Raw genomic sequence first — 57,671 nt, forward strand, 5'->3', positions numbered from 1 at the left:
AAGGATGGCTTAAGTTACAAGCCATCCTGGAAGGCTACGATTTAGCAAAATCTCTTGAGTCAGACTTGTGATCAAGAGACAGCTTTAAAAGCGCCTTTCTTTATGAGCTAAAATTAATTACTCAACAGTTTGTGTAGCCGTTGGTAAGTTAAGCTCAGCATTGGCTTTAAGCGCTTCAATAAATACCATGTAGTTTTTATTAGCTTGCGCCATAGTAATGCTTTGTTTTGCTTGAGGGTCAATATTAGCTGCAACTTGTGCATCCGTTACCGACTTAAGCGCAACAATTGCTGCATCACCATTATTTAAATTAACGAGATCGACTACCGCAGAATCCGCTGGGTGAGCCATTTTAAAAGCTTGAGTCACAATAGCAGGTGAAACAGTGTAGCTTTGACGTGTTAACTTAGCTTCTTGGCGAAGTGTTAAGCTTTGCTCGTTAGCAACATCGTTTAAGCTCTTACCTGCTTGTACTTCTGCAAATAAGCTACGTGCCTTTTCTTTAGCAAGCTCAGATGATTTTTCATTCACTAAACGCGCTTTAATTTCCTCGCTTACTTCGTCTAACGGCTTAGTAGCAGCAGCTTTGTGCTCGTTAATACGAACAATGATTGCATGCTCATCGCCAAGCTCAATAACTTCAGAATTTACTTTATCTTCAAGTAAATCAACTGATGTTAGTGCTGTGACAACTGCAGGGCTGTTTAACGGTTCTGGTAGAGCATTAAGTGCTAAAAGAGGTGTAGATTTAACTTCCACTTCAGCAACTTCTGCAGCATCATCTAAGCGGTCTGAAATTTCAAATGCAAGTGCACCCATTTCAGTTTGCTTTTCGTAAAATGCATCAATTTTTTCAGCTTGTTCTAATTCAGCACGTAAGTCAGCTTTAACATCGTCATACGCTTTAACTTGTTGTGGTTGAATGTCAGTAAGTTTAATTATGTGATAACCAAACTCAGAAGTAACAACGTCAGAAATATCACCTTTATTTTCAAGCGCGAAAGCCGCGTCTTCAAATGCAGGGTCCATTACATCACGCTCAATCCACTCAAGATCGCCGCCCATTTCGCCACTAACGATATCGTCAGACGATGATTGTGCTAACTCAGCAAAGTCTGCACCTTGCTCTAGCTGTGCATGAAGAGCATTGGCTTTTTCTTTTGCTGCATCATCGTCTTCACTGTTATCAATTAAGATATGTGATACGCGACGCTTTTCTGGCTCAACGTATTGTGCTTTGTTTTGCTCATAATACGCTTTAACGTCATCCTCGGTTACCGATTCAACATTGATATCTGCTGCTTTAAGCTCAATGTAACTTACTGAGATAAGCTCTGGAGATAAAAATTGAGATGCGTTTAAGTCGTAGTAATCAGATACTTCTTGATCTGATACTTCAACATTCGCGGCAAGTGCCTCTTTGTTTACAACTACATAATCAATACTACGAGTTTGCTGCTGAAGAGCAATTGCGCTTTTCAGCTCGCTCTCTAGAGCAAAGTCTGTACCTGCAACAGCAGATACTACCTGGCTGCGTGTCATATCTTTACGTAAATATTCACGAAAAGCATCTGGTTGAAAATTCATTTGACGAATTACTTGTAGGTAACGGTCGTTATTAAATTTTTCACCAATTTGAAAGTACGGTAATTCTAAAATTGTTTTACGTACACTTTCGTCGCTTACGCGAAGGCCTAAATCAGCCGCTAGCTGTGATTGCAATTCTTGTTGTACTAAGCGGTCAACTACACCTTGACGAATTTGTGCCATGTAATTTGGATCAGCTGCAATTTGTGTAAAGTATTCACCAAATTGTTGCTCTAAACGGCTACGTTCATTTTGGTAAGCACGGTTAAAATCGGTTTGACTAATTTTAATTCCATTTACTTCAGCAACGGGTTGTTCTGTGGTTTGACCTAAGTAACTACCGATCCCTGCTAAGGCAAAAGATAAAATCACCGCGCCTAAAATTATTTTGGCTACAGGTCCTTGCGAACCTTCTCTGATTTTCTCAAGCATTTGTTTATCTCTTTTTGATCAAGGTATTTTACCTTGTCACATGTAAAAAAAGCGTATCTTACCAGATACGCTTTTTCACTTGAAGTAACTGGCGGAAAAGTTACTTAACTCATCTGTTGTGGTGAATCAGTAACTTTACACTCGCCATAACTAATGTGTTTAAAACAGTGATTAGTTTACTGCGTCTTTAAGCGCTTTACCGGCTTTGAAAGCTGGAATAGTTGCAGCAGCAATTTGGATAGTTTCACCAGTTTGCGGGTTACGGCCTGAACGTGCAGCACGTTCACGTACTGAGAAAGTACCAAAACCTACAAGTGCAACTGAGTCGCCATCTTTTAGCGCGCCAGATACAGATTCGATGAATGAATCTAGTGCACGACCTGCAGCCGCTTTAGAAATGTCAGCATCAGCTGCGATTTGATCGATTAATTGAGATTTATTCACAATATCATCCTCTTTCATTGTTATTATCAAGAGCGATGGTTTTTTAAACTAACATCACTTTTTTGAAAATTTTAGAGCAAACTTTTAATGCCCACATGATTATATTTTTCTTAAGCCTAGGCCCCGTAAGGGCTAGGCTTGAAAACCAGTGCTTAACTTATCATACCGTTTAGATTTGAAAAGCCCTAAAAAGCACTTTTTTTATGTTTTTTCTTGGTTTTTAGGTGTTTCGACCGAAAAACTCTCAACAGGATACACTAAAGCAAGCTTTAACACCTCGTCAATCCAAGTAACTGGGTGAATATCAAGACCTGCCAGCACGTTGTCTGGTATCTCTTTTAAGTCACGTTCGTTAATTTTTGGAATGATCACTGTTTTAATTCCACCACGATGCGCCGCTAATAACTTCTCTTTTAAGCCACCAATCGGAAGCACTTCACCGCGTAGCGTAATTTCACCAGTCATAGCAACATCTGCTCGTACAGGATTACCCGTTAAGCTAGATACAAGACCCGTTACCATTGCTGCGCCCGCACTAGGACCATCTTTTGGTGTTGCGCCTTCAGGTACGTGTACGTGAATATCACGTTTTTCGTAAAAGTCGCTGTTAATACGGAAAGTATCTGCTCGATTACGCACAACCGTCATTGCCGCTTGAATCGACTCTTGCATTACATCGCCAAGAGAACCGGTGTAACTTAACTTGCCTTTACCTGGCACTGCCGCACATTCAATTGTTAGCAAATCACCGCCAACTTCTGTCCATGCTAAGCCTGTAACTTGACCAATACGGTCGCCATCTTCAGCTTTGCCATAGTCAAAGCGCTGCACACCTAAAAAGTCTTCTAGGTTATCTTGATTGATGGTCACTATTTTAGTGTCTTTTTCAAGTAAGATATTTTTAACTGCTTTACGGCATAGTTTCGAAATTTCGCGCTCTAGGTTACGTACACCCGCTTCACGTGTGTAATAACGAATAATGCCAATAATTGCGCTGTCTTCGATAACTATTTCAGACTCTTTTAAGCCGTTACGTTTAACTTGTTTAGTAATTAAGTGCTCTTTTGCAATGTTTAGCTTTTCATCTTCGGTGTAACCCGACAAGCGAATAACTTCCATACGGTCCAATAATGGGCCAGGAATGTTAAAGCTGTTTGATGTTGCTACAAACATAACGTCAGATAAATCGTAATCGACTTCAAGATAGTGATCGGCAAAATGACTGTTTTGCTCCGGATCAAGCACCTCTAACAATGCTGATGCTGGGTCGCCGCGCATATCTGATGACATTTTATCGATTTCATCTAATAAGAATAATGGGTTTTTAACGCCCACTTTTGTCATGTTTTGAATTAGCTTACCTGGCATTGAACCTATGTATGTACGACGATGACCGCGAATCTCAGCTTCATCGCGAACGCCGCCAAGCGCCATACGAACATACTTACGACCAGTCGAACGTGCAATAGATTGCCCAAGTGATGTTTTACCAACACCTGGTGGTCCAACTAAACATAAAATTGGCCCTTTGAGCTTATTAGTACGCTGTTGTACTGCGAGGTACTCAATAATGCGTTCTTTTACTTTATCTAAGCCGTGGTGATCGCTATCAAGAATTTTTTGTGCGCCTGCTAAGTCTTTTTTCACTTTAGAGCGTTTTTTCCATGGCACATTAATTAATGTATCTATGTATGAACGCACTACAGTCGCTTCTGCAGACATTGGCGACATCATTTTAAGCTTATTGAGCTCTGTAGTTGCCTTTTCTTTAGCTTCATCAGGCATGCCAGAATCTTCAATACGCTTTTTAAGCGCTTCAAATTCATCAGGCACATCATCAAGCTCACCAAGTTCTTTTTGAATGGCTTTCATTTGCTCATTGAGGTAATACTCGCGCTGAGATTTTTCCATCTGCTTTTTAACGCGGGTACGAATTTTCTTCTCAACTTGCAATAAGTCTATTTCGCCTTCCATTAGTGCCATTAAATATTCAAGACGTTCTGTGACACTTGAAATTTCGAGCACTTTTTGTTTTTCAGGTACTTTAAGCGGCATATGCGCTGCCATTGTGTCGGCAAGGCGTGCTGGCTCATCAATACCTGAAACCGAAGTTAGTACTTCAGGTGGAATTTTTTTATTTAGCTTTACATAGCCTTCAAACTGGCTAATTGCGCTTCGGATAAAAATATCTTGCTCTTGTTCATCTACAGAATCAGATTCAATAAATTGAGCATTAGCGACAAAAAAGTCATCGTTATCTACAAATTCTTCAATTTGTGCGCGCTGTGTACCTTCGACTAAAACTTTAACTGTACCGTCTGGTAATTTTAATAACTGAAGTACAGTGGCAATAGTACCGATACGATAAATATCATCTTGCTCTGGTTCATCTACAGTTGCATCTTTTTGTGCAACCAAGAAAATTTGTTTGTCTTTGTCCATTGCCGCTTCTAGGCATTTTATTGATTTTTCACGGCCAACAAAAAGCGGGATCACCATGTGCGGGTATACCACAACATCGCGCAGTGCAAGGACTGGGATTTCGACTCGGTCGGTTCTCTCAAGCGTCATTATAGTTTCTCTTCGCACTTCATTTATTTTAAAGATTACTCAAGTATATGGGGATAACCTAATTAAAGTTCAACAATTTTCCCTAACTCGATTAAATTAATTATAAAAAAAGGAGCCTAAGGCTCCTTTTTCCATTCAAATAGCTTAAAAACTATTCTGATGCAGCTTTATCTTGTTTATTATTTTCATAAATCAAGATTGGATCTGACTCACCTTTAATAACGGTTTCATCAATAACCACTTTGCTTACATCATCCATTGAAGGAAGTTCGTACATAGTATCAAGTAGTACACCTTCAACAATTGAACGAAGACCACGTGCGCCTGTTTTACGCTCCATTGCTTTGTGGGCAATTGCAGCTAAGGCATCATCGCGAAACTCAAGTTCAACGTCTTCCATACCAAACAATACTGAAAACTGTTTAGTAATCGCGTTTTTAGGTTCACTCAATATTTGTACAAGAGCTGCTTCATCAAGTTCTGTTAACGTAGCCACTACCGGCAAACGGCCTATGAACTCAGGAATTAAGCCATATTTGACTAAATCTTCTGGCTCTACATCTTTAAATGTTTCACTTAAAGAACGACTCGCCGCAGACTCTTTCACGCTAACGCCAAAACCGATACCGGTGTTTTTATGGCTACGTTGCTCAATTACTTTATCTAGGCCTGAAAATGCACCACCACAAATAAACAAGATTTTAGATGTATCTACTTGTAAAAACTCTTGCTGTGGATGTTTACGACCACCTTGCGGTGGAACAGAAGCAACGGTGCCTTCAATCAGTTTAAGTAGCGCCTGTTGAACGCCCTCGCCTGATACATCACGCGTAATGGAAGGATTATCTGATTTACGAGAAATCTTGTCAATTTCATCGATGTAGACAATACCGCGCTGTGCTTTTTCAACATCGTAATCGCACTTTTGTAAAAGCTTTTGAATGATGTTTTCAACATCTTCACCTACATAACCTGCTTCGGTTAATGTAGTGGCATCGGCCATAGTAAACGGCACGTCAAGTAGGCGCGCTAATGTTTCTGCAAGTAATGTTTTACCACTACCTGTTGGGCCGATAAGCAAAATATTACTTTTACTTAATTCAATGTCTTGCTTAGTCGATTGGTTACGTAGGCGTTTATAATGGTTATAAACGGCAACAGACAATACTTTTTTAGCATGATCTTGACCAATAACATAATCGTCTAAGTGTTTACGAATTTCTTTTGGTACAGGTAGTTTGTCAGACGTATCATGCTTAGGAGCAATGTCTTTGATCTCTTCCCTGATAATATCGTTACACAACTCTACACATTCATCACAAACGTATACTGAAGGGCCTGCAATTAATTTACGCACTTCATGTTGGCTTTTGCCACAAAAAGAGCAGTATAACAATTTATTACTTTTGTCGCCGTCTGTAGGAGTGTCAGACATTCAGCTACCTCATTTTATTACGTTGGCCACCAAAACTATTGGCGGCTATTTCAATACGCTTTAACTATACCAAAATTTATTGGTTTTCGCATAGTAACTCAAAGTGGCAAACAGGTAGTCCTGCTTACCAAGCGCTTACTTTTTGTCGCGATTTGTAAACACAGAGTCTACCAAACCGTAATCTACAGCTTGCGAAGCACTCATGAAGTTATCACGATCTGTGTCTTTAGAGATAATATCCAATGGTTGGCCTGTATGCTCAGCCATTAAGCGGTTAAGCTTATCTTTAATAGACAGAATTTCTTTAGCGTGTATTTCAAAGTCAGATGCTTGACCTTGGAAACCACCTAATGGTTGGTGAATCATCACACGTGAGTTTGGTAGGCAAAAACGCTTACCTTTAGCACCAGCAGTAAGCAAAAAAGCACCCATGCTTGCAGCTTGACCTACACATATTGTACTTACATCTGGTTTGATGAAGTTCATTGTGTCGTAAATAGCCATACCCGCAGTTACTGAACCACCTGGTGAGTTGATATATAAAAAGATATCTTTATCAGGGTTCTCTGATTCTAAAAATAGCATTTGCGCTAAGATCAGATTTGCCATGTTGTCTTCAACTTGACCTGTTAAAAAGATAATACGCTCTTTTAATAATCTCGAATAAATATCATACGAGCGCTCGCCTTTTGGTGTTTGTTCAACAACCATTGGGACCAATGCATTTAGGGGATCTGTAATACCAGTATTCATACTTATTTAATTCCTTATGCGCTTATACTTATCCTTATTATAAGGAAGCATAGTTATCGTTTTTCGCAAATTTAGAGCCAAAAACTAAAATGGCCCGGGCACGCTGTATAAACAGAGTAGCACGAGCCATTTAATCGTTAGCGAGAGCTTAAGTCAATGACTTATTAAGCACCTTGCTGTGGATTCATGATGTCATCAAATGCTTTTTCAACATCAGTAACAACTGCTTTAGCTAAAATAGCTTCAACAGCTTGCTCTTCCATTGCTACATTACGCATTTGCTGCATAAGTTGATCATTACCTTTGTAGTATTCTACTACTTCAGTTGGATCTTCGTATGCAGAAGCTACCGTTGCGATTAATGCTTCAACTTTAGCGTCATCAACTTTGATGTCGTTAGCTTTAATCACTTCACCTAATAAAAGGCCAGTTTTAACACGTGTTACAGCTTGCTCGTGGAACAATTCAGCTGGAAGCTCTGGCATGTTTTGAGCGTCGCCGCCAAAACGTTGAGCTGCTTGCTGACGTAGAGCATCAACTTCTTGATCAACAAGTGCTTTAGGCACTTCGATTTCGTTGTTAGCTAAAAGACCTTTGATTGCTTGGTCTTTAACGCTTGCTTTAACCGCTTGGTCTAGCTCACGTGTCATGTTCTTTTTAACTTCTTCTTTAAGCGCGTCTACGCCGCCTTCGGTAACACCGAATTTAGTTGCAAACTCTTCGCTTAATTCTGGTAATTCTTGCGCTTCAACTTTTTTCACTGTGATAGTGAATTGAGCCGCTTTACCTTTTAAGTTTTCAGCGTGGTAATCATCAGGGAAAGTTACATCAGCAACTACTTCTTCGCCTGCTTTTTTACCTACGATGTTATCTTCAAAACCTGGGATCATACGACCTTGGCCAAGTTCTAATGGGAAGTCTTCAGCTTTGCCGCCTTCAAATACTTCACCGTCGATAGTACCTACGAAATCAACTGTTACACGGTCGTTTTCGCCAGCAGCTGCATCAACATCAGCCCACGCTGCGTGTTGCTTACGAAGTGTTTCTAGCATGTTAGCTAAATCTTCGTCAGTCACTGTTACCGCTGGTTTCTCAACAGTAATTTTATCTAAACCTTGAACTTCAACTTCAGGGTAAACTTCAAACGTTGCTGAGAATTCTAAATCTTTACCTGCTTCAAGTGATTTAGGTGCGAATGTAGGCGCGCCAGCTGGATTGATTTTTTCAGAAACGATTGCTTCAATGTAATTACGTTGCATTACTTCGCCAGCAACTTCTTGACGAACTGCAGGGCCAAAACGCTTGTTAATTACAGATACTGGAACTTTACCAGCACGGAAACCATCTATACGCTGTGTTTTTGACAGTTGTTGTAGGCGTTTTTTTACTTCGGTCTCAACGTTCTCTGAAGGAACGGTGATAGTTATACGGCGCTCAAGGCCTTGGGTCGTCTCAACAGAAACTTGCATGATTTACCTCAATATTCAATTTTGGCGACTGTTCGCCTTCCTTTACAAACAAAGTGATCTGCATGAGTCTTGATAAAGTTTAAGCGGTTTTTCACACTTAAAAGCATCCGTCGCTACCATGAGATACCATTGCTGCTTTGCCCTTCGGGCACTATGTTAAACAATAGACGCGGCATTATAACCTAATATTTATGATAGTCGAGTATAGGGGGCAATTATTTGGACTAGATAAGGGACTATAGAGACTAACTGAATAAAAAACAGGCTAACTAGGCATTGAATGGATTAAAGTAGAAATTATTTAATAGAATTATAGGCTAACAGATTTAGATTTATAACTTAGAGGAATTTATTTATTATTCTTATTAGATAAGAAAATGGTCGGCGATGCAGGATTTGAACCTGCGACCCCTTGGACCCAAACCAAGTGCGCTACCAAACTGCGCTAATCGCCGACATTGAAGAGTTAACTTCTTTTTTCATACTGAACACTTAAACTGAGAGTTTAAGACCATTTTAAGAAAATGGTCGGCGATGCAGGATTTGAACCTGCGACCCCTTGGACCCAAACCAAGTGCGCTACCAAACTGCGCTAATCGCCGATATTCGTTGTAAATGGGGTGACTGATGGGGCTCGAACCCACGACAACCGGAATCACAATCCGGGGCTCTACCAACTGAGCTACAATCACCGCTATATTTACATGTTTTCAAATGGTGCACCCAGAAGGATTCGAACCTTCGACCCACGCCTTAGAAGGGCGTTGCTCTATCCAGCTGAGCTATGGGCGCATCGAAAACTTCATAGTTTACCAATAAGCTATTCGATTATAATAAATTATAAAAATGGTCGGCGATGCAGGATTTGAACCTGCGACCCCTTGGACCCAAACCAAGTGCGCTACCAAACTGCGCTAATCGCCGAAACTTATTATTGTTAGCGAGTGACCTCGTTGACAACGGGGTGCATAATAGTGATTTGACGGGGTTAGGTCAAACGTTTTTTTAATAAAACCAATCAAGTGCTCATTTTTAGTGCACAATGGTTAAATATTACAATAGTAGGCTGAAATTTAAACTATTTAACAACTCAAATGTTATATACATTAAAAGCAACTTGGCGCTGCTATGCTTTTCTGCGAAAATAGTAGGCACATTATAAAACGAGTTATATAAAGAGTATGTTTTCTTTATTAGCATTTTTACCCCTATTTTATTATGCACTCGTTTTTAGAGTATCGGTATCTAGTTAATTAACCCCAATTAAAGGTCACCCATGACGGCAAACATCATTGATGGTAAGGCAATCGCAAAACAAGTACGTAGCGCTGTAGCAGAACGCGTAAGTGAACGTGTAGCAAATGGTTTACGTGCACCAGGACTTGCAGTAGTACTTGTAGGACTTGATCCAGCAAGCCAAGTTTATGTTGGTTCAAAACGTAAAGCCTGTGAAGAAGTCGGTTTTATCTCTAAATCATTTGATTTACCAGCAGACACACAAGAGCAAACTCTTTTAGATTTAATTGACGAGCTAAATAATGATGCCGAAGTTGATGGAATTTTAGTGCAGTTACCACTGCCAAAAGGTCTTGATGCTGAAAAGATTTTAGAACGTATTACCCCACATAAAGATGTTGATGGATTTCATCCATATAACATTGGTCGATTAGCACAGCGTATGCCTGCCCTTCGCCCATGTACCCCTAAAGGTATTATTACATTACTTGATTCAACGGGTGTACGTTATAAAGGGATGCATGCAGTTGTCGTTGGCGCGTCAAATATTGTTGGTCGTCCAATGTCGTTAGAGCTTTTATTAGCAGGTTGTACTACCACTGTGTGCCATAAATTTACTCAAGACTTAGAAACACATGTTCGCCGCGCTGACTTATTAGTTGTGGCTGTCGGTAAACCTGAATTTATACCGGGAGATTGGATAAAAGAAGGCGCTATTGTTATCGATGTGGGCATTAACCGCTTAGATACGGGTAAATTAGTCGGTGATGTTCAATACAGTGTGGCCGAACAAAAAGCGCATTTTATTACACCTGTACCAGGTGGCGTTGGCCCGATGACTGTCGCAAGCTTAATTGAAAACACACTTGAAGCGTGTGAAAAGTATCACAGCTAAGCTGTTAAAAAATCAAAAAAGGGTTGCCATTTGGCAACCCTTTTTTAGTTTGACCTGAATTACTTTAAACGCTTACGCTTTACGCCACGTTGTTTTACCAGCTGAATCTTCAAGTATTACACCTAACGCATTAAGCGCATCACGTGCTTCATCAGCAGCAGCCCAGTCCTTACTAGCACGTGCTTCGTTCCGTTTTACAATTAATGCTTCAATTGTCGCAACTTCGTCGTCATCTTGCCCACCTTGTAAAAAAGCTTCCGGTGCTTGTTGAGCAACACCTAACACTTCACCGAGGCTACGCAGTATAAACGCTAACTTGCCAGCTTGACCTGCGTCACTTTCTTTTACGCGGTTTAATTCTTTAGCAAGTTCGAACAACACAGGTAGTGCTTCTGGTGTATTAAAGTCGTCATTCATTGCTTTTCTAAACTTAGCAACAAACTCATTGCCTTCTAAGTCGCACTCTACCGGTACGACATCACGAAGCGCTGTATAAATGCGTTCAAGTGATGAACGCGCTTGGTCTAAATTTTCTTGTGAGTAATTTAATTGGCTGCGGTAATGCCCTGAAATTAAAAAGTAACGAACAGATTCGGCATCGTATGCTTTTAAAACTTCACGCACAGTAAAAAAGTTATCTAACGACTTAGACATTTTTTCTTTATTTACTTGCACCATGCCAGTATGTATCCATGTATTTACATACTTGCCGTTGTTTGCACAGCACGACTGGGCAATTTCGTTTTCATGATGTGGAAACTGTAAATCAGACCCCCCACCGTGAATATCAAAATGCTCACCTAAGTGTTTTGAGCTCATTGCCGAACATTCAATATGCCAACCAGGACGCCCTTCACCCCACGGTGATGACCATGATGGCTCACCTGCTTTGGCTTTTTTCCATAACACAAAATCAAGCGGATCGTCTTTATCTTGAGCCACTTCTACGCGAGAGCCCGATTGCAACATAGTTAAATCTTGCTGAGAAAGCGCACCATATTGCTCAAACGTTGATACATCAAACAAAACATCGCCATCAGCTGCAACATAGGCATGGCCTTTTTCAATCAAGCGCTTAACCATAACGATAATTTCATCCATATGGCTTGTAACTGTTGGTTCAACATCTGGGCGTAGCATATTTAGGCTATCAAAATCTTCATGCATCGCTTTAGTCATGCGCACAGTTAAGTCGTTTATTGACTCACCATTTTCATTTGCACGTTTAATTATTTTATCGTCGATATCTGTAATGTTACGTACATATTTTAAATCGTAACCAATATGACGTAAGTAGCGCACAATAACGTCAAAACCAACAAAAGTACGAGCGTGTCCAATATGGCAGTAATCATAAATGGTGATACCACACACATACATGTCGATTTTGCCTTCGACCATAGGTTTAAATTGCTCTTTTTGTCGCGTGAGTGTGTTGTATATATTTACCATTTACTTTGAGTCCTTGACTATTTACTTGAACAGTTATGTTACCACTTGAAAAGCCCCTGCTCTAGCGCTTTATAACAAACCAAACATCTACTTTGTTAATCTTAGCCAACTACGATAAAATAGCGCCAATATTTAAACCAGATATAGGAAAACACATGGTTGTTCTACACACCAATTTTGGTGACATCACCATTAAAATGTTTGAGCAAGAAGCTCCAAACACTGTTAAAAACTTTTTAGAGTATGCAAATGCTGATTTTTTCAACGGCACTATCTTTCATCGTGTAATCGATGGTTTTATGGTTCAAGGCGGTGGTTTTGTACCAGGTATGGAACAAAAAGAAGTTAACGACCCAATTAAAAATGAAGCTAATAATGGCCTATCTAACAAGATAGGTACTTTAGCAATGGCACGTACACCTGATCCTCATTCAGCTACAGCGCAGTTTTTCATTAACGTGAATAACAACGACTTTTTAAACCACAGTAGCGAAACATCGCAAGGCTGGGGTTACTGTGTTTTTGCTGAAGTAGTAGAAGGCATGGACGTAGTAAATAAAATAAAAGGCGTAGCAACAGGTAGTACTGGTTTTCACCAAGACGTGCCTCTTGAAGATGTGATCATCGAAAGCGTTACTGTTAGCTAATAGTAAGTTTACCCACGTAATGTGGAGTATCAGCGGGCATTTACCAATGTGTATACGCCCGCTTTATTTATATCGAAAAGACTGACCTATGACTCGCCAAACTTACTTTATTGCAGATTTACACCTAAGCGAAAACCGCCCCGACATTAGCGCTGCATTTTTTGACTTTTTAAATACGCATATACTAAATAAAGATGTAGATGCACTTTATATTTTGGGTGATTTTTTTGAAGTATGGGTTGGAGATGACTACATTACAGCGCTGAGTGCCGATGTAGCAAAGCATTTAAGCGCCGTTAATGATGGTGGGACACCTGTTTATTTTATACATGGCAACCGTGATTTCATCATGCGCAAGCAATATGCAGACATGGCCGCAATGACTTTACTCGATGAACAAACAGTCATTGATTTATATGGTACGCCTACCGTTATTTTACATGGCGACGAAATGTGTACTCAAGATACTGAGTATCAAAAATTTCGTAAAAAAAGCCGTGGTTGGTGGTGGCCAAAATTAATGCTTGCAATGCCACTTTGGTATCGTAAAAAAATAGCGCGTAATGCCCGTGAAAAAAGTAAGTTGAGCCAAGCTGATAAACCTATCGAAATTTTAGACGTTGTAGATGAAGCCGTGCTTGCTACCTTTGCCAAACATAACGTTACTAATATGATTCATGGTCATACTCACCGCCCTAATGTTCATACCTATAAAGTTAATGAACAAACGCTTACTCGTACAGTGCTAGGTGACTGGTATACCCAAGGCTCTTATCTAGTCGTTACCCCTCAATCACAAGAATTAATTAGCACGCCTTTCGCATAATTTAAAATCCTGACTATTATTTAACTATATATTTGAATAATAGTGAGAGGTTTAATGATTAAGCTGTTAATTTTCATCGTAGTAATTGCCATTCCTACCAAAGTATTTAGCGAGCAAACATGGCAAATTGTTACTGAAAACTACCCTCCCTATTTTAGCGAAAACCTTCCTGATAACGGTTGGTTATATGAAATCACTCAATCAGCCCTTAAAACTCAAGGCATTAATAGCGAAGCCGAGTTTACGACATGGGACCGCGCCCTAAAGCTATTAGAAAAAAAGAGAAAAACAGCTATTTTAGGCGCTTTTTATTCATTAAAAAGAAATGAAGTTTTTTACTACTCTCGCCCACTTGCAGTTGCTCATTCAGGAATTTTTAAACGCAAAGAGAGTGCTATTAATTTCGATGGTACAGTCCAATCATTAACACCTTATAGTATTGGTACAGAAGATAATGCCTTTGTAAGCCAAGAGTTTACTAGAAATACTGAGCTGGCAATAACATCCACTAAAAGCCTTCCTACAAGTTTATACTTGCTACAACAAGGTCGTATTGATTTGGTCGCAGGCACTAAAGAAGTAGGGAAGTATTGGCTTGAGCACAATAACGAAGTTGATTTAGATAAGAATAAAATTGAGTACTTATTGCCAGATCTTGCTTCTCATAAACTATATTTAGTTGTCTCTAAATCAAATTACAGAGCAAAAGAGTACTTACAAAAATTTAATAGAGGGATTGATATAATAATTGAAAACGGAAGCATTGCTGAAATCATGAAAAAACACAATTTCAGCAATCAAAAAACAGCTGAATACATTAATTTTTTAAAAGAAAATTAGCTTTATGCTATTGGCAGGCCACTATGAAACTTAAAATCTTCATCCTGTGATGAAATTAATTCGGCTTCAATCTCGCCAAATTCTTTAACTCGTTCGGTAATATCAAAATCAGCAATTTCTTGAGCTAAAGTTAGATAATCTTGGTAATGACGGGCTTCAGAGCGCAGCAGCGAAATATAAAAATCACCTAAACGTTTGTCAACATGCGGCGCAAGCTTTGCGAAACGCTCACACGAACGCGCTTCAATGTAAGCGCCTACAATTAATTTATCAACAAGGGCGTTTGGCTCAAACGTTTTAACATGACGAAGCATGCCTTTTGCATAACGACATGGTGTAATGCTTTGGTACTCTACACCGTACTCGTCCATAATTTCGAGCACTTGGTAAAAATGATGCAACTCTTCTTTTATCAACAATACCATTTTATCAATTAAATCTTGTCCATATGGCGAATTAGATTTAGGAATTATTGATTTAGTTAGCTTATTTTTAGCCGCGAGATCACGCCAATTTCCTTCACGCTTATAAATAAGCGTTTCAAATGGCTTTAGCCACTCGAGTAAGGCATCACTACCCTCTTTATCAACAGCGTATTTACGTATTAAAAACATCGCACTTTGAGCCGCTTTTAACTCACAAATTAAGTGATCGATTAAGATGACTGATAAGTTCTCTTTTTTAATTGCCTGCTCCACCCACTGCTGCGGGGTTGTACACACTAAAAAGTTATTGATCGGCTCTAAAAGTTGGCTATGTGGCACGTTGACTGCTCATTACTAAATAAATTTGATATGCCATTATTTTAACACGAAATTTTGTTTGGGATAAATCAAAGCCCTAACCTGTGCAAAAATGTTAATATTGAGTTAACTTGACTTTGCAAAATAAGTGAACCATAACTGTACATAGACTGTATAAAAATAAACCAACCAAAACAGTAATACGTTCCTTTTATGGAGTAAGCACTATGATATTAAATCACCTCTGGGGCATTTATGCTCACCCACTTGAAGAATGGCAAACAATAGATAATCGCCATGAAAGTTTAACCTATAGTTTGTCGCATATTTTACTGATTGCTTTGTTTCCTTCAATAATGGGTTATTACTCATCTGTTTATTTAGGATGGAGTATAGGCGCAGGCGATCCCGTATTTTTAACGCACGATAGTGCGCAATTAATTGCAGGTGCAATGTATTTTGCTTTAATAGCGGGCGTTTTTGCATTGGCGTATTTGGCTCATTGGATGGCCGTTACATTTGGCTCTAAGCCTACATTTACACAAACACTTGAACTTGCAGCTTATACTGCAACACCTGTGTTTATGTCGGCGCTTGCCGCCTTTTGGCCTGTACTTTGGTTTGTAGTGTGTATTGGAATTATTGCACTAGCTTACTCGGTCTACTTACTTTATACCGGCGTACCAATACTTATGCATATTCCAGAAGAGCGTGGCTTTATTTATGCCAGCTCGGTTGTAACGTGTGGATTAATATTACTAGTTATTATTTTAGCTGTAACAGCTATGCTTTGGACAAATGGGATTGTTAGTCCAATGTTTACTTAATAAAGTTTAGCTAATAAAGAGTCGTGTTTGATAGAAATGTTCCCTTTCTTTCCTTCGCAAAAAAGGAGCTAATTAGCTCCTTTTTTTATATTTAATAGTTTTTATCAATAACCATTAATCAGCTTCGTTTTCGTCTTGGTTGTGAATCTCTAAACTTGAAGACATCGCACTTTCGCGGGTGCTTTTTGCTGAATCGTTACGTAGCTCATCAATACGGTTTAAATAGTTTTGATCAATGTCGCCTGTAATATATTGCCCATCAAATACTGAGGTTTCGAACTTAGTAATTTCAGGATTTTCTTGGCTAACCGCAGCTATTAAATCTTTTAACGATTGAAAGATTAAACCGTCAGAACCAATACTTGCATTAATATCTTCAACTTCACGGCCGTGAGCAATAAGCTCAGCTGCTGAAGGCATATCAATACCGTACACATTAGGGAAGCGTATTTCAGGCGCTGCGGATGCAAAGTAAACATTTTTAGCACCAGACTCTCGAGCCATTTCAACAATTTGTGCTGATGTTGTACCACGAACAATTGAGTCATCAACCAATAATACGTTTTTACCTTTAAACTCGCGATCAATTGCGTTTAGCTTTTGACGCACTGATTTTTTACGCATCTCTTGGCCAGGCATGATAAATGTACGACCAATATAACGGTTTTTAACAAAACCTTGACGATACGGTAAATCAAGTACACGTGCAATTTCCAGTGCTACATCGCATGAAGTTTCTGGGATTGGGATAACTACATCAATGTCTTTATCAGCCCATTCACGTGCAATTTTTTCACCTAGTTTTGTGCCCATGTTTACGCGTGTTGCGTACACAGACATCCGGTCTATTGTTGAATCAGGTCGAGCAAAATAAACAAATTCAAAAATACACGGCGAGTAAGATGCTTTATCTGCACAACTAAGTGAATGAAATTCCCCTTCTTCTGTAACATATATAGCTTCACCAGGGGCAACATCACGTACAAACTCAAAGCCGTCCGGTTTTAACGCAACGCTTTCAGAGGCGAACATGTACTCAGTCCCTTTTGCAGTCTCACGTTTACCAAATACAAGTGGACGGATACCATTAGGGTCGCGAAAAGCAACAATACCGTGACCAATAATCATAGCAATTGTTGCATAACCACCGCTTACTTTATTATTTACCTCGGTTACCGCAGTAAATATATCTTCAGGGTCTAAATGCAACTTATCAGATTTACTTAGTTCATGTGCCATGATGTTGAGTAAGATTTCTGAATCAGATGTTGTATTTACATGACGACGTGCTTCTGAGAATAACTGCTCTTTTAAAGCTTCTGCATTAGTAAGGTTACCATTATGGGCAAGCGCTATACCAAACGGTGAGTTAACATAAAAAGGCTGTGCTTCAGATGAGCTTGAAGACCCTGCTGTAGGATAGCGCACATGGCCAAGACCTATCGTACCTTGTAGTCGTTTCATATGACGAGTGTGAAAGGCATCTTTCACTAAGCCATTTGCTTTGCGTAAGCTGAACGTATTATTCTCAATGGTAATGATACCCGCGGCATCTTGACCACGGTGCTGCAAAACAGTTAAGCCATCATAAATCGCCTGATTGACAGGGGATGTTCCGACTATTCCAACGATACCACACATGTAATTTATCCTCGCCGATTAACGGTTTACTGAATTTAAAAAGCTCGAGTTGTTTTCTAGGTACGAAAAGAACCATTCAACAACAAAGCCAAATTCTGGAATCAAAATAGAATTGCCCCACCAGTGCGTATTGGGTGCACCAGTAAAAGCATCAAGAAAGAAGAGTAACGCGCTCACGACCAACACGCCTCGTAGAGCACCAAACACTATGCCAAAGACACGGTCGGTACCCGATAAACCAGTACGATGTACAAGTTCACCTAAAATGTAGTTTAGTAAACCGCCTAACAGTAGCGTCGCAAAGAATAATATGGCTATGGCCGCCGCATTTCTTAAAAGGGGTTCAGAAATGGTTGTTAGGAAGGAAGCTAAATATTGGTAAAATAAGCTAGAGATGATAAAGGCGCCAGCCCATACCGCTAATGACATTGCTTCTTTTACAAAGCCGCGTATTAAACCGATGATGGTAGACAATACAATGATGCCAATAATGGCGTAATCAACCCAGATCATAAGAACCAATTAGTCGCTAATTTGGGGCGCATTCTATACCCAAACATCGTTAGTATGCAAGTTTAAACGGGAGATTACTGGGTTGTAGTTAATACAAAAAATTAACATTCTAGTCTAGGTATTGTGAGATAAAGATAATGATAAAAAAATATAAATAAATAAATAAAGGCTTGTTATACAAGCCTTTATTTATTTTGTTACTTCGTACTGCGTAACTTTACCATTTAATTTAGTAAGCTCTTTGAGCTGGGGGATCTGCTTTTGTAATTCACTTTTATCAAGCGAAGGACCAACAAATACTTTGGTTAATGTCCCATTTGGGGTTTTAATCGGTTTAGTAAACGTTTTAAACCCTTCAGCCTTTAATTTAGCCTGTAATGCTTTAACGTTTGCAACATGTGAAAAACTACCTAATTGAATAACATAGGCCATACTCGTTAGGTTTTCATCACTTTTACGTGGTGCAATTGGCTCTGGCTTAGCTTGAACAGGCGCTTTTGTAATTGGTGTAGCTTTGGGTTCTATAGTTGCTTCAACAACTTTATCTTCCACAGCGTAATCACTCTCATCCTTCGCGCTTTGCTGCTCAAAAGCTTCATCGTCAGCTTGAATGTCTTCAATTTCATCTTGCTTTAGTGGCTCAGCATTAGCCATATTTTCATCAATTGACTCTTGAAGATCGATTGTTTTGAACTCAGGGCGGTCTGGGATCGCTTTAAAGCCTTCTTTATAATGCACTTTTTCGCCATCGAGTATATTAGGGATAAACACAATTGCTGCAATCACCACTATACTTGTTCCGACTAAGCGATTAATAAAACTTGAGTTCACCGACATCCTCTCTATTTTTTAAAGTAATTAATAGCGCCAGCAACTGTAAAAAATGAACCAAATATAATCAACATAGTATCACTTTGTTGTTCTGGTAAAATTACATTCAGTGCCTGTGCCACACTATCATAGCTATTAATAGTTTTATGATGAGACAATTCCTGCAGTGCATTTTGTAAATTACTTGCAGTGTCGCCTCGCGGGCCACTTAAGCTCGCTAATGACCACTCATCGACCAAGTGACTTACTTCTTTAAGTACACCCGTTTTATCTTTATCAGCAAGCATAGCGGCTAATGCATGAATTTTAAAGCCTTTATCTTTATAGCTTGATAACTTATTGGCTAAATAACGCGCCGACTCAGGGTTGTGTGCTACATCGGTAAAGACTAAAGGCTCAATACTTAACTGTTGAAATCGCCCTTCGACAACTAAATTAGCTAAACAACTTCGTATAACTTGCTCACTTGGTAATAAGTTTAAAACACTGAGCGTGGTTAATGCGGTTGCTGCATTTTGACACGGTATTGCTGGCTTATCTATTTCAAGATTATGTTCTTTATATTGCCAATTAAAGCTCTCAGCATTTTCTTTAAAAATAAAGTCACTGCCCGACAACGTCATATTGGCATTAATTTCTTTGCCGTAATCAGTCATTGTGTGAGGAATATTTAAATCCCCTATAATAGCGGGAGTATTTTCACGAAAAATACCGGCTTTATCATAAGCCACTAACTCACGGGTATCACCTAAGTACTCTTTATGGTCTAAGTCTATAGTCGTGATCACGCTTGCAAAGGGAGTGACTATATTTGTGGCGTCAAAGCGCCCACCTAAACCAACCTCGAGTAATACATAATCGACGTTACAGCGTTTAAAAATTGCCAACGCACCCAAAGTACCATATTCAAAATAAGTCAGAGGAGTGTCTTTACGGCCTTGCTCAAGCTGGTGAAAAGCATCTATATGAAATTGGTCTGCCAATTCTTCCCCATTAACTCGTACACGCTCGTTATAACGAATTAAATGTGGAGATGCGTAAGTACCCACATTGAAACCTTGCGCTAGCAATAGCGACTCTAAGCAGCGTGCTGTGGTGCCCTTACCGTTTGTACCGGCAATAAGAATAATTTTACTTGGAGTGTTTAACAGGCCAATATTGTTAGCAACATTAGCAACTCGTTCTAAGCCCATAGCAATGTTAGCTGGGTGAACACTTTCTAAATAAAAAAGCCAATCATCAAGGCTTGATGATTGGCTAGGAGTTTTTTTTGTCATAGCGTGTAATCAGTAAAGCTGAAATTTACGCTACTCTATGCTCTTGTTCCGTAGAAGGCAAGTTCATAAATTTAGCTAAAATGCGTGCAAGGGTATCGCGCATTTCACGGCGGTCAATAATCATGTCAATTGCACCGTGTTCAAGCAAAAATTCACTACGCTGAAAGCCTTCAGGTAATGTTTCGCGAACAGTTTGCTCAATAACACGAGGACCCGCAAAACCAATTAATGCTTTAGGTTCCGCAACGTTAATATCGCCCAGCATAGCAAGTGATGCAGATACACCACCCATAGTTGGGTCAGTCATGACTGAAATAAACGGAAGACCTTTTTCAGTCATTTTTGCAAGTGCAGCACTTGTTTTAGCCATTTGCATAAGCGACATAAGCGCTTCTTGCATGCGTGCACCGCCTGATGCAGAAAAACAAATAAGCGGCATGTTATGCTCTAAACATTGATCAACAGCATCAACAAAGCGAGCGCCAACAACAGAAGCCATTGAACCACCCATAAACGAGAACTCAAATGCTACTGCTGCAACTGGAATACCTTTTAATCGGCCTTTCATAGCTACAAGTGCATCTTTTTCACCACTTGCTTTTTGGGCTGCACTGATACGATCAGAGTATTTTTTAGAATCTTTAAACTTAAGAATGTCTTTAGGCTCATGTTGTGTGCCAAGCTCTTGACGGTCACCTTCATCTAAAAAGTGCTCCAGGCGCTTACGGCCACTAACACGCATATGATGGTTACACTTAGGACATACGTTTAATGACTTTTCTAATTCAGCTTTATATAAAATTGAATCACACGATGTGCACTTAGCCCAAATACCTTCTGGGATTTCTTTACGACCTGATGATTTTGTCGTTTTAGGTAAGATTTTTTCTAGCCAACTCATTTGCAACTCTCTTAATGCTGTTCTGTGTCGCGAGCCTGCCAATAGCAATTAGCAGACAAATTTTTTCAATTAAAACATGAATTACACTAACGCGGTATAAAAAACTGGTCTTAGTAGTTAAAAGTGTTCATAGAAAGCACTAACGACAACCATAACTAAATTTCAGCGTCAGGTAAAAACAATGGACCTAAAGGCATTTTAGGAATATTAAACTCTTCAGGATAATCGACATCAACCAAGTATAAACCTGCAGCTTTAGCTGTAGCACTTGCTTTAGCACGCTCTTTACAATCAAGTAATTCTTTCAACCAAATAGGCTGTTGCTTATGTATGCCAATATCCATCAAGCTCCCCGTTATATTACGTACCATGTGATGTAAGAACGCATTCGCCTTAATATCAATAATAACGTAACACCCTTGGCGCTGTACCGATAAATGATGAATAGTACGAGTCGGTGTATTCGCTTGACAATGCATCGCTCGAAAAGATGTAAAATCGTGTGTCCCGATCAAATACTGACAGGCTTCCTGCATTTTAACTTCATCTAATGGGTGATGAAAATGCGTAACCCCTTCGCTTAACACTGCTCCTCGAAAAGGAGAGTTATAAATAATATAGCGGTATCGGCGAGCGGTTGCACTAAAACGAGCATGAAAATCGACAGCAACTGGTTGTGCAAAGCGAATAGCAATATCTTTAGGCAATAAGGTATTCATACCCATTGTAAATGCGACCATGTCACGCGAAGCTTCAGTTTCAAAATGTATTATTTGACCTGTACCGTGCACACCCGCATCAGTTCGCCCCGCACATACTACTTCAACTGGGTGATTACAAATACGCGACAATGCCTTTTCTACTTCTTGTTGTACGCTATTTACATGTGATTGACGTTGCCACCCACTATAGCGTACGCCGTTGTATTCAACTCCAAGTGCTACTCGCATAATTACTGCTTTACCTACTGTGCTAATGAACACGGCATTTTATGCTATCTCTCGACGCAATAAAAGGAGGTGTGCAGTAATACCCTTTTTATTAAAAACATGATCATTTTAATGAATCAAATAACTTAATAATCACGATGTGAATTATTCTTTTATAACAATTACATACTATAAAATTCGCTTCATTAATGCGTTGCTTTTCCTTGTTATAATTAAACTAACTTCCATAAAAAAACCCTTAATTAGAATGACCAATTAAGGGTTTTTTAAAACAATTTGTTATTTTAGTTTCGCTTTTAAACTAAGTGCCTCTTCTTGAACTTCTTCAGGGCCTTTGTTGATGACATCCTCAATGACCTTGAGCGCAGAATCAAAATCATCAATTTCAATATAAGCACGCGCTAAATCTAGTTTAGCTGAATAGCCACCACTTTCAGCATCAACATCGGTTGGGTTATCACCAGCAAGTAATGCATCAAACTCACTCAAACCGACATCCATATTAACGTCGGTGTAAGGTTCGTGTTCAAGTTCAGCCTCTTCACTTTCTTCTAATAATGAATCTATGTCTACAAATTCATCATTATCAAGTTGCTCAATATCACTACTTTCAACAAGTGGCTCTTTTGTAGTTAATGAGTCATCTTCCTCTAAGTCTTCTTTTAGCAAGCTGTCAAAGTCGACATCAAATTCACTGCTATCCTCAGCACTTAATCCTTCAGGCTCCGCTAACTCACTAAGTAATGAATCAAAATCAGTTTGCGTCAAATTTGACATAAACTCTTCATCAAGTTCATCGTCAGAGCTAATATCAGTGCTACCTGCTTCATCTGAGTTTGTTAACTGTGCTTCGTGCTCTGCATTTGTTTGCTCTTGCTGCTCGTCTGATAACTCATCAGTTAGCGCTTGCTCTAAAGTATCTTCGTCAAACTCAACATCTAAGTCAGAAAAATCGTCTTCAATTAAAATTTCATCATCAAAATCGTCTTCTAAATTATCTAAATCATTATTTTCAGAAAGCGCATTTGATAAGTCCTGCTCAGCTTGGCTGGAAGCGACTCCCTGCGCCTCACCGTCTAAATCATCACCTTGTAATTCTTCGGGGGTAAATGGCAACTCACTTTCTAGTGTTTCTTGAACTTCATCAAGGTTAAGAGGCTTGGTATCCTCTTCTATACTAACTGGTTCAACAGAATCAATTCCGTCATTAATTTCTTGCAGTAAATCATCATCAAACGACTCGTCTTCAACCTTAGCTTCTGATTCAGAGAAGTCATTATCATTTAATAGTTCATCATCAAAATCATCTTCTAAGCTATCTAAGTTAGCATTTTCAGAAAGCGCATTTGCGAGATCTTTCTCTGTTTGACTAAGTGCTACTGCATTTTCTTCACGCGGTGCATTTTCTTTAGGTTCTTGCGGCTCAAACGAAGGTTCATTCTCCAATAATGAATGATCATCGTCTAATTCAAGTTCAGGATATTCATCTAACTCTTCACTTGGCGTTATAAGATCGCTATCAAGCTGCTCTTCAATTTTGGTAAGATCTGAGTCATCGTCGCCCGCTAACGGATCGTCACCAAGATCTACTTCTATTTCTTCAAGATCGTCGTCAAGCTCATCTAAAGACCAATCTGGTGTTTCTATATAGTCATCATCCGTCGCTTGTTGTAGCTCATTTAAAAGCTCATCAACGCTCTTTAAAGTATCATCTGTATATTCTTCAAGCGCATCTTCAGGATCAAGAAGCGACTCTGATGTATCTGAAAAATCATCAACCGTTACATCTATAAGTTCAGGTTCTTCTGCAAGTTCAGGCTCATCGTCAAGCTCGGGCTCTTCTTCAAACTCAGGTTCCTCTGCAAGTTCAGGCTCATTGTCAAGCACGGGCTCTTCATTTAATGATGAAGCAAGCGACTCAATATCATCAACATTTAATTCTTCTTGAGCATCTGCTAAATCCTCAACTGAGTCTGCCAATGCATTATCAATTTCTGAATCTCTTACATCTGAATTTTTTACTTCATCATCAATTAGGTTATCTATATCGTCTAAATCAAAGCCATCACTTTGTTCAACTAATGAATCATTTGCAGCATCAACTGCTGCCTCATCAATTAGGTTATCAATGTCGTCTAAATCAAAGTCGTCACTTTCCTCAACTAATGAATCATTTGCAGTATCAACTGCTGCCTCATCAATTAAGCTATCTATATCGTCTAAATCAAAGTCGTCACTTTCCTCAACTAAAGAGTCATTTGCAGTATCAACCGCAGTCTCATCAATTAAGCTATCTATGTCGTCTAAATCAAAGTCGTCACTTTCCTCAACTAATGAATCATTTGCAGTATCAACTACTGCTTCATCAATTAAGCTATCTATATCGTCTAAATCAAAGTCGTCACTTTCCTCAACTAATGAGTCATCTGCAGCATCAACTGCTGCTTCATCAATTAAACTATCTATGTCGTCTAAATCAAAGTTGTCGTTTTCTTCTAGAAGTTCATTTTCGTCGAGTAACTCTGCATCAATTGAGTCATCTACCACATCACTTTTTGGTTCATTCGCTTCATCAATTAAGTTATCTATATCATCTAAATCAAAGTCGTCGCTTGAATCAAGTTCATCTAAAGTGTTATCTGAGGTATCTAATTCTGTTGATGTTTGATCTAATAATTCATCTATATCAAAATTATCATCATCTGCAAGCTCCTCACTTAAAGCCGCCATTTCATCATGAGACTCTAAGCTATCATCTTCTAAAGCTTCGCTTGTTTGCGGTGCATCAAACTCAGGTAGACTATCGTCTTCATCAAACAAGCTATCTAAATCGTCATTAGTTAGAATTTCATCATTGTTTATTGAGTCATCAGATAAGTCTAAATCTATATCTTCAGCGTTTTCATCTGAAGGTTGATCAAACCCTTGCTGCATAAAAATATCGAGCTCATCATCGTCATCGGTATTTTCATCATCAAAAACAATGTCATCGCTTAGTAAGCTTTCGAGCTCATCCTGATCAAGTAAATTTTCGTCGCCAGAAAAATCATCTAAGCCGTCGTCTAAATCATCATTAGGCAACATATCACTTTCGAGACTATCATCTAATTGAACACTCAAATCATCTAAAGGGTCAGGTACAATTGGATCGTCATTTAAGCTTGGGCCTAAATCATCATCGCCAGTATAAGTTGGGGTTTGTGGTAAAAAGTCATCATCGTTTTGCGGCTCTTCTTGATTGCTTGCTCGTTTGCGTAAAAACATAACAATTGCAAAAATAATCAGTAACCCAGGAATAAACATTAACAAGCCCAGTACTATGGGGTTTGAAAATAATGAGCCAAAATCAAATGACTCTTTTGGTATTACTTCTTGTTTTTTTTGTTGGGCAATAATCTCGTTTTGTTTAACGATGAGTTCTTTTAACTGATTTTGAATTTCGCTGTCTTGTCCTAGTTGCAAACGTAAGTTTTCGAGCTCTTTTGATATTCCTGATAACTGTTTTTTAAGATTATTATTTTCAACTAAAATATCTTCTACATTACTAACTGAGCTTTTAAACTGTTGTTGTAACTCAACTAGCTTAGTACCTTGCTCTGTTTTTATTTCATTTAATTCTTTCTGTATCTCTTTCTTAGCATCGTCTACATCAATTTTACGCGCTTGAGTTACTTTTGTTTGCGCTGAGTTAGTTTCGCTTTGTGTAAGCGTGCCATTTTTTTTCTTTTCCCATAATGCATCATCTTGCTCAGAGCGTTGCTTTGCGAGCTGCGTATTTACAGCTTTTATTTCGGCTAAGGTAGGGATTTTTAAATAGGCACCATTTTGAATGTGGTTAAGATTTTGTTCTAAAAATGAATCGGGATTTTTGTTATACAAAGCCTGCATAACTTGATAAATACTGACAGAATTGTCTGGGCGCACTTTAGCTGCTATACGCCAAAGCGTATCAGTTGGTTTAATTGGCCCAATTGATCGCCCTTGCGCACCATAGTCAACGCCTTTAGGCCCCTTTAATTGGGTACTGTCCTGAGAGTAAACTGGCGTTACTATCAATGCAGACGCTAATATAATAAGTGTAGCTAAACCGCGCATGCTGATCCTTTAATATTTAATATTAATAAAACACCTAAAACTTAAGTGCATAAATATTGTTTATTATTGCTATTATCAGCCAAATGACTGACTCGCATTTATTATTACAATCTATTTTTATTGCAAGCTCTATTCCAATTACAGACTATAAACCAGTTAGAGCGTAATATCCATCGCAACACCTTGAAAATAAATGCCTTAAAACATCTTCATAAATATTAATTTATTGAGTGTTATCAATCAGTTTTTGTATTTTTAAAATTAAACGGCAAAAATTTGACAAGCCATATAAACAAAAAGCGGCAAACAACTACTGTTTACCGCTTCAAAGGCATGTTTAGCGCAATTAACTATTACATGTAATTAGCAATAAGCTCTTCTGCAATTTGAATGCTATTAGTTGCAGCACCTTTACGAGTGTTGTCACTTACAACCCACATGTTTAGTCCATGAGGATGAGAAATATCAGCACGTAATCGACCTATATACACAGTATCGTTACCACTAGCGTCAGACACTGCTGTTGGGTAGTCACCTTCATCATCAATTAGCTCGACACCAGGCGCGTCTTTTAAAAGTTGCTTAACGTGTTCAAAGTCATAAGGCATGCGCGTTTCAATATTAATTGATTCTGAGTGCCCAAAAAATACGGGAACACGTACACACGTTGGATTCACTGCAATAGTGGTATCACCCAAAATTTTATGAGTCTCGTTTACCATTTTCATTTCTTCGCGCGTATAGCCATTATCTTCAAAGCTATCAATTTGAGGAATAACGTTAAATGCAATTTGCTTTGGAAATACTTTATTATCCATAGGGCGTGCATTCATCAAATTAGCTGTTTGCTTTGCAAGTTCATCAACCGCGTCTTTACCTGCACCCGATACAGCTTGGTAAGTAGATACATTAATACGGTCTATTCCGTAAGCATCATAAATTGGTTTAAGTGCTAACATCATCTGAATAGTTGAACAGTTAGGGTTAGCAATAATATTACGATTTCTAAAATCAGCTAGGCTTGAAGCATTAACTTCTGGCACCACGAGTGGTATTTCAAAATCATTTCTAAAGTGCGATGTATTATCGATTACAATACAGCCGGCTTCAGCAGCAATAGGAGCATATTTTTCAGATACACTGCCACCAGCAGAAAACAAACCTATATGCGCTTGGCTAAAGTCAAAGCCTTCAACGTCAAGTACTTCAATGGTCTCACCACGAAACTTTATATCTTCACCTGCGCTGCGGCTGCTAGCAAGTAAAAAAAGCTGATCAACAGGAAACTTACGATCTGCTAGCGTTTCAATGATTTGACGGCCTACTAAACCAGTAGCGCCAAGTACGGCAACGTTATATTTTTGCGACATATTTCTTCCTCTATAAACGACATTAAAACAACATCGTTAGTTAAATAATTATTCAGCTATGCTAAAGCCAAGCTGGCTAAGTGCTGCTAGTTGTGGGCTATCACCTTGTAGAAATAAAGTGCTAAATTCTCGCCTTATAGGATAGTTTTTACGTAAACTATCAAAGCCGTCGCTCTCTAGACGACGAAGTAATATTCCGTCATCGCGGCGAACGTCATAAATTAAATGCACTAAACGGGCAATATCTTGCTCATTAAGGCTTTGCGTAACAGTTGCATTTGTAATGGCTGGTGTTGGTAAAAAATCATCCAACGATTTAATCGCCTCAACACCTTTGAGCTGACACAGTTTTTGATACAACATTTGTGTACCACGAGCTTTCCCCTCAAGTGTATGCCCTGCAATGTGCACACTAGCGTAACGAACATGCTCTAGTAATTCAGTTAAAATATTGGGTTCTTTCTCCCATACATCAAGTACTAAATCTAAATCAGCCCCAGCTTCCATTACCTCAAGTAATGCTTGGTTATCAATTACATCGCCACGGCTTGCATTAATTAGCGTGGTTCCTGGCTTAAGTGCCTTTAAACGCTCTTTACCCATCATGTGCAGTGTTTTATGCTCGCCACTTTTAACAAGGGGAACGTGAAAAGTAACAACATCTGACTGCGCTAATAACTCATCAAGCGCTACATGCTCTTGTAATAAGCCTTGTTCGTGCTTAATCGGATCGCACAGCAGTACAACTACGTTTAATGCTTTTAATTTTTGCGCCAAACATGTACCAATGTTGCCCATCCCTACAATACCAATTGTTTGACCACACAATGGACGCGCATTTTCTTGGCTTAATGCAAATAAGCTACTAATTACATATTCAGCTACAGCAACCGCATTACAACCAGGTGCACTGGTAAAAGCAATATTTCTATCATGCAGTAATTGCGTATCAATATGGTCAATGCCGATTGTGGCAGTACCTACAAAGCTCAACTTGTCAGCTTGTACCAAAAGTTCATGATTAACATTTGTCACCGAACGAGTAAGAAGAACATCTACATCTATTAATTGTTCAGGCGTTAATTTACGACCATCAAAACGCTCAACCTCACCAAAGTCTGCAAAGTACTGCTCAACTAAAGGCATATTTTGATCGGCAAGAATTTTCATTACAGAGTCCGTTTGGCAATTAAGAGGCGCCATTGTAGCGAACAACCTAGCCTTTACACAAACTAAAAAGGCGCATTTTAGTTAATACAAACACTCAAAAATGGGGATGTGGATTGTTTTAAATCAGCAATTAAAATTAGGAATTTAAACGATGCAAATAATAACCTTACTATTGAATACACAAAGGCCGAATCACAGCATGATTCGGCCTTTATTATGCAAAATAAACTTCAATTACATTATATTTTATTTACTTGATTTTAGTTTATAGCTCAAAGTCTTTTTTGAATTTCAAACCAAATTCACTTCGATCATTACTACGCATTACGCCAACAAAACCTGATTGTTGTAGACGACCAACATCGTAAACTTCGTTTAGAACGTTTTCACCATACAGTGTAACTTCCATATCGCCATATGGATTAGTGTAGGAAATATTAAAACCAACTAGTTCACGTGAATCTATTGTCTCACTTTGGTTATAAACTGATTGCCCTTGCATGTCGCTTCGGTACGAATAGTTAGCATTAAATGCAAGTGTTGCGCCGCTCTCTAAATCCATAAAGTAAGAAGGTGCAACCATGACAGTCCAGCGTGGTGTAAGTGCTGGTGAATCGCCTTTACCTATACCTTGTACACCCTCAGCCACTTCTGTTATTTCAGAATCTAAATAACCAACTGCACTGCGAATAGTAAAGTCATCAGTAATAGCGACGGTTGTTTCAAGCTCAATACCTTGTGCTTTAGACTGACCCGCATTTTCTACAATTGTTACGAAACCGCCACCTGCTGTTGGGTCTGAAAACGGTAATGCTAAATCAGTGTAATCAGTCACAAATACCGCAAGCATCATAGATACATTTTCGTGTACTTGGCCTTTTAGACCCATTTCATAGTTAACCGCTTTCGTTTCGTCAAATGATACAAACTGGTCTGGTCCACCAAATGGGCGCGGTGGAAAACCACCTGTTTGGTAGCCTTTTTGAATTTGGCCATACACATTCATATTATTACTAAGCTGATAAGATGCATTTACATCCCAGGTAACTGCATCAAAATCTGCACTTACATACTTACGAGTAGGAAATGATGGGAATATAGCATTTGCATCTTTTTCATCTTTTGAATAACGAAGACCACCACCAACGGTTAAATCGTCAGTTAAATCATAGCTTGCATTAAAGTAGGCTGCGTAAGAATTAGTTTCTTGGTTAATTTCAAAATCGCCGTAACCACCAAATGATTCTGTTACTCCGTCATTCAATAAGCCATTGGGTGTATTAAATGGGCTGAATACAAATGGGCCTGAACGTGTAAAGCCATCTTCATTAAAAAAGTAAAGGCCTGACACAAAGTCCATATTATCAAATGTTGCATTTAGTTGAATTTCAAACGAGTACTGATCAGCTCCGCCCTCTTCTGGAAACTCAGATAAGTTTAAAGGTGATGCATCGTCATCTAGGCCACCTTCATACTCAGATGTACGGTAGCTTGAGATAAACTTAGTAGTATAAGTATCGTTAATTGCCCAATCAGCCGAGAACGATGTGCCCCACCCTGAGTAAGAAGTTGATTCAATACCTGCAACGGTTGTACCTAAATCATCAGGGTCTGATGGAATTAAATCTTGAGTCAATAATGGGAAGTCGCCATTAAACACATCGTTTGCATCTAGCGGGTCAGTTAATTCAATTGTGTAAGGCGATTGACCTGACTCGTTATCAACTCCATCTAAAGCAAAAGTGAATGCTAAATCGCTGTTCGCTTGCCATTTAAGGGCTACACGACCACTAAATTCTTCTTCCTCACCAATTTCTTTCTCTGGATTTGCTAAATTAACTGCCTCGCCCACGCCATCACGTGTTTTGTACGATGCACTTGCAGACATACTTACATCATCTGTTAGTGAATTGTTGAAATAAACATCACCCGCAATACGTCCACGACTCCCCAGCTTTGCAGTAGTAGTTACAATACCTTCATCACCAGGTTGTTTGGTAATTACATTTACAGCGCCACCTAATGTATTACGGCCATATAAAGTACCTTGTGGGCCACGAAGCACTTCAACACGCTCAACATTAGGTAATGATAAGTTAGAACCCATTTGACGACCTAAGTAGACACCATCAAGATACACACCCACACCCGGATCGGTAGTTATTATGTGATCTTGCAAACCTATACCGCGAATGAATACCGATGCATGCGCAGAGTTACCCACCCCATATCGAGTAATATTCAAGTTTGGAACATATTTACCAATATCTTCTAGGTTACTCATATTGGCTTTATCAATTAGATTAGCGCCAATTGACGTGATAGCAGTTGGAGATTCAAACAGGCTCTCTGTACGTTTACGAGCTGTGACTTCTATCTTTTCAAATGCGTCTTGTTTAGCTGTTGTTTTAGTTTCTTCGGCGTTTACAGAGGTAGTGAGTGCAGCAAAAATTGCTAAGCTTAGTTGTGAGAGGTTACGTAATTTCAAAATATTCTCCAAAGGATACCGTGTGATTTTAGTTATGCTTTTATATTGATAATATAAATTTTAGGCATAAAAAAAGACGCTAAATAGCATCTTTCCTCTGGATAGGTATTATGTGACAGAATTGTAAATAAATGTTTAAATTACTTAAATAAACACATGAATCAACAGGTGAATTTAAATTTTTCACTACACTTAAAGACTTAAAAACGCACTAAATAATTGTATTATAATAAAAAAATAATAATTTAATTTAGCGATATAAATAGACAAGTATCTTGGCCACTCGCTTTCCAAAAACAAAAAAAGAACAATAAAAGAACATAAATGAATTAGCCTATCATTGAATTTAACCAAAAATAAGAATATAGTACCAAAATGTAATCTATGGATAGAATATTATGAATATAGCAAATACAACCGATAAGCATGTGCAGTGTTTTAATAACCCAAATTATACTTCACCTTTTTGTGTTGCTGCCCACTTCGACATATTACTTGTGAACTATCAAGCCTTAAACGTCATTACGAATTATGAACTCATTAATCAGTTCATGTTAAAAAGTGGTCATCAAGGACTCGCCATTTTTGACGTCCCTAAAGACAGTGATGTACTTGCATTAAAAGAGTGGCCAAATTTAAAAGGGTTGTTTTATGAAGGCACTAACGAGGCACTATTTCAGCAAGGGTTAGAAGCAATAGAACAAGGAAAACTTTGGTTTCCACGTGCAGTAACTGACGGTTGGATGAGGCAAATGCTAGCGAGTGAACAACAAACTACACTGCAATCCAATAACTTAACCTGCAAAGAAATGAGAGTATTAAATTTACTGTTTTCTGGCTTACATTCAAGTGCAATTGCAGACTCTTTATTTATAAGTGAAGCTACTGTTCGCGTACATTTACACAAAGTGTATCAAAAGATTGCTGTGAAAAATAAACAACAAGCATTACTTTGGTGTAAAAAAAACTTAAATAAAATTAATAGCTAAGTGGACTTACTTCAAACCTAGTTATTTTAACTTTAACTTTTTTCTTTTTGTTTTTTCCTGCAAGTATCAAGTCAAAATTAGATCTAATTAAGTGCTTAGTGCAATCCGTACTTAATTTTTTAGACCGTACTTTGTAGATGCCTACCGAGTGAGCGTTAACACTAGCATTCTACTTTTAGTGTTATAAGGCTCCCAATAAAAATCACATTCCCCATTTACACTTTATTAACACCTGAAATAACTACAAAGTAGTCATATTGCTTATTATAAAAATCAATATGGCATTTAGATTCTTTGTAAGTGGTGTAGTGGACAAGACAATTGAAAGAGTGCAGTAATTACAATAACGCGACCGTTGCTTTAACGAATAAATGGCGCGTATGGCGTGGGTGATGCTGCGTTCCCAATAAGATTAAAAATTTAAAAGCGCATTCAATTAACAGCCTAAATGGGTTTTAGAAAAGTACATAAGTAAACAACCTTGTAATATTACTGATAATAGAGATTGATTGGTACAGTTCAGCACAGCCCTATACGAAACCTTTTAATACCAAGGACAATCATAAGCCGCTGGATTTATGAGGTGCTAGGAGCGCAAACCCATCAGGGCTAGAGGTATCAAATGATACCTCAACAAAAAACCAAATATATGCCTGCAATGCACTCTATTTCAACGATCCAAAAATTGTCTTGCGATCGAAAAGGTCTATACGGCATTAATTCACAACAATAAAATAATATTCGAAAATACTCAAAATGTATTTCAAGCACAAAAAAACCAGTAACATCACTGCTACTGGTTTCTAAATTTGGTGCGGATGGGGGGACTTGAACCCCCATGCCCTAAAGCACCACCCCCTCAAGGTGGCGTGTCTACCAATTCCACCACATCCGCATTTTAAACTTTCGCTCAGGTGTTAAACATGTGACTTATTTGAGGAAGATAAATCGTTTAACGATAGCTTTACGTTAAATTAGTTCGGTACTTCAGAGCTTTGCTCTTTTGTAGATGTTACTGGAACATCTTCTTCAACAGGAACTACTGTTTCTACTGCTGGAGCTGCTTCTAGGTTTTCCCATTCGTCGGTCTTTTTAATTTGACCAGCTGTTAGGTTTCCTAACACAATGCTTAAAACAAAAAATACCGTTGCTAAGCTTGTGGTTGTTTTTGTCATAAAGTTACCAGCACCTGACGAACCAAAAACAGTGCCTGATGCACCAGCGCCAAATGAAGAACCCATATCTGCGCCTTTACCTTGTTGAATTAAAACCATTCCAACTAAAGCTAAAGCCACAACTAAATAAACTACTAATAAAATTTCGTACATCTTATACAGTCCCTTTTGCACTTTTACAGATTGCAGTAAAAGACTCTGCCTTTAGACTTGCGCCGCCAATTAAGCCGCCATCTATATCTGTTTGTGCAAATAATAATTCGCTATTTTTTTCATTAACGCTACCACCGTATAAGATGGTAAGCCCTTGTGATAAATTGCTGTCAAGTGATGCAATTTTGTCACGGATAAATTTATGAACAGTTTGTGCCTGCTCTGGCGATGCAGTCTTACCTGTGCCTATGGCCCAAACGGGCTCGTATGCTATCACAGAATCTTTCAGTGCTGCTACACCTAATTTCTCTATTACTGCATCAATTTGTGCAGCAACTACTTGTTCGGTTTGACCGTTCTCTTGCTCGCTTTCGCTTTCGCCTACACATAAAATTGGTGTTAAACCAACTTGCTGTGCCCTAGCAAACTTTTCAGCGACTGTTGCATTACTTTCGTTATAAATACTGCGGCGTTCAGAATGACCAACGAGTACGTAAGTTGCACCTAAATCTTTTATAAGCTGCGCATCAACTTCACCAGTAAATGCGCCAGGTGTATTTTCAGAAACAGTTTGAGCTCCTGTAGAAACACCGCTAGCTACCATTGCAGATACAAGTGGGTATGGAGGAAATAAAACAATGTCCATCTCTTGTGATTTTACATCGTTAATGGCGTCAGACATTTGTTTAACTAACTCTAAAGAGCCATTCATTTTCCAGTTGCCTGCGACCATCGCCTTGCGTATTGCCATTATCCACTCCACATTAGAAAGCGGGCGAGATATTAACTTTTCTCGCCCAAAGTTACAAGAGGTTATTGTTATTAATCAGTTTGTTTGCTCATAGATTCTACAACAGCTGCAATTTTTTGAGCGCTGTCTATTACAATTTTTTCTTGCTCGGCTTCAACCATAACACGAACCACAGGTTCAGTGCCTGATTTACGCAGTAAAACACGGCCTTTATCGCCTAAAGCAAGCTCGACTTCTGCTACAGCTGAAAGTACTTCAGGTGCTTTTGTAGGGTCAGTTCCAGCGGTATAACGCACGTTTATCATTTTCATTGGATACTTGGTAAAACCAGCACCTAAATCTTGTAATGTACGATTTTGTGCAACCATAGCAGCCAGTACTTGCAAGCTTGATATAATGCCATCACCCGTGCTAATTAAATCTAGATTAAGTACATGGCCTGAGCTTTCGCCGCCAATTTTCCAGCCTTTTTGCTGTAGTAACTCCATAACATAGCGGTCCCCTACTTTACTGCGAGCAAACTCGATACCTTTTGCTTTTAAAGCATTTTCAAGGCCCATGTTAGACATAACAGTGCCAACTACACCACCACCCAAATTATCATCTTGGGCTGCTTGGCAAGCAATAATATAAACCAGATCATCACCATCAAAAACGCGGCCATTATGATCAACCATCATTACGCGGTCACCATCACCATCGTATGCAATACCTACGTCGGCTTTAAGTTCAAGCACTTTACGTTTAAGGGCATCTACGTGAGTAGCGCCACATTCATGATTGATATTAACGCCATTAGGCTCGCATGCATGTGTCATTACTTCTGCGCCAAGTTCACGCATAACAGAAGGTGCAATATGATAAGTAGCGCCATTTGCGCAATCGACAACAATTTTAAGACCTTCTAAAGATAGGCCTTGCGGGAACTGGCTCTTACAAAACTCTATATACCTGCCATCCGCACTAACTAAACGCGATGCTTTACCTAATTTATCTGAAGCAACACACGTCATTTTCTCATCAAGCATTGCTTCTATTTCAAGTTCTACTGCATCATCGAGCTTTAGACCTTGACCATTAAAAAACTTAATACCGTTATCATAATACGGATTATGTGAAGCACTAATTACAATTCCTGCCTCTGCACGAAATGTTTGAGCTAAGTAGGCTACAGCAGGTGTAGGCATAGGGCCCAATAATACAACATCAATACCGGCGGCGATTAAACCAGCTTCAAGTGCGGTTTCAAGCATGTAGCCCGAAATACGTGTATCTTTACCTATAATTACTTTTTTAGTACCACTTTGTGATAATACACGTCCAGCAGCCCAGCCTAACTTCATTGCAAACTCAGGGTTTATAGGAGCAGCGCCTACAAGTCCACGCACGCCATCGGTGCCAAAATATTTTCTTTCTTTCATTGTGAAATTCCTTGTTCGCAGGCTTGATATACACCAAGTACATCTGCGGTTTCTTTTACGTCATGTACACGAATAATTTTTGCGCCATTTTGCGCTGCGATTAACGCACCCGCTAAGCTGCCCGCTAACCGTTCATTTGTATCTCTATTTAATAAATTACCTATCATCGATTTACGAGATAATCCGGCCAATAATGGCAAACCTAACTTATTAAAATCATCAAACCTAGCCAATATTTGATAGTTATGACTAAGCATTTTTCCAAATCCAAAACCTGGGTCTAGAATAAGTCGTTCAAACTTAATCCCAGCTGTTTCACATGCTTTAATACGTTCACTAAAAAACATATTTATATCTGCAAACAAATTATCGTAATGAGGTGCCGATTGCATGCTGCGGGGCTGCCCTTGCATATGCATTAAACAAATTGCTATATCTTCATACTGCGCAACCGTTTCTAAGGCGTCTATTTCTTGTAAAGCTCTTACATCATTAACTATGTCTGCCCCTGCGAGTATTGCTTGCTCCATTACCGGTGCTTTACTGGTATCAATTGAAATAGCGCAATCACTGTGCTGACGTATCGCTTTAATAGCAGGGATTACTCGAGAAAGTTCATCCTCTAAGCTGACATCTGGCGCGCCAGGGCGAGTAGATTCGCCCCCTATATCTAAAATTGTCGCACCGTCATCTAATAATTGCATAGCGCGCTTTAGCGCTATTTTGGGTTCTAAAAACTGCCCACCATCAGAAAACGAATCCGGCGTTACATTTAATATCCCCATAATAACGGGCTTTTCAAGATTAAGCGTACGCCCTCTCGGAAGCTTTAGTATGCTAGTCATTGCCAACCTTTATTCTTTTTCTAAATAGCTGATACAAAAAAGCCCCGAAGTTCGGGGCTTTCATTACTATTTTAACGATTATTCAGCTTTATCATCAAGGTTTGTTTCATCTTTTTTTGATGAATCGTCAGTATTTTGACTTTCATCAACTACTGGCTCTTGAGGTTCTTCCGCTTTTACCGGTTTTGCTTCATGACGGTCATGTGCATCACGCGGCTCACGCACTGGTTGGCGTGCCATTAAATCATCAATTTGCTTAGCATCAATAGTTTCGTATTTCATTAATGCATCTTTCATTGAGTGAAGAATATCAATGTTTTCTTTTAATATTTCTTCTGCTCTTTGATAGTTACGATCTGAAAATAAACGTACTTCTGCATCAATTATTTTAGCTGTATCGTCTGACATGCTAGATGAACGGCTACCACCGCCACCCATATACATTTCGTTCTGATCTTCAGCGTAAAGTAACGGACCTAGTTTTTCACTTAAACCCCAATGCGTAACCATTTTACGCGCTATATCTGTAGCTCGTTCAATGTCATTACTTGCACCCGTTGTTACTTTATCTGCACCGTAAATAAGCGCTTCAGCAATACGGCCACCATAAAGGCTAGAAATCATTGATTCTAAAAGCTCTTTTGAATGGCTAACACGATCTTGTTCTGGTAAGTACATTGTTACACCCAGCGCACGGCCACGTGGAATAATAGATACTTTATAAACTGGATCATGCTCTGGCACCATACGACCAACAATTGCATGGCCTGCTTCGTGGTACGCAGTCATTGCTTTTTCTTGCTCGCTCATCACCATGGTCTTGCGCTCTGCGCCCATCATGATCTTGTCTTTAGCAGCGTCAAATTCAGCCATACTTACAACACGTTTATTACCACGTGCAGCATAAAGCGCAGCTTCGTTTACTAAGTTTGCTAAATCAGCACCTGAGAAACCAGGAGTACCACGTGCTATAAGAGCCGCTTCTACGTTATCGCCTAATGGCACTTTACGCATGTGTACTTTAAGTATTTGCTCACGACCACGAATATCAGGTAAACCTACTTCAACTTGACGGTCAAAACGACCTGGACGAAGTAATGCAGGGTCTAATACATCTGGTCGGTTAGTTGCTGCAATAACGATTATACCTTCGTTACCACCAAAGCCATCCATCTCTACTAGCATTTGGTTAAGTGTTTGCTCACGCTCGTCGTTACCGCCGCCCATACCAGCACCACGTTTACGACCAACAGCATCAATCTCATCTATAAAGATAATACAAGGCGCCGCTTTTTTAGCTTGTTCAAACATATCACGTACACGTGATGCACCAACACCCACAAACATTTCAACAAAATCTGAACCCGAAATTGTAAAAAACGGTACTTTTGCTTCACCAGCAACTGCCTTTGCAAGTAGCGTTTTACCAGTACCTGGAGGACCAACCATAAGTACGCCTTTTGGAATACTACCGCCAAGCTTTTGAAATTTTGATGGGTCACGTAAAAAGTCGACCAATTCAGTAACGTCTTCTTTCGCTTCATCACAACCTGCCACATCGGCAAACGTTGTTTTAATTTGGTCTTCGCTCATTAACCGAGCTTTACTCTTACCAAATGACATAGCGCCTTTACCGCCGCCGCCTTGCATTTGACGCATGAAGAATATCCACACACCTATAAGGAGTATCATTGGGAACCAAGAAATAAATATACTTGCTAAAAATGATTGTTCTTCAGGTTGTACACCCTTCACATTTACATCATTTTTAAGTAAGTCATTAATTAAATCTTCATCGTACATTGGCATCGTTGTTTGAAAACGCTCACCACTGCTCTTAGTACCAGTAATATTACCTGTACCACGGTCAATAATAACTTCTTGTAAAGAGCCACTACGGACATCTTTAACAAATTGAGTGTAACTAGTTTGACGATCAACTTGCTCGCCGCCATTAAAGCTCTGAAAGACTGACATCAGCACAACTGCAATCACCAGCCATAGTATTAAATTTTTCGCCATATCGCTCAAGGGGTTAACCTCTTGTATCCAATTAATTTAAGTTCAACTAAACGCCAAGCAACTGTACTACAGTTTGTATCCAGTCGCTACTATATATACTTCCCGAGAACGGGCACGTGAGGCATCAGGTTTGCGTATTTTCACTGCTTTGAAACTATTACGTACATCTTGCAAGTATTGATCAAAGCCTTCGCCTTGGAAAACTTTAACAATAAATGCGCCATTTTTCTTTAGTACTTGGCTACACATATCTAGCGCAAGTTCTACCAAATACATGCTACCTGCTTGATCTACTGAGTTATTGCCACTCATATTTGGTGCCATGTCAGAGAGTACCACATCAACATTTTTACCATCAATACGTTTTAACAACGCATTTAGTACAGCCTCCTCACGAAAGTCACCTTGTAAGAAGTCAACGCCCGCAAGTGAATCCATTGGTAATATATCACACGCAATTACTTGACCTTTGTCGCCTACTTTTTCAGCCAAGTATTGAGACCAACTTCCTGGCGCTGCCCCTAAATCAACAACGGTCATGCCAGGGCGAAGTATCTTATCTCTATTTTGTACTTCATCTAATTTAAAAACCGCTCGGGAACGCCAGCCTTTTTTTTGCGCTTCTTGAACATATTTATCATCAAAATGTTCTTTCAGCCATCGCTGTGAACTGGCTGACTGTTTTTTATTTGTCATAAATTAACACGCAACTAATTAGTAATATTCTTTAGATGGCGTTAGAATACCCTTAATTCAAGCCATATTCAGCAAAATTTGTATAAACATGACATTATCAAACAAACAAAAGCAATTTTTAAAAGGTCAGGCACATAGCCTTAAGCCTGTAGTTTTACTAGGTTCTAACGGTTTAACCGAAGGCGTAGTAGTAGAAATTCAAAGTGCATTAGAAATTCACGAATTAATCAAAGTTAAAGTTCCAACTGACGATCGTGAAACAAAAGCACTAATTTTTGAAGCAATCGTACGTGAAACTGGTGCGACTAAGCTACAAACGATAGGTCACACTATTGTGCTTTATCGTCAAAGCGTTGAGAAAAAAATACATTTACCTCGTAACTAATTATTCCTGTTAAAGGATTTAGTGCGTTCAAATTGAAAAAACCAGCTTAATGCTGGTTTTTTATTATTTAACGTTTTAAATCAAAAGCTCATTTTATGATGGGTTAAATCATATTCGCTACCATTACTCCTCGGCTTCTTATTCAATATAAAGTACTGAGTAAATTGTGTTTCACTCATTGCTGACACTTTTTCATTCGAAAGCAGCTCGGCTAGTTGCGGTGTGGTATTACTGTGCCCTATAACAACAACTACACCTTTTAGTTTTAGTAACTCTTTTTTTAAATCACTTAGCTCACCTGCGTTATACACATTTACGACGGTATTAAAATATGCCTGCAAAGGGGCCGCTGTTTGTAACGTGCGTTTATAGTTACTGCTGAAAATATGTATATTTTGATACTCTTTGAAAAAAGTAACTAAATTATTTGCACGTGCCTTTCCCACCTCTGAGAGCGCTGGATTTTTGCCCGTTAACTTTTCGCTATGACGAAACAAATATATTTTATCCGGTGCCGCAAACGCCAAACTACTATTAGATAATATGACTAAACAAGTGATTACTAATATTATTTTATTCATATTTTTTTACCCCGTTTGTACTCTAATAGCCTGTCGATAAATTCAGTCGTTAGTTCATTAATTACGCCGGTTTCAGCGTTAACTATTAAGCTAAAACCAATATTTAAATGAGGAAATACAACCAAATCACTTCTATACCCTTGCACCCAGCCACTATGATAATAAAGCGTTTCATCAGCATAGTTATAAACGCGCCAACCTAGCCCGTAATAAGCTTCGTTAAGGTGTTTTTTCCACACCCTACGATACATTTCTTTTTTTGTATTCGTATAAGGCCGTGTTTGTTTTGCGAGAGTATCCAATGACAAAACATCAGGGTATTGGCCCAGCTGCGCTTTTAGCCAAATAGCCATATCACTTGCGCTCGCATTTACACCGGCTGCAGGTCCCACTTTATAGTAATTTTTTTTAAGCTTAGCGCTATACCAACGTTTTTTACCACGCACGTGTGGTAGCGCGTAATTTTTGTCATTTGTCATTGATTCAAAGCCTAAGCTCGCATCACTCATTTTCAATGGCTCAAAAATAGCTTCTTTTAACCACTGTTTGTAACTTGTATCGGTGCTTTGTAATATCACATCACCTATAAGGCTAAACATAACGTTTTGATAGCCATAACATTCACCAGGTTTACAAATTGGTTTGACACTAAGTAGCTTTTCAACAATACCGGGGTAATCCATACGAGATTCAATTAAATTATCGTATGCATTAGGAACTAACCCGCTTGAATGACTTAAAAGATGAAACACCTTTAAATCATTTTCATATACAGTTCCTTTAAAATCAGGTATGTAATCACTAACAGGCTTATCTAACTCCAGTAGGCCGTTAGCAGCCAATTTAGCTGATAACGAGCCTGCAAATGTCTTAGAAACAGACGCAAGTCTAAAGCGGGTATGCTTATTAACTTTTTGTCCATTTCGTGTTTTAGTTACGCCCATAGTGTGGATGTAGTCTGAGTTGTTTATACTTACAATCGAAAGCGCTGCACCAGGTATACCTTTACTTTTTAATTTTTTTTGTGCGTAACGGCCGTATTTTTTTACAAATGCATCCCAATCAGGATCCGCTTTTGCCGCAAAACCCACAGAGCTAAACAACAAACACAAAGCAGGTAGGCTATACAATAAAGAGTTGAGATACTTCATTTTTATAAATTTTATCTTTTTAACCACATCTGCGCAGATAATATCATGAAGTTTTGTTTGGACTAACGTACAATACGACGATTATTTGGTTTTTAGCGGGTGTTTAGTACTTATGCGTTTTTTAGTTGTGTCACTTTTTATATTATTATCAACTGGTTGTGCTATTACAAAGCAGCCAGCCGAGCCATTGGCTATGCCGTTAAAGCCAACATTAAAAAGTCAGACCTATCAGCTTGAGTACACTACAGAGCACTCATCTCCAAAAGTTAAATCGGTTCAACTTCCTGCACATAAAGTAGTTAGAAACCAGACAGTAAAAATCATTACCGATAAAGCGAGCGTGACCGATAAACTTCTATCGCAAATTAGCCAAGCACTGAATGATAAACAACTAAAAGTGACAACTAAAAATAACAGCGACTATACACTGACAATTCAGCAACTCGATTTAACTTTTACAGACGATACCAAGTACGCAATAAAGCAACCAGAGAATCCTTTTACTTTATATTCAAATGTTGCACAACAATATCCAACCCAACAGTGCGCAGCTATGTTCGCACAAGTTAGTATGCGTCTTACGCACAAGTCATCGGGTGATGTTGTTTGGTTTGCTAAATCATCTATCGACAGTGCTAGTTTTCATCGCGAGCCGCTAATTTACAATTTTACCGAAGAGCAAAAAATAACTAATGAGCTTGAGGTTGTCGCTTTTGTTCATCAACAAAACACTGATGAAGCTCGCATTGAAAGACTTGGGAAAGACATTCAAATCCCTCAGTACAAAACGTTGTCAAAACTATCTAGTCTTACCAAACTTAGCGGTCCATGTAACAGAACAGAAGTAAGTGCATTAACACCTATGATGCAGTTTTACTTGAGCAGTATATTAATCGATAAAATTAAAGTTCAGTAAATTAGGGTCTCTTGATCTTTACTGATTAAAATTTGTTCAAACTAGGGGCTATTTAATCGCGGCGTAAATAGCCCTTAGGAAGAACCCATTGGGCAGCGCCTGTTTGGCATTAATGCTACGTTATCGCCCATTTATGGGGAATAGCCACACTGCATAGGCTCTGCCTTGCCTATATACCAAACAGACTGCTGAAAATTTAACCTTGAAAGTTCAACAGACCTAACACTTACTACATTTTTTTACAGATTAAAGGAACGAATTAACAATATACTCCGCTTAATAACAAATAATAATTAGGCCCCATAGGGATGAGAAACACTTTGCTTAACCATACTTTAGTTAGCATAACATTGCTTTTTTGCTTTATTTTTAGCACCACAAGTATGGCAAGTAATCGCTATTATGCAGACAATACGTTAGAGCCAACCCAAGGCTTTGCCTGGGATTGGAGTGCAGGTGCGGGCTTTTATATTGAAGATTCTTACCTAATCGGTATCGAATCTTACGATAAGGGCGTTGAGCTTGATTTAAGTCTTGCTGTTTCTTACGATAAATTTTATCTTGATTTTGATCACAATCAACTCAGCGGTGGTCTTGTAATTGGTTACAGCCTTATAGATAAATTTGATTGGGGCTTAGATATACTTGGCACAAATACTCAAGCCGGGTTTGACGAAAAAGGCCTCGGGTTTTATAACCACGGTGTTATAAAAGAACTCCAAGGTATTAAAAAACGTAATTACGATTTTGATGTTGGTCTTAGGCTCTCGCGCCGATTTGAAAACTCACAATTCTCCTTTGAATACCTTCATGACGTATCTGGTGCCCATAATGGCTGGGTTATAAATAGCTTTTTTAGCCACATTTTGCCATGGCGAAACTGGGAGTTTAGGTCTGGTGTTGGTTTAAGCGCCTACTCTGCTGACTTTACCAATTATTACTTTGGCATTGATAGCGATGAAGCCACCAGCCTTCGCCCGGTTTATAGCAGCAATGCCAGTACTAGTATTATCTTTGAGTTCCATGCTGAATATCCAATAAGCCAAGATTGGGTGCTTTTATCCGGTTGGCTTACTACATGGTTTTCAAAAGAAATTGACGACAGTCCAATTATTTCCCAAGGATATCAACATAAAGCCAAGGTAGGCCTACGTTATGTATTTTAGATGGATCTGGGTATTACTGATCTTTCCCAGTACCTTTACTGTTAAAGCGCAGGACCCCCCTGAAGCACTCATAGCACTACCCGACACTTGCGTTGCACTGCGCGAAGGGCGTAATTGCTATGCCGATGTTACACTAACGTGGGAGCAACCTATCATTGGTAATTACTGCCTACGCGATGCAACTTCAAAGTACATTATGCAATGTTGGCTAAAGCAACAAAGTGGTACTTTTAATTATGCTTTTGACTCACAGCAAAGCATTTCATTTGAACTATTTGATAGCAATACATCCAAAGTCATCAGTACAGCAGAAGTAAAACTACAATGGGTTTATCAAAACAGACAAAAAAAACGCCGCTGGCGACTATTTTAATACCAATCGTATTAGGGATATTTTATGGATAACTACGGCACTATTTTACTTGTTGAAGACGATGCATCACTAGCGCAATGGGTTGCTGAATATTTAACAGAGCAAGGCTATACAACGCATGTTTGTCATCGTGGTGACGAAGTTGTTAGCCAAGTCAAAACGTTAAACCCAAATATCGTGCTCCTAGATATTATGCTTCCAGGGCAAGATGGTATAAGCGTATGTAGAGAGCTTCGTAGTTTTTATAATTCGCCTATCATAATGCTCACTGCACGCGATGAAGAAATGGATGAAGTTATTGGTCTAGAAGTAGGTGCAAGCGACTACATAATGAAACCTGTGCGTCCTCGTGCATTGCTAGCGCGTATAAAAGCAGCCCTTCGCCAAAAAAATGAGCCAAATACGCCACACGTTAACGAAAGTGTTATTAATGTTGGTGCGCTTAGTATTGATACTGAATCTAGAAATGTAAAACTTAACGAGCAAGACGTAAATATATCAAGTGCTGAATATTTACTGCTTCACTACCTTGCGAGTAACGCAGGGCAAGTAGTCTCTCGCGACGCTGTATTTAAAGCAACCAAAGGCAGAGAGTATGATGGGCTTGATAGAAGTGTTGATGTACTTATTTCTGCACTTCGTAAAAAGTTTAATGATGATCCACAAAACCCTGAAAAAATTAAAACTATTTGGGGCCGTGGATATTTACTTGTTTCTACCGCGTGGTAACAGAGCGATGAATAAATGAAAAAGTTTTATATATCGCTTCTAGGCAGTGCACTTTTATCTATTGTGGTATTGGGCTGGCTTATTGATGCTTTTAGTCAACAAGCGCATACCCCACAAGATGAATTTAGTCAGCAAAGTAAAATGATCATGGGTTTCAATAAGCAGTTAGCTAACATACCCACATCTGAGCGCAGCGATTATGTAAAACAACTGGCGCTAGAGTTTGATGTTTTAATTGATTACAAGCCTAATGAATCACTTGCTTTACCGCCTTCTTTATTATTACAAATGCATACGCCGGGTGGGCTGATTTTAGAAGATCAGCAAGGCTTTTATATGCTTTATAGCAGCGCTGTTTTAAATCCTTTTCACTTATCAATGCGTTTAGATAAAATTTTTGATAGCGAGCAACATAACGATATTATATTAACCTTACTCTTTTACGCAGGCTTATGTGTATTTATGGGGTTTATTATTGCGCCCTTAGCTAAACGATTAACCGTGTTAAATAAAGCCGCTAAAAAGTTTGCCTCAGGTAATGTTCAAGCCCGAATAAAAGTATCGCATTTTACTTACATAAAAGACGTAGAGCTTACTTTTAATCGCATGGCCAGCCAAATAGAGAAGCTTGTCGCCGAAAACAAGCTAATGGCCTCAAGCTTGTCTCATGATATACGCACCCCTATCGCGTGCCTGCGATTTGGTTTAGATGCGGCATTAGATAGCCATGATGAGCAAAAAATAAAACAGTATTTAACCCGTATGGAAAACGATTTAGATCATATGGAATCGATGCTTAGTAGCTATTTAGCATTTGCTACTTTAGAGCAAAACGCTAATAAACTGACCTATTCATCAACCAATATTAAATCCTACCTTGAAGATATTTTAGTTCAACTTGCACCAAAACTTGAAATGCAAATGCTCAACGTACAACTCAATAGTACTGATAAAATAATAAATGCAGATCTTCACTGGTTGGCTCGTGCAATTACTAACTTATTAACAAACGCATGTGATTTTGCAAACCAACATATTTACCTCAGTGCAAGGTTACACGAGCAACAGCTTATAATAACGGTAGAAGATGACGGCCCAGGTATCGCACAAGAAAACTTTAGTAACGTATTTAGCCCATTTTTTAGAGAGGAAGATCACCGTAACAGAGCCGATAAAAGTTATGGCCTTGGCTTAGCCATTGTTACCAAAGTAGCTGATTGGCATCATGGCAGCGTTAAAGTAACTAAAAGCACCCAGCTAGGTGGTGCGTGCTTTACTCTAACTATTGCACAGCACCATAATCCGTAAAGCAATAGTTACAGACTGTAATTAACAATTATTAAACAAAATCAACTCGTTATTTTAAACGACTTAATAACAACAATTAAAATCGATGGTTATAACATACACTTTACTTATTAATTTGTGCTAGATCAGCAAATAAGCACTTTTTATTTTTTTACATTTCCAGTAGATTGTCACCGCCGTCACACAATAGAGAAGTACAATAATATGAGCGCAGTTAGAGGCGAGTTTAGCTCTCGCTTTGGTTTTATTATGGCCGCAGCGGGTTCTGCCGTTGGTTTGGGCAATATTTGGGGATTCCCTACACAAACANCGGTGCTGCATTTTTAGTCGCATATTTAGTGCTTGCGTTCTTTTTAGCCTACCCCGCTTTAATGGCTGAACTTATGATTGGACGTCATGGCCAAGCAAACGCAGTGTCATCTCTTCAAAAAATATCTAATAAGCCATGGCAAAAACACTTTGCCTTTGCTGTTGGTTTTGGCGGTATTTTATGCGCTGGCTTTATACTAAGCTTTTACGCCATTGTTGCCGGTTGGATGCTCAGCGCCACAGCTGAACCAATAGCCACTTTAGTTGGTGCCAACACAGCATCTACATGGTTAAGCGAGCAATCACTTACTCGAAATATTATATTCACCATGATCTTTATCGTACTAACAGTCGCTATTATAAGTAGAGGCGTTGAAAACGGTATTGAGAAGTGGTCTAAGCGTTTAATGCCTGCACTTTTAGGCATTTTATTTGCACTTATTGCTTATGTAATGACGCAAGATGGTGCTATGGAAGGCTTAAAAGCCTACTTAGTCCCTGACTTTTCATCTATTTTTGACGCAAAACTATTAGTAAGTGCATTAGGGCAAGCTTTCTTCTCATTATCGCTTGGCACTAGCGTAATGATTATTTACGGCTCGTACATTAGTAAAAAAGAAAACCTCGTTTCTTTAGGTGCCTATGTAACCCTTATTGATGTATTTATAGCCTTTGTTGCAGGTTTACTGATTATTCCAGCTATGTATGTAGCACAAGCTCAAGGCGTTGAAATATTCTCGGCCACAACGGGTAAGCTACTCTCTGAAGATACATTAGTATTTCAGGTACTCCCCGCTTTATTTGATGGAATGGGCGAAGTTGGCTTATTTGTGGGTTTTTCATTTTTTGCGTTAATGAGTATTGCCGCTTTAACATCATCTATTTCAATGTTAGAGGCGCCAGTATCATACACCGTAGAGCGCTTTGGGATGAAACGCGTTCAAGCAACGTGGTTAATTGGGGCGCTAATCGCTATCGTCAGTATTACAATTGTGTGTAACCTTAGCAGCTTATTTGGCTTAGTAATCACTCTCACTACAAAAGTAGCTCAGCCTTTACTTGGTCTTATGTGTTGTATATTTGTAGGCTGGATTTGGTATAGAGGCTCATTACTAAAAGCAATTCAAGAGGGTAACCCTGAAGTTCACAATACATTGTTTTGGAAAATATGGCCTTGGTATACTAAGTTTGTATGTCCACTTGCTATTGGCATGGTGTTTTTACATTCACTATTGAGCTAAATGATACCTTAGCCTTAAAATAGTTTTAAATAAAATAGCCCACATTAGTGGGCTTTTTTATAGCTGCTTAAATTGGATTTATTGAGTGAGTTTTAAAATCATATCTTGATGAGGTATGCCGTCTTCTAGATATTCACTTTTGTAATCTTCAAAGCCAAAGGAGCGGTAAAAATCAAGTAAGTAGGTTTGTGCACCAATATAAATATCTCGTTCCGGCCACCGCTCTTTACAGCACTCTATAGCTCTACTTACAAGTAAAGTGGCGTCGCCTTTGCCACGCGCGCTTTTACTTACCAGCACGCGCCCTATTGCGCTATATTGCTCATTTTTTTCATAACATCGCGCATAAGTGTGTAGCTGCCCACTGTCTAATGTATATAGATGCTGTGTATTTAAAGCTATATCTACATCATCAAGTTCAGGATAAGGACACGCCTGCTCTACAACAAATACGTCCACACGTCCTCGCATAATAGTAAAAAGAGTATGCGCATCTAAAGCATTAAACTGCTCACATTTAAATTGCATTTTAAATCCTATAAACAATAAACCCAGCCTAGGCCGGGTTTAATAATATTATTCACTTGTTAATTTATATTAAGCAAATAAACGCTCTAGTTGGTCGCACAACTGCGATACATTCACATGGTCATGCTCTATGGTTAAATCTACATAACCATCGCCTCTAAAAGCTCTGTCTAGTTCTATGAGCACATGTGTTTTATGTGCCTCTGGAACAAATGACAACTCAATCTCTTGAATGCCAAATAAACTACGGCTATTTGGTTTATATTCAAGCTCCTGATAACAGCCCGATAACGATTGAAATGTAGAAGCGCGCAAATGACCTTTTTCTACATCAGCTTTCATTAAGCTAAAGCCTAATTTTTCCATCGCCTGCATGCACGTTTTAACAGCTTCATTAGGGTAAATATGTAAATGGTCTTTATCGCTCGGATCAAGTGCTAAATCAATATCCAAGCCTGTTTCAAGCCACACATGAGATTGATTGTAACCTGCATTAATTTCTGTAATAGGAGTTTCAGAATGAAGGCGTGCTTCAAAAGGGATACTTTTAACTTCGCCCGGCTCAATTGTACCTATATCTGTAATTCGCCATTGGTCAATCACATGATTGGTAAAATAATCGCCATCATCACCTGCCACTTTAACACGGGTCATAAGTAATAAATCTAAGCCTGCAATATCTTGGCTAACATCACCTGCGGTAATGACTATTTGTGCGTTAAAAAGCTGACCAGGTTGTAGGTGTTCAGTCTCTAAAACAGTATCTACTTTTGCAGCACCAATACCTACCGACGCTAAAATCTTTTTAAACATATATTTCTCCTTAAGCTGAGCGGCTCTATTATTTGCTCTCGCTTAAACTTCTTCGTTATCGCATCTTAACCATATTTAAAAGCCAATGTCAGTGAAAAAATGTTATTTACATACTATTTACGATTAAATGTATGTTTGATGCGCATTTTTTATACACAGTTAGCCATATATCTGATTAGACACGTTCATTTTTAGGTCTATTTTTATTTTCAATGGTATAAATTTTTCGTTACACTGCAACCCCAAATGAAGTGATATTAAGAATTATGGAACTAATCTATTTTGCTGCCGCGTTTGTGTGTGGTTTTGCTGTTTATCAGTTAAAGCTGCCTCCTCTTATTGGATTTTTATTAGCAGGTTTTGCTTTAAATTTATCGGGTTATAAAAGTACAGAGTTGCTCGATACAATAGCAGCACTTGGCGTAACCCTTCTTCTTTTTAGTATTGGTTTAAAGCTAAAGGTAAACAGTTTAATTAAACCCCAAGTGTGGGCGCCTGCAACATTGCATATTATTTTTAGCAGTGCGCTTTTTAGTGGCTTTATGTTATTGCTTGGTATTTTCGCCATTCCACTGTTTATTGATTTAAGTTGGCAAAGTGCTTTACTGGTTGGGTTTGCGCTTAGTTTTTCAAGTACTGTATTTGCAGTAAAAGTGCTTGAAGAACGCGGAGAAATGGCAAGCCTTCACGGTAAAATAGCCATTGGTATACTAGTCATGCAAGATATCTTTGCAGTTATCTTTTTAGCGATTAGTACAGGTAAAATTCCAAATGTGTGGGCAATTGCATTAATAATTGCTCTGCCTTTATTACGACCTGTCATGTATGGCGTATTAAATCGCTCTAAACATGGTGAACTATTACCATTATTTGGTTTTTTCTTTGCTTTAGTTGCTGGTTATCATGCATTTGAATTTGCAGGCCTAAAAGGCGATTTAGGTGCACTAATAATAGGAATGATGTTTGCCCCTCACAAAAAGGCAGGCGAGCTATCAAAATCCCTGCTTAATTTAAAAGACATATTATTAGTCGGTTTTTTCTTAAGTATTGGCTTGAGCGCAGAGCTAACCACTAGCTCATTAATCGTTGCCATTATACTTGTTTTAGTTTTACCGATTAAAATAGCGCTTTATTATGTGTTCACGAATATATTCAAACTACGCGCGCGTACATCATTACTTACCGCCTTTAGTTTATCTAACTACAGTGAATTTGGGTTAATTGTATGTGCAGTAGCAGCTAGCACAGGCATGATCACTTCGGAGTGGCTCNCTGTAATGGCAATTGCTGTTTCCATTACCTTTGTAATTGCCTCGCCGTTAAATAAGCGCTCAAACGAGTTATACGTAAAAATAGAGCACTGGCTATTAAAGTTTGAAAGCAAAACTCGTTTAGCTGAAGAGCTACCCGTTAACCTAAACGATACTAAAATAGTCATTTTTGGTATGGGACGTATTGGTACTGGTGCGTATGAGACTATTAACGCGACTCACCCAAATGTTGTTGCAGGCATAGATATAAAACCTGAGGTGGTAGATAAGCACGTTAACAGAGGCCGCAACGTCTTAATTGCTGATGCAACAGATCCTGACTTTTGGCAACGAGTAAATCATTCGCAAGTAGAAATGGTCATGCTTGCGATGCCAAAGCATATGCAAAATATTTTTGCGTTAGAGCAGCTACAAGCCTCTGGTTATAAAGGCCAAGTAACAGCTATTGCAAACTATCCTGATCAACAAAAAGAGCTAGAAGAAATGGGTGTTCATTCTACTTATAACTTTTACTTAGAAGCAGGTAGTGGTTTTGCAGAACACGTTAAACAAGAGCTATTTAACGAATAATCACTTTTTATAACGTCTATAAATAACAAAGTCTTAGAATTATTAAGGCTTTGTTATTAGTTTCTAAATAAAAAGCAATTCTATTTACATTCCTTTACAAGCCATTTCACCACAACAATGAAAAACAGGTAGACTATCCGTGTTGGTTAAATAAAAACCCATGTTCTAATAATAACTTAATTAGATCCCAGCTAATTAAAGTTCAACTAGGTTTATATTAATCAACAAAAATTATTAAATCAGAGGGCCTACTCCCTCGCAAAATAGGCTGTTTCTTGCCCGTCACAGCCTATTTTATATTTCTAAAATCCCTTACACTTACGCAGACTTTAAAACCTAAGTAACTCTTATGGATCCAAAACAATTAAAAATAGCTGTAAATACAACGATGCCTTTTGGGAAATATGCTGGGCGCCCTTTATTACTACTACCAGAACCTTATTTGGTGTGGTTCAAACAGCAGGGATTTCCTGACTCAAAACTTGGTAGCCAACTAGCGATGATGTATGAGGTTAAACTAAATGGCCTTGAGCAAATGTTAATGCCATTACTTGAAAAAAATAAAAAATAATTGAGAACTTTTTTAAATACTTGCGGTCTATTATATTGCTACTTGTTGATTTTGGTTTTTAACCGCAAAAAAAGCGCCTTAGGCGCTTTTTTTATGTCTTAAATTTGAGAGGTAAATATACAATAAATTTAGCACCACCTAAGCTTGAGCTTTCTGCTTTACACTCTCCTTGGTGCCACGACACAATTTTAGCAACTATAGCAAGCCCTAAACCAAAGCCACCAGTGTCCTTGCCTCTACTTTTATCTAATCGAGTAAAAGGCTTAAATACGTTTTCTCGCTCAACGGGGTCAATCCCTTCACCATCATCTTCAACAATCAATACGATGTGAGTTGCCTCTTGTAGCAATGAAATTTTGACTTGTTGATGAGTGTATTTGAGCGCATTGCCAATTAAATTTTGAAATACTCGCGCCATAAAGTGGCTATCACAGTAGTAATTTAAATGCTCAGGGAGGTTTATAGAGAGCGTTGTTCTAGCTTCAAAATTTAGCTTTTCAACAGTGGTTTTTACCAGCCCAGCTAAATCGCAGTTTATTGGCTGTAAACTTGGTTGTTGAGAGTCTAATCGCGCGTATTCAAGCATTTCAGAGACTAGTGACTCAAGCTCACTAATGTCTGTTTGCATGTTTGTTAGGTATTTTTCGCCTTTTTCATCAAGCATTTGCTCTTGTAACATTACAATTGCAAACTTTAAACGTGCTAATGGCGTTCTAAATTCATGTGATACCGATGAGGTAAGCTCTTGCTGCGCACTAAGTAAAAACTCAATACGTTGCTGCATTACCTTTAATGTATCTGTTATAGGTAAAAAGAAAGACTTAGAAGAGTCATTTAGTTGAAAGTCTTGCAAACCCTCTACCGCTTCACACGCTTTACGTAGCTTTGCAAAGTCACGCCAGAGTAAAAAGCTCCATAGCCCAACTGGTATACCTACAATAATAAGTAGTAATAAATACGGCCAAACTGAAGATGATTCTTGCGTTAATACACCTACCGGCCCTACCTGAAGTAATGAATCATTACCGAGATCTACATACCAAACAATGCGTTGTTGCTTATCATACAAATATAAGTAGTGATTTTGATTTAGCTGCGATTGTTGTTTTTGAGGGAGTATTAAATCACGTCGTTCAATCACTTTACTTTCAAAGTTATGCTTTAGCTTTTTAAGACCATTTGGGGTTTGCGAAAGCAACCACAGTGATTGCCCAAACTCATCGTCTAAGAAGACCTGCTGCTGCGACTCTTCATAAGGCCACAGCTGCTCAATAACACCACTTACAACAAATAATGAAACAATGATATATAAGTATAAGCTGGTAAACAGTTTTCCCATTACAGCCGATTAACCTTAAATAGTTCTAGAGATCCCACGCATCAGAAACAAATAAATAGCCTTGTCCCCATACAGTTTTTATACGATACGGCTTATCACTGTTGTCGCCTAATTTTTTACGAATTCGTGATACGCGTACATCCACAGTTCTATCAAGTCCGTCGTATTGACGGCCAATCATATGTTGGTGCACATGCTCTCTGCTTAGTACTTCACCCGCATTTGACGCTAATAGCCATAGTAGTTCAAACTCGTGCGAAGTTAATACAATCTCTGAATCACTTAGTTTTACAATACGGCTTGTTTTATCGATGACTAAATCACCAAACTGCAGTTCTTCACTAGATTTTACTGTTGGTTGCCCACGTCGAAGTAATGCATTGATCCGCGCTAGTAATACACGTGGCTCTGCTGGTTTTATTACATAATCATCAGCACCAAGTTCTAAACCAAGTACTTGGTCGAAGTCTTCACCTTTAGCAGTCAACATTAAAATTGGTAGAGTAAATTTATCTCTTACTTGGCGGCAAACGCTAAAGCCATCTTTACCTGGCAGCATAACGTCTAGAATCATTAAATCGGGTGTATTGTTTTCTAGGTAATTAAACACTTCGTCACCGCGGTCTAACACTTCGACTTCAAGGCCATTATGTTCAAGGTAATCTTTTGTTAACTGTTGTAAACCGAGATCATCTTCAACAAGTAAAATTTTTGGCATTAGTTGCTCCTAAATTAAAAAAAGCTCCACGGAGAGCGAAGCCTACGCCTATTTTTTTTAGCATGGGCGCTTTGTACTTCAACCTGTGTTTTTGCTATTAACACACCCGTATGAGGATTGATTAAGGAGTATATGGTCTCCACCTGAACACGCGCTTTATAATTAAATTGCCCAGAACGCTGCTGCTGCCAGCATTGAAGTAGTTGTTCTTGTTGATACAAACAGACATCACTATAGGTGTTTAATAGCCATTTAAACTGTAAATCAAGATCGCAAAAATCCTGCTGTTCGGAAACCACGCAGACTTTTGGAGAAACACTAAAAACAGGGGTTTGTGCCACGCTAAAACCACTAAAAAAAGTGGTAATAAACACAACTAATATTGAATACTTCATATTAAAAAGTACGATCGAATCCTATAAATGCAGTCATTGAATAAGTACGTTCAAAGAGCGGACTGCCATCCATAGCCGAATAGTCGTAATATGCTACATGAAAACGAAGAGAGTCAGCCTTACTCAGTGGCCAACGGGCGTCGATTTTAGCATAAGGTTGCCAACTACTACCAACGTCTATTTTGCCAAATTGAGTTTCACCCTCATTAAGTCCATAAAAATAGCTATTTAGTTCCGCAGATTTATAGTTTATTCCAAGTGTTGGCTTTATTTTAAGCTTTCCTAGCACAGTATGATATTGCCACTGCAATGCACCGCGTACACCTCGATAAACATCGGTTATATCATGCAGAGCCTGAACTGAAAAAACATGGTCATCATTTACATAGTGATATGCAATACCCGCATCCAAGGCAATTTGCCGTTTATGCAAATTATCAATATCAACATAGCGAGAGGACGAGGCTTCATTTTGCATTACGAGCTGATTATTAAGAGCACTACTTTGCAATGCAAATACATTTTTAGGGTGCCAGTCTATAAAAAAGCGAGATTCAGAGTTGAGTTCACTAACTAGATTAAAGTGATGCTTTGGGGATTGTGAAAATGAATAGCCAAGGCGGCCATTATCAAAAAACCATTGCTCTGCATAAAATGCAATTTGTGGAATAAGCACAAGCGGAATATTATCTCCACCATGCAAAGGGTTGGTTATAACTCCAGCCCCAACACTTAAACTCAAATGCAGACGATCGGTTGTTATATCTTGCTCTGTATAATCGTCAGCATGCTTGCTTGCCTGTGTTGCTTGCACCGAAAGGCAAGCAAACAAAGTGCTAAAACATAGAGCTGTTAATAAGGAGAAGGAATACCGCATCAGCGTACATCAAAGAATTAAATTAAGTAAGTTCCCCATACTAGCAAGGTCTTTTTAAACTAGCTCTAGCTGGTTACAATTATTCACAATTTGTATACAAAAATGTTAACTTTATGCTTTTCGGACTATTTATCTTTCAAGGTAGTTGTGTCTAAGGATTGTACTTTGAGTTGCTTGTGTAGTTTTTGACTAATAGTACTTTAAGATACTTTGAAAATGAGGCACAACGTAGCAAATGCAATTATTCAAATAAAAAATTACTAAGAGCTAACTCGCTACAGCTCTATTGGGTTTTACCTGCTTGTTTACCAAAACTGAAGTTGGATTAAATCGCCCTAAATTGAGCGGCTTTAACCCAAATAAATCAAAAACCTCTGGCACTTATTAAATATCAGGGGCTATTTCTATACGATTTCGTCCATGTGTTTTGGCAATGTATAAGGCTCTATCTGCACGCTCAACTAAAACAGAACTATTTGTAAATGGCCGTAAAATTGCTAAGCCAAAACTTGCTGAAATAGCACGTTTTGCAGTTACATCATGCTTTTTACGAATCGCCAATTTTGCTATTGCTAAACGAATACAATCTGCAAATGCTATTATATCGTTAATAGTGTCAAAGTAGGCTGTTATGCAAAACTCCTCGCCACCGTATCTATACACATTTGCAGCTTCAGTTGTATTTTCTCTCACTTTTTTAGCAACTAGCCTAAGCACTTCATCACCCTTTTGATGGCCAAAATCATCGTTAAAGCGCTTAAAATGATCAATATCAAACATAATGAGTACGGCAAGAGAGTCTTCTTGCGCTTGCTCTGAGTATTCGAGGCAAAAGTTTACAATATCAGAATCAAACTTACCTCGATTATAAAAACCCGTAAGCGTGTCGATATCGGCTGCTTCCTTTGAAATATTGAGTGCTTCTTTTAAATCTTTTATTTCATTGTAGGCAACGGCTAATTTAGTCTGAAACTCCCGAGCATAATCTTGCATTGCAATAGAATCGTCGGTTAAACGCTCAACACAACCTAGTATCTCATTGTAAGAGTTTACATCAACAAGCATATTTAATTCATTTTGTGAGTCAACTAAACTCGTCGTAAAGCTTTTAGAGTGATCAAGCGTTGTGCTTATATCTTGCTGAACTTACTCCATAGTTGTATGAAATTTTTCAGTCATTTCTTGAAAAAAAACGAGATCGTCTTGCGTTAAATGTTTATCAAAAATTTCTTTTGCTTTGTCTTGTGAACATGTTTGTTGCAGAGCAATAACATGGTCTAACTCAGCATTTAATGAAGGTTTGTTTCCTTGAATATAACAGTACCAAATTGCATAGTTGATGGGTGTAACCGGCATTCGGTATTTTACCATCAAAGGAATCGCCTTTTTTAGGCATTGAGCAGAATGAGCAAGTGATTCGGCGTGGTTCATAAATAAACTCTCAAGCGTCATTGTTTTTGTTATTAGCGCTCAATGTTAAGTAACAGTAAACTTATACGCAACCTCTATTCATACTATTTAACTAACTTGCTTATTCTCTGCGCGCATTAAATCGCTTTTGCATCTAAAGTTTGCGCAATATTCCACAAAGCACTGATTGCAGGGTCATTTAACTCTTTCCTTAATACTGCCAAACCAATATCAAACCCATCAGGTGCTTGCATTTTTGGTGTTAGTATTTGTACTTTATCTTGCAGCGGGCTGTTATCTAGCACTATTTTAGGGACCATTGCGACACCTAATCCTAAGCTCACCATGGATACCATTGCTTCGTGCCCAGCAACCTGTGCGTAAATTTTCCCGTGAATATTATTTTTGCGCCACCAGTGTTCTAACCTTTGGCGAGAAAAACCTTGTTCTGGCACAATAAATTCTAAATCAGACCAATTAATGTCATCACCATTCTGCGTTAGTTTTTGTGTGATCGGGCATTGAATTTTTGGGCCAATTAATAAAAGTGGAGAATGCCCTATATCTACAAAAGCAATTTGCGCCAGTAACTTATTTGGCTTAGCTGCAATAGCCATTAATTCATGCCCATCTAATACACGGTTTATAGCAAGTGCAGGGTCGCCTGTATTTAATGTTATTTCTATATACTGATGCTGCGCACGAAGTTGCTCTAATATTTGATGTAAAAAACTATAAGATGCAGTAACCGAGCAATAAATACTTACTTTGCCGTAAATATGTTGTTGTGGGTCTTTCACATTCGTTTTAAACCGCTGCCAATTAGCAAGAGTTGCTGTGGCGTAATCAATAAACGACTCACCCTCACGCGTTAATTTAACACTGCGGTTATCGCGTACAAATAATGCAACACCGACCTCTTCTTCCAAGTGTTTTATATTGCGGCTTAAAGTGGGTGCGCTTATATGACAAAGCTCGCTTGCGCGTCCAAAATGAAGTGTTTTAGCCAGTGCTAAAAAGTAGTCTAAATGTTTATGATCCATGCCAAACCCAGTATTTCATATTATGAAACACTTTAATTCAAATATATCATTTTACGCAAGCAACGATTTTACATATGGTGTTTGTAAGCGCAATAAATCTTGCGCATCTAACAAACATGACTTTATAGGACACTAACAATGGCGAATTATTTCAATACCTTACCTTTACGCGAGCAATTAGCGCAATTAGCGCAATGTGAATTTATGGACGCAGGCGAATTTGCCGATGGCGTTGACGCACTTAAAGGTAAAAAACTAGTTATTGTAGGCTGTGGCGCACAAGGTTTAAACCAAGGCTTAAACTTACGTGACTCTGGTTTAGATGTTTCTTACACATTACGTGCTTCAGCTATTTCTGAGCGTCGCCAATCATTTTTAAATGCGTCTGAAAACGGCTTTACTGTTGGTACTTATGAAGAATTAATACCTACCGCTGACGTAGTACTTAACTTAACGCCAGATAAACAACATACCGCTGTAGTAAGTGCAATTATGCCACTTATGAAAAAAGACTCTACACTTGCTTACTCTC

General features: G+C 38.7%; 48 protein-coding genes, 6 tRNA genes and 2 pseudogenes (1 of these 56 running past the window's edge). 16 read left to right on the plus strand and 40 right to left on the minus strand.

What is annotated here, in order from left to right; all coding sequences use genetic code 11:
* Positions 1 to 117: 117 nt before the first annotated feature.
* The 11 genes from L655_RS0120745 to L655_RS0120795 all read right to left on the minus strand — a co-directional run bounded on the left by L655_RS0120745 (position 118) and on the right by L655_RS0120795 (position 9,615).
* Positions 118 to 2,019, minus strand: a complete 1,902-nt coding sequence (locus tag L655_RS0120745) for a SurA N-terminal domain-containing protein (RefSeq protein ID WP_024606161.1) — start codon at positions 2,017 to 2,019, stop codon at positions 118 to 120.
* Positions 2,020 to 2,190: 171 nt separating this feature from the next.
* Positions 2,191 to 2,481: an HU family DNA-binding protein gene (locus tag L655_RS0120750; RefSeq protein ID WP_158000827.1), complete on the minus strand. Its 291-nt coding sequence runs from the start codon at positions 2,479 to 2,481 to the stop codon at positions 2,191 to 2,193.
* 183 nt (positions 2,482 to 2,664) lie between these two features.
* A complete protein-coding gene (lon, locus tag L655_RS0120755) occupies positions 2,665 to 5,034 on the minus strand; it encodes an endopeptidase La (protein ID WP_024606162.1) in 2,370 nt (789 codons plus the stop codon).
* A gap of 151 nt (positions 5,035 to 5,185) precedes the next feature.
* Positions 5,186 to 6,469, minus strand: a complete 1,284-nt coding sequence (gene clpX, locus L655_RS0120760) for an ATP-dependent protease ATP-binding subunit ClpX (RefSeq protein ID WP_002958344.1) — start codon at positions 6,467 to 6,469, stop codon at positions 5,186 to 5,188.
* A 135-nt stretch (positions 6,470 to 6,604) separates the two neighbouring features.
* Positions 6,605 to 7,222 carry an ATP-dependent Clp endopeptidase proteolytic subunit ClpP gene (gene clpP, locus L655_RS0120765; protein ID WP_002958346.1) on the minus strand — a complete coding sequence of 206 codons (618 nt, stop codon included), beginning with the start codon at positions 7,220 to 7,222 and terminating at the stop codon, positions 6,605 to 6,607.
* A 164-nt stretch (positions 7,223 to 7,386) separates the two neighbouring features.
* Complete coding sequence (gene tig, locus L655_RS0120770) at positions 7,387 to 8,691, minus strand: trigger factor (protein ID WP_002958347.1); 1,305 nt, start codon at positions 8,689 to 8,691, stop codon at positions 7,387 to 7,389.
* Positions 8,692 to 9,069: 378 nt separating this feature from the next.
* Positions 9,070 to 9,146 (minus strand) — tRNA-Pro (locus L655_RS0120775).
* A 70-nt stretch (positions 9,147 to 9,216) separates the two neighbouring features.
* A tRNA-Pro gene (locus L655_RS0120780) sits at positions 9,217 to 9,293 on the minus strand.
* Between the two features lie 14 nt (positions 9,294 to 9,307).
* Positions 9,308 to 9,383 (minus strand) — tRNA-His (locus tag L655_RS0120785).
* A 23-nt stretch (positions 9,384 to 9,406) separates the two neighbouring features.
* A tRNA-Arg gene (locus L655_RS0120790) sits at positions 9,407 to 9,483 on the minus strand.
* Positions 9,484 to 9,538: 55 nt separating this feature from the next.
* Positions 9,539 to 9,615, minus strand: a tRNA-Pro gene (locus L655_RS0120795).
* 352 nt (positions 9,616 to 9,967) lie between these two features.
* Here L655_RS0120795 and folD point away from each other — a divergent pair.
* On the plus strand, positions 9,968 to 10,822 hold the full coding sequence (folD, locus tag L655_RS0120800; protein WP_002958348.1) for a bifunctional methylenetetrahydrofolate dehydrogenase/methenyltetrahydrofolate cyclohydrolase FolD: 855 nt from the start codon (positions 9,968 to 9,970) through the stop codon (positions 10,820 to 10,822).
* Positions 10,823 to 10,894: 72 nt separating this feature from the next.
* Here folD and cysS read toward each other — a convergent pair whose 3' ends face one another.
* Positions 10,895 to 12,274 carry a cysteine--tRNA ligase gene (gene cysS, locus L655_RS0120805; RefSeq protein ID WP_024596371.1) on the minus strand — a complete coding sequence of 460 codons (1,380 nt, stop codon included), beginning with the start codon at positions 12,272 to 12,274 and terminating at the stop codon, positions 10,895 to 10,897.
* A gap of 155 nt (positions 12,275 to 12,429) precedes the next feature.
* Between cysS and L655_RS0120810 the strand changes: the two genes are divergently transcribed.
* From L655_RS0120810 to L655_RS0120820, 3 genes are all read left to right on the plus strand, one after another.
* Positions 12,430 to 12,921, plus strand: a complete 492-nt coding sequence (locus L655_RS0120810; RefSeq protein ID WP_002958350.1) for a peptidylprolyl isomerase — start codon at positions 12,430 to 12,432, stop codon at positions 12,919 to 12,921.
* 88 nt (positions 12,922 to 13,009) lie between these two features.
* Entirely contained in the window at positions 13,010 to 13,747 is a 738-nt protein-coding gene (locus tag L655_RS0120815) for a UDP-2,3-diacylglucosamine diphosphatase (RefSeq protein WP_002958351.1), read from the plus strand.
* A gap of 54 nt (positions 13,748 to 13,801) precedes the next feature.
* The gene (locus L655_RS0120820) at positions 13,802 to 14,587 is read left to right on the plus strand and encodes a transporter substrate-binding domain-containing protein (protein ID WP_002958352.1); all 786 of its coding nucleotides are present in this window, start codon (positions 13,802 to 13,804) and stop codon (positions 14,585 to 14,587) included.
* 2 nt (positions 14,588 to 14,589) lie between these two features.
* Here L655_RS0120820 and miaE read toward each other — a convergent pair whose 3' ends face one another.
* The gene (gene miaE / locus L655_RS0120825) at positions 14,590 to 15,351 is read right to left on the minus strand and encodes a tRNA isopentenyl-2-thiomethyl-A-37 hydroxylase MiaE (protein ID WP_029752263.1); all 762 of its coding nucleotides are present in this window, start codon (positions 15,349 to 15,351) and stop codon (positions 14,590 to 14,592) included.
* 206 nt (positions 15,352 to 15,557) lie between these two features.
* Between miaE and L655_RS0120830 the strand changes: the two genes are divergently transcribed.
* Positions 15,558 to 16,157, plus strand: a complete 600-nt coding sequence (locus tag L655_RS0120830) for a Yip1 family protein (protein ID WP_024606163.1) — start codon at positions 15,558 to 15,560, stop codon at positions 16,155 to 16,157.
* A 114-nt stretch (positions 16,158 to 16,271) separates the two neighbouring features.
* Here the strand turns inward: L655_RS0120830 and purF are convergent, their stop codons facing one another.
* From purF to L655_RS0120885, 10 genes are all read right to left on the minus strand, one after another.
* Positions 16,272 to 17,798: an amidophosphoribosyltransferase gene (gene purF / locus L655_RS0120835; protein ID WP_024596369.1), complete on the minus strand. Its 1,527-nt coding sequence runs from the start codon at positions 17,796 to 17,798 to the stop codon at positions 16,272 to 16,274.
* Positions 17,799 to 17,816: 18 nt separating this feature from the next.
* Positions 17,817 to 18,311 (minus strand): CvpA family protein, encoded by a 495-nt coding sequence (locus L655_RS0120840; protein ID WP_002958356.1) that lies wholly within the window; start codon positions 18,309 to 18,311, stop codon positions 17,817 to 17,819.
* 189 nt (positions 18,312 to 18,500) lie between these two features.
* Positions 18,501 to 19,142, minus strand: coding sequence for an SPOR domain-containing protein (locus L655_RS0120845; protein ID WP_024606164.1), 642 nt, complete (start codon positions 19,140 to 19,142; stop codon positions 18,501 to 18,503).
* Between the two features lie 11 nt (positions 19,143 to 19,153).
* Positions 19,154 to 20,419 (minus strand): bifunctional tetrahydrofolate synthase/dihydrofolate synthase, encoded by a 1,266-nt coding sequence (gene folC, locus L655_RS0120850; RefSeq protein WP_024606165.1) that lies wholly within the window; start codon positions 20,417 to 20,419, stop codon positions 19,154 to 19,156.
* A 25-nt stretch (positions 20,420 to 20,444) separates the two neighbouring features.
* Positions 20,445 to 21,320 (minus strand): acetyl-CoA carboxylase, carboxyltransferase subunit beta, encoded by an 876-nt coding sequence (gene accD / locus L655_RS0120855; RefSeq protein WP_024606166.1) that lies wholly within the window; start codon positions 21,318 to 21,320, stop codon positions 20,445 to 20,447.
* A gap of 155 nt (positions 21,321 to 21,475) precedes the next feature.
* Positions 21,476 to 22,270 (minus strand): tRNA pseudouridine(38-40) synthase TruA, encoded by a 795-nt coding sequence (truA, locus tag L655_RS0120860; protein WP_024606167.1) that lies wholly within the window; start codon positions 22,268 to 22,270, stop codon positions 21,476 to 21,478.
* 279 nt (positions 22,271 to 22,549) lie between these two features.
* Positions 22,550 to 26,365, minus strand: coding sequence for a FimV/HubP family polar landmark protein (locus L655_RS0120865; RefSeq protein ID WP_024606168.1), 3,816 nt, complete (start codon positions 26,363 to 26,365; stop codon positions 22,550 to 22,552).
* A 353-nt stretch (positions 26,366 to 26,718) separates the two neighbouring features.
* Positions 26,719 to 27,735: an aspartate-semialdehyde dehydrogenase gene (locus L655_RS0120870; protein ID WP_024594855.1), complete on the minus strand. Its 1,017-nt coding sequence runs from the start codon at positions 27,733 to 27,735 to the stop codon at positions 26,719 to 26,721.
* A 48-nt stretch (positions 27,736 to 27,783) separates the two neighbouring features.
* On the minus strand, positions 27,784 to 28,905 hold the full coding sequence (locus tag L655_RS0120875; RefSeq protein WP_024606169.1) for a 4-phosphoerythronate dehydrogenase: 1,122 nt from the start codon (positions 28,903 to 28,905) through the stop codon (positions 27,784 to 27,786).
* Between the two features lie 265 nt (positions 28,906 to 29,170).
* Positions 29,171 to 31,393: a TonB-dependent receptor gene (locus tag L655_RS0120885; RefSeq protein ID WP_024606170.1), complete on the minus strand. Its 2,223-nt coding sequence runs from the start codon at positions 31,391 to 31,393 to the stop codon at positions 29,171 to 29,173.
* A 398-nt stretch (positions 31,394 to 31,791) separates the two neighbouring features.
* On the opposite strand from L655_RS0120885, the gene L655_RS0120890 reads away from it, so the two are divergent.
* Positions 31,792 to 32,382: a LuxR C-terminal-related transcriptional regulator gene (locus L655_RS0120890; RefSeq protein ID WP_024606171.1), complete on the plus strand. Its 591-nt coding sequence runs from the start codon at positions 31,792 to 31,794 to the stop codon at positions 32,380 to 32,382.
* 810 nt (positions 32,383 to 33,192) lie between these two features.
* Here the strand turns inward: L655_RS0120890 and L655_RS0120895 are convergent.
* The 7 genes from L655_RS0120895 to rlmE form a co-directional block, all read right to left on the minus strand.
* Positions 33,193 to 33,277: transfer RNA gene (locus L655_RS0120895), tRNA-Leu, on the minus strand.
* A gap of 79 nt (positions 33,278 to 33,356) precedes the next feature.
* On the minus strand, positions 33,357 to 33,710 hold the full coding sequence (secG, locus tag L655_RS0120900; protein ID WP_024597872.1) for a preprotein translocase subunit SecG: 354 nt from the start codon (positions 33,708 to 33,710) through the stop codon (positions 33,357 to 33,359).
* 1 nt (position 33,711) lies between these two features.
* Positions 33,712 to 34,461 carry a triose-phosphate isomerase gene (gene tpiA / locus L655_RS0120905; protein WP_024606172.1) on the minus strand — a complete coding sequence of 250 codons (750 nt, stop codon included), beginning with the start codon at positions 34,459 to 34,461 and terminating at the stop codon, positions 33,712 to 33,714.
* A gap of 71 nt (positions 34,462 to 34,532) precedes the next feature.
* Positions 34,533 to 35,882, minus strand: coding sequence for a phosphoglucosamine mutase (gene glmM, locus L655_RS0120910; protein WP_024606173.1), 1,350 nt, complete (start codon positions 35,880 to 35,882; stop codon positions 34,533 to 34,535).
* Positions 35,879 to 36,727, minus strand: coding sequence for a dihydropteroate synthase (folP, locus tag L655_RS0120915; RefSeq protein WP_024606174.1), 849 nt, complete (start codon positions 36,725 to 36,727; stop codon positions 35,879 to 35,881). The genes glmM and folP overlap by 4 nt, the downstream gene beginning before the upstream one ends.
* Positions 36,728 to 36,805: 78 nt before the next feature.
* On the minus strand, positions 36,806 to 38,749 hold the full coding sequence (gene ftsH / locus L655_RS0120920; RefSeq protein WP_033012255.1) for an ATP-dependent zinc metalloprotease FtsH: 1,944 nt from the start codon (positions 38,747 to 38,749) through the stop codon (positions 36,806 to 36,808).
* 66 nt (positions 38,750 to 38,815) lie between these two features.
* Entirely contained in the window at positions 38,816 to 39,445 is a 630-nt protein-coding gene (gene rlmE, locus L655_RS0120925) for a 23S rRNA (uridine(2552)-2'-O)-methyltransferase RlmE (RefSeq protein ID WP_007586629.1), read from the minus strand.
* Between the two features lie 88 nt (positions 39,446 to 39,533).
* Between rlmE and yhbY the strand changes: the two genes are divergently transcribed.
* Entirely contained in the window at positions 39,534 to 39,830 is a 297-nt protein-coding gene (gene yhbY / locus L655_RS0120930; RefSeq protein WP_002963153.1) for a ribosome assembly RNA-binding protein YhbY, read from the plus strand.
* Between the two features lie 80 nt (positions 39,831 to 39,910).
* On the opposite strand, the gene L655_RS0120935 is transcribed toward yhbY, so the two are convergent.
* Both L655_RS0120935 and L655_RS0120940 read right to left on the minus strand, forming a co-directional pair.
* Positions 39,911 to 40,411, minus strand: a complete 501-nt coding sequence (locus L655_RS0120935; RefSeq protein WP_024606175.1) for a histidine phosphatase family protein — start codon at positions 40,409 to 40,411, stop codon at positions 39,911 to 39,913.
* The gene (locus tag L655_RS0120940) at positions 40,408 to 41,562 is read right to left on the minus strand and encodes a serine hydrolase domain-containing protein (protein WP_024606176.1); all 1,155 of its coding nucleotides are present in this window, start codon (positions 41,560 to 41,562) and stop codon (positions 40,408 to 40,410) included. Before L655_RS0120940 ends, L655_RS0120935 begins: the two co-directional genes overlap by 4 nt.
* Positions 41,563 to 41,674: 112 nt before the next feature.
* Here L655_RS0120940 and L655_RS0120945 point away from each other — a divergent pair, with 112 nt between their 5' ends.
* The 6 genes and pseudogenes from L655_RS0120945 (at position 41,675) to L655_RS01000000125980 (ending at position 47,604) form a co-directional block, all read left to right on the plus strand.
* The gene (locus L655_RS0120945) at positions 41,675 to 42,478 is read left to right on the plus strand and encodes a hypothetical protein (RefSeq protein ID WP_024597864.1); all 804 of its coding nucleotides are present in this window, start codon (positions 41,675 to 41,677) and stop codon (positions 42,476 to 42,478) included.
* A gap of 383 nt (positions 42,479 to 42,861) precedes the next feature.
* Positions 42,862 to 43,644, plus strand: coding sequence for a MipA/OmpV family protein (locus L655_RS0120950; RefSeq protein WP_241764529.1), 783 nt, complete (start codon positions 42,862 to 42,864; stop codon positions 43,642 to 43,644).
* Complete coding sequence (locus L655_RS0120955; RefSeq protein ID WP_024597091.1) at positions 43,634 to 44,017, plus strand: DUF3019 domain-containing protein; 384 nt, start codon at positions 43,634 to 43,636, stop codon at positions 44,015 to 44,017. The genes L655_RS0120950 and L655_RS0120955 overlap by 11 nt, the downstream gene beginning before the upstream one ends.
* 24 nt (positions 44,018 to 44,041) lie before the next feature.
* Positions 44,042 to 44,746, plus strand: a complete 705-nt coding sequence (locus L655_RS0120960; RefSeq protein ID WP_024606178.1) for a response regulator transcription factor — start codon at positions 44,042 to 44,044, stop codon at positions 44,744 to 44,746.
* A gap of 15 nt (positions 44,747 to 44,761) precedes the next feature.
* A complete protein-coding gene (locus tag L655_RS0120965) occupies positions 44,762 to 46,054 on the plus strand; it encodes an ATP-binding protein (RefSeq protein WP_024606179.1) in 1,293 nt (430 codons plus the stop codon).
* A 204-nt stretch (positions 46,055 to 46,258) separates the two neighbouring features.
* Positions 46,259 to 47,604 (plus strand): annotated as a pseudogene (locus L655_RS01000000125980) (sodium-dependent transporter).
* A gap of 78 nt (positions 47,605 to 47,682) precedes the next feature.
* On the opposite strand, the gene L655_RS0120975 reads toward L655_RS01000000125980, so the two are convergent.
* Positions 47,683 to 48,132 (minus strand): GNAT family N-acetyltransferase, encoded by a 450-nt coding sequence (locus tag L655_RS0120975; protein WP_024606180.1) that lies wholly within the window; start codon positions 48,130 to 48,132, stop codon positions 47,683 to 47,685.
* 69 nt (positions 48,133 to 48,201) lie between these two features.
* Positions 48,202 to 48,945 carry a sporulation protein gene (locus tag L655_RS0120980; RefSeq protein WP_024606181.1) on the minus strand — a complete coding sequence of 248 codons (744 nt, stop codon included), beginning with the start codon at positions 48,943 to 48,945 and terminating at the stop codon, positions 48,202 to 48,204.
* A gap of 266 nt (positions 48,946 to 49,211) precedes the next feature.
* On the opposite strand from L655_RS0120980, the gene L655_RS0120985 reads away from it, so the two are divergent.
* Together L655_RS0120985 and L655_RS0120990 are read left to right on the plus strand one after the other, a co-directional pair.
* Positions 49,212 to 50,786, plus strand: a complete 1,575-nt coding sequence (locus tag L655_RS0120985; protein ID WP_024606182.1) for a cation:proton antiporter family protein — start codon at positions 49,212 to 49,214, stop codon at positions 50,784 to 50,786.
* Positions 50,787 to 51,135: 349 nt separating this feature from the next.
* Complete coding sequence (locus tag L655_RS0120990) at positions 51,136 to 51,357, plus strand: DUF3820 family protein (protein ID WP_024606183.1); 222 nt, start codon at positions 51,136 to 51,138, stop codon at positions 51,355 to 51,357.
* 91 nt (positions 51,358 to 51,448) lie between these two features.
* On the opposite strand, the gene L655_RS0120995 is transcribed toward L655_RS0120990, so the two are convergent.
* From L655_RS0120995 to ilvY, 6 genes and pseudogenes are all read right to left on the minus strand, one after another.
* Positions 51,449 to 52,696 carry an ATP-binding protein gene (locus L655_RS0120995; protein WP_024606184.1) on the minus strand — a complete coding sequence of 416 codons (1,248 nt, stop codon included), beginning with the start codon at positions 52,694 to 52,696 and terminating at the stop codon, positions 51,449 to 51,451.
* Between the two features lie 25 nt (positions 52,697 to 52,721).
* A complete protein-coding gene (locus tag L655_RS0121000) occupies positions 52,722 to 53,414 on the minus strand; it encodes a response regulator (protein WP_024606185.1) in 693 nt (230 codons plus the stop codon).
* Positions 53,415 to 53,428: 14 nt separating this feature from the next.
* Entirely contained in the window at positions 53,429 to 53,809 is a 381-nt protein-coding gene (locus L655_RS0121005; protein WP_024594944.1) for a DUF3019 domain-containing protein, read from the minus strand.
* A 1-nt stretch (position 53,810) separates the two neighbouring features.
* Positions 53,811 to 54,623, minus strand: coding sequence for a MipA/OmpV family protein (locus L655_RS0121010; RefSeq protein WP_024606186.1), 813 nt, complete (start codon positions 54,621 to 54,623; stop codon positions 53,811 to 53,813).
* Between the two features lie 447 nt (positions 54,624 to 55,070).
* Positions 55,071 to 56,117 (minus strand): annotated as a pseudogene (locus L655_RS01000000125985) (GGDEF domain-containing protein).
* Between the two features lie 116 nt (positions 56,118 to 56,233).
* Positions 56,234 to 57,139, minus strand: a complete 906-nt coding sequence (ilvY, locus tag L655_RS0121020) for an HTH-type transcriptional activator IlvY (protein WP_024606187.1) — start codon at positions 57,137 to 57,139, stop codon at positions 56,234 to 56,236.
* A gap of 138 nt (positions 57,140 to 57,277) precedes the next feature.
* Between ilvY and ilvC the strand changes: the two genes are divergently transcribed.
* Positions 57,278 to 57,671, plus strand: partial view of a ketol-acid reductoisomerase gene (gene ilvC, locus L655_RS0121025; RefSeq protein ID WP_024589917.1) — the 5' portion only. It continues 1,079 nt past the right edge of the window; only the first 394 of its 1,473 coding nucleotides appear in the window; the start codon lies at positions 57,278 to 57,280; the stop codon falls past the right edge of the window.

The sequence above is a fragment of the Pseudoalteromonas sp. TAE79 genome, assembly GCF_000498015.1.
In the GTDB taxonomy this organism is placed as follows: Bacteria; Pseudomonadota; Gammaproteobacteria; order Enterobacterales; family Alteromonadaceae; genus Pseudoalteromonas.

Coding starts and splice junctions, on each gene's coding strand:
- L655_RS0120745 (WP_024606161.1), bottom strand. CDS start 2,019: ATGCTTGAGAAAATCAGAGAAGGTTCGCAAGGACCTGTAGCCAAAATA.
- L655_RS0120750 (WP_158000827.1), bottom strand. CDS start 2,481: ATGAAAGAGGATGATATTGTGAATAAATCTCAATTAATCGATCAAATC.
- lon (WP_024606162.1), bottom strand. CDS start 5,034: ATGACGCTTGAGAGAACCGACCGAGTCGAAATCCCAGTCCTTGCACTG.
- clpX (WP_002958344.1), bottom strand. CDS start 6,469: ATGTCTGACACTCCTACAGACGGCGACAAAAGTAATAAATTGTTATAC.
- clpP (WP_002958346.1), bottom strand. CDS start 7,222: ATGAATACTGGTATTACAGATCCCCTAAATGCATTGGTCCCAATGGTT.
- tig (WP_002958347.1), bottom strand. CDS start 8,691: ATGCAAGTTTCTGTTGAGACGACCCAAGGCCTTGAGCGCCGTATAACT.
- folD (WP_002958348.1), top strand. CDS start 9,968: ATGACGGCAAACATCATTGATGGTAAGGCAATCGCAAAACAAGTACGT.
- cysS (WP_024596371.1), bottom strand. CDS start 12,274: ATGGTAAATATATACAACACACTCACGCGACAAAAAGAGCAATTTAAA.
- L655_RS0120810 (WP_002958350.1), top strand. CDS start 12,430: ATGGTTGTTCTACACACCAATTTTGGTGACATCACCATTAAAATGTTT.
- L655_RS0120815 (WP_002958351.1), top strand. CDS start 13,010: ATGACTCGCCAAACTTACTTTATTGCAGATTTACACCTAAGCGAAAAC.
- L655_RS0120820 (WP_002958352.1), top strand. CDS start 13,802: ATGATTAAGCTGTTAATTTTCATCGTAGTAATTGCCATTCCTACCAAA.
- L655_RS0120830 (WP_024606163.1), top strand. CDS start 15,558: ATGATATTAAATCACCTCTGGGGCATTTATGCTCACCCACTTGAAGAA.
- purF (WP_024596369.1), bottom strand. CDS start 17,798: ATGTGTGGTATCGTTGGAATAGTCGGAACATCCCCTGTCAATCAGGCG.
- L655_RS0120840 (WP_002958356.1), bottom strand. CDS start 18,311: ATGATCTGGGTTGATTACGCCATTATTGGCATCATTGTATTGTCTACC.
- folC (WP_024606165.1), bottom strand. CDS start 20,419: ATGACAAAAAAAACTCCTAGCCAATCATCAAGCCTTGATGATTGGCTT.
- accD (WP_024606166.1), bottom strand. CDS start 21,320: ATGAGTTGGCTAGAAAAAATCTTACCTAAAACGACAAAATCATCAGGT.
- truA (WP_024606167.1), bottom strand. CDS start 22,270: ATGCGAGTAGCACTTGGAGTTGAATACAACGGCGTACGCTATAGTGGG.
- L655_RS0120865 (WP_024606168.1), bottom strand. CDS start 26,365: ATGCGCGGTTTAGCTACACTTATTATATTAGCGTCTGCATTGATAGTA.
- L655_RS0120870 (WP_024594855.1), bottom strand. CDS start 27,735: ATGTCGCAAAAATATAACGTTGCCGTACTTGGCGCTACTGGTTTAGTA.
- L655_RS0120875 (WP_024606169.1), bottom strand. CDS start 28,905: ATGAAAATTCTTGCCGATCAAAATATGCCTTTAGTTGAGCAGTACTTT.
- L655_RS0120890 (WP_024606171.1), top strand. CDS start 31,792: ATGAATATAGCAAATACAACCGATAAGCATGTGCAGTGTTTTAATAAC.
- secG (WP_024597872.1), bottom strand. CDS start 33,710: ATGTACGAAATTTTATTAGTAGTTTATTTAGTTGTGGCTTTAGCTTTA.
- tpiA (WP_024606172.1), bottom strand. CDS start 34,461: ATGGCAATACGCAAGGCGATGGTCGCAGGCAACTGGAAAATGAATGGC.
- glmM (WP_024606173.1), bottom strand. CDS start 35,882: ATGAAAGAAAGAAAATATTTTGGCACCGATGGCGTGCGTGGACTTGTA.
- folP (WP_024606174.1), bottom strand. CDS start 36,727: ATGACTAGCATACTAAAGCTTCCGAGAGGGCGTACGCTTAATCTTGAA.
- ftsH (WP_033012255.1), bottom strand. CDS start 38,749: ATGGCGAAAAATTTAATACTATGGCTGGTGATTGCAGTTGTGCTGATG.
- rlmE (WP_007586629.1), bottom strand. CDS start 39,445: ATGACAAATAAAAAACAGTCAGCCAGTTCACAGCGATGGCTGAAAGAA.
- yhbY (WP_002963153.1), top strand. CDS start 39,534: ATGACATTATCAAACAAACAAAAGCAATTTTTAAAAGGTCAGGCACAT.
- L655_RS0120935 (WP_024606175.1), bottom strand. CDS start 40,411: ATGAATAAAATAATATTAGTAATCACTTGTTTAGTCATATTATCTAAT.
- L655_RS0120940 (WP_024606176.1), bottom strand. CDS start 41,562: ATGAAGTATCTCAACTCTTTATTGTATAGCCTACCTGCTTTGTGTTTG.
- L655_RS0120945 (WP_024597864.1), top strand. CDS start 41,675: ATGCGTTTTTTAGTTGTGTCACTTTTTATATTATTATCAACTGGTTGT.
- L655_RS0120950 (WP_241764529.1), top strand. CDS start 42,862: ATGGCAAGTAATCGCTATTATGCAGACAATACGTTAGAGCCAACCCAA.
- L655_RS0120955 (WP_024597091.1), top strand. CDS start 43,634: ATGTATTTTAGATGGATCTGGGTATTACTGATCTTTCCCAGTACCTTT.
- L655_RS0120960 (WP_024606178.1), top strand. CDS start 44,042: ATGGATAACTACGGCACTATTTTACTTGTTGAAGACGATGCATCACTA.
- L655_RS0120965 (WP_024606179.1), top strand. CDS start 44,762: ATGAAAAAGTTTTATATATCGCTTCTAGGCAGTGCACTTTTATCTATT.
- L655_RS0120975 (WP_024606180.1), bottom strand. CDS start 48,132: ATGCAATTTAAATGTGAGCAGTTTAATGCTTTAGATGCGCATACTCTT.
- L655_RS0120980 (WP_024606181.1), bottom strand. CDS start 48,945: ATGTTTAAAAAGATTTTAGCGTCGGTAGGTATTGGTGCTGCAAAAGTA.
- L655_RS0120990 (WP_024606183.1), top strand. CDS start 51,136: ATGGATCCAAAACAATTAAAAATAGCTGTAAATACAACGATGCCTTTT.
- L655_RS0120995 (WP_024606184.1), bottom strand. CDS start 52,696: ATGGGAAAACTGTTTACCAGCTTATACTTATATATCATTGTTTCATTA.
- L655_RS0121000 (WP_024606185.1), bottom strand. CDS start 53,414: ATGCCAAAAATTTTACTTGTTGAAGATGATCTCGGTTTACAACAGTTA.
- L655_RS0121005 (WP_024594944.1), bottom strand. CDS start 53,809: ATGAAGTATTCAATATTAGTTGTGTTTATTACCACTTTTTTTAGTGGT.
- ilvY (WP_024606187.1), bottom strand. CDS start 57,139: ATGGATCATAAACATTTAGACTACTTTTTAGCACTGGCTAAAACACTT.